The organism is Henriciella marina (assembly GCF_027213945.1).
GTDB classification, from domain to species: domain Bacteria; phylum Pseudomonadota; class Alphaproteobacteria; order Caulobacterales; family Hyphomonadaceae; genus Henriciella; species Henriciella marina_A.
Map to the genome: position 1 here is coordinate 397,614 of NZ_JAPWGW010000003.1, position 54,837 is coordinate 452,450.

Annotated in this window: 58 protein-coding genes (2 of these 58 running past the window's edge); 28 read left to right on the forward strand and 30 right to left on the reverse strand. The window is 60.4% G+C overall.

The genetic code is table 11. The features are described from left to right. On the forward strand, positions 1-889 hold the 3' portion of the coding sequence (locus O4G74_RS11165) for a cation:proton antiporter (RefSeq protein WP_269402688.1). The gene continues 860 nt to the left of window position 1, outside the view; only the last 889 of its 1,749 coding nucleotides appear in the window; its start codon lies off the left edge, out of view; the stop codon is at positions 887-889. Positions 890-985: 96 nt separating this feature from the next. Here O4G74_RS11165 and O4G74_RS11170 read toward each other — a convergent pair whose 3' ends face one another. Further along, the gene (locus O4G74_RS11170) at positions 986-1,513 is read right to left on the reverse strand and encodes a GcrA family cell cycle regulator (RefSeq protein ID WP_269402689.1); all 528 of its coding nucleotides are present in this window, start codon (positions 1,511-1,513) and stop codon (positions 986-988) included. A gap of 230 nt (positions 1,514-1,743) precedes the next feature. Between O4G74_RS11170 and O4G74_RS11175 the strand changes: the two genes are divergently transcribed. From O4G74_RS11175 to O4G74_RS11185, 3 genes are all read left to right on the forward strand, one after another. Next, the gene (locus tag O4G74_RS11175; RefSeq protein ID WP_269402690.1) at positions 1,744-2,583 is read left to right on the forward strand and encodes an ABC transporter permease; all 840 of its coding nucleotides are present in this window, start codon (positions 1,744-1,746) and stop codon (positions 2,581-2,583) included. 47 nt (positions 2,584-2,630) lie between these two features. Further along, the gene (locus O4G74_RS11180; RefSeq protein WP_269402691.1) at positions 2,631-4,460 is read left to right on the forward strand and encodes an ABC-F family ATP-binding cassette domain-containing protein; all 1,830 of its coding nucleotides are present in this window, start codon (positions 2,631-2,633) and stop codon (positions 4,458-4,460) included. Between the two features lie 99 nt (positions 4,461-4,559). Then, positions 4,560-5,711 carry a PAN domain-containing protein gene (locus O4G74_RS11185; protein WP_269402692.1) on the forward strand — a complete coding sequence of 384 codons (1,152 nt, stop codon included), beginning with the start codon at positions 4,560-4,562 and terminating at the stop codon, positions 5,709-5,711. Between the two features lie 6 nt (positions 5,712-5,717). Here the strand turns inward: O4G74_RS11185 and O4G74_RS11190 are convergent, their stop codons facing one another. After that, positions 5,718-5,951, reverse strand: a complete 234-nt coding sequence (locus O4G74_RS11190; RefSeq protein WP_269402693.1) for a BolA family protein — start codon at positions 5,949-5,951, stop codon at positions 5,718-5,720. A 79-nt stretch (positions 5,952-6,030) separates the two neighbouring features. On the opposite strand from O4G74_RS11190, the gene O4G74_RS11195 reads away from it, so the two are divergent. Next, positions 6,031-7,002, forward strand: a complete 972-nt coding sequence (locus O4G74_RS11195) for a M20/M25/M40 family metallo-hydrolase (RefSeq protein ID WP_269402694.1) — start codon at positions 6,031-6,033, stop codon at positions 7,000-7,002. 78 nt (positions 7,003-7,080) lie between these two features. Here the strand turns inward: O4G74_RS11195 and O4G74_RS11200 are convergent, their stop codons facing one another. Together O4G74_RS11200 and purL are read right to left on the reverse strand one after the other, a co-directional pair. Continuing rightward, positions 7,081-8,955 carry a M2 family metallopeptidase gene (locus O4G74_RS11200; RefSeq protein ID WP_269402695.1) on the reverse strand — a complete coding sequence of 625 codons (1,875 nt, stop codon included), beginning with the start codon at positions 8,953-8,955 and terminating at the stop codon, positions 7,081-7,083. A 282-nt stretch (positions 8,956-9,237) separates the two neighbouring features. After that, positions 9,238-11,496, reverse strand: coding sequence for a phosphoribosylformylglycinamidine synthase subunit PurL (gene purL / locus O4G74_RS11205; RefSeq protein WP_419715396.1), 2,259 nt, complete (start codon positions 11,494-11,496; stop codon positions 9,238-9,240). Between the two features lie 271 nt (positions 11,497-11,767). Here purL and O4G74_RS11210 point away from each other — a divergent pair, with 271 nt between their 5' ends. Continuing rightward, positions 11,768-12,391 carry a hypothetical protein gene (locus O4G74_RS11210; protein WP_269402697.1) on the forward strand — a complete coding sequence of 208 codons (624 nt, stop codon included), beginning with the start codon at positions 11,768-11,770 and terminating at the stop codon, positions 12,389-12,391. 102 nt (positions 12,392-12,493) lie between these two features. Here the strand turns inward: O4G74_RS11210 and O4G74_RS11215 are convergent, their stop codons facing one another. Beyond that, on the reverse strand, positions 12,494-12,718 hold the full coding sequence (locus O4G74_RS11215; protein WP_269402698.1) for a DUF2945 domain-containing protein: 225 nt from the start codon (positions 12,716-12,718) through the stop codon (positions 12,494-12,496). 148 nt (positions 12,719-12,866) lie between these two features. On the opposite strand from O4G74_RS11215, the gene O4G74_RS11220 reads away from it, so the two are divergent. Continuing rightward, on the forward strand, positions 12,867-13,997 hold the full coding sequence (locus O4G74_RS11220) for an FAD-dependent oxidoreductase (protein WP_269402699.1): 1,131 nt from the start codon (positions 12,867-12,869) through the stop codon (positions 13,995-13,997). Between the two features lie 19 nt (positions 13,998-14,016). On the opposite strand, the gene O4G74_RS11225 is transcribed toward O4G74_RS11220, so the two are convergent. Further along, a complete protein-coding gene (locus tag O4G74_RS11225; RefSeq protein WP_269402700.1) occupies positions 14,017-15,243 on the reverse strand; it encodes a DUF3089 domain-containing protein in 1,227 nt (408 codons plus the stop codon). A 149-nt stretch (positions 15,244-15,392) separates the two neighbouring features. Here O4G74_RS11225 and O4G74_RS11230 point away from each other — a divergent pair, with 149 nt between their 5' ends. Next, positions 15,393-16,511: a hypothetical protein gene (locus O4G74_RS11230; protein WP_269402701.1), complete on the forward strand. Its 1,119-nt coding sequence runs from the start codon at positions 15,393-15,395 to the stop codon at positions 16,509-16,511. Here the strand turns inward: O4G74_RS11230 and O4G74_RS11235 are convergent. Together O4G74_RS11235 and purQ are read right to left on the reverse strand one after the other, a co-directional pair. Beyond that, positions 16,493-17,680, reverse strand: coding sequence for a DUF418 domain-containing protein (locus tag O4G74_RS11235; protein WP_269402702.1), 1,188 nt, complete (start codon positions 17,678-17,680; stop codon positions 16,493-16,495). The genes O4G74_RS11230 and O4G74_RS11235 overlap by 19 nt on opposite strands. Before the next feature lie 56 nt (positions 17,681-17,736). Continuing rightward, positions 17,737-18,399 (reverse strand): phosphoribosylformylglycinamidine synthase subunit PurQ, encoded by a 663-nt coding sequence (purQ, locus tag O4G74_RS11240; protein WP_269402703.1) that lies wholly within the window; start codon positions 18,397-18,399, stop codon positions 17,737-17,739. Positions 18,400-18,524: 125 nt separating this feature from the next. Here purQ and O4G74_RS11245 point away from each other — a divergent pair, with 125 nt between their 5' ends. From O4G74_RS11245 to O4G74_RS11255, 3 genes are all read left to right on the forward strand, one after another. Continuing rightward, positions 18,525-18,671, forward strand: a complete 147-nt coding sequence (locus O4G74_RS11245) for an entericidin A/B family lipoprotein (protein WP_119380524.1) — start codon at positions 18,525-18,527, stop codon at positions 18,669-18,671. Between the two features lie 87 nt (positions 18,672-18,758). Beyond that, complete coding sequence (locus O4G74_RS11250; RefSeq protein WP_269402704.1) at positions 18,759-19,709, forward strand: rhodanese-related sulfurtransferase; 951 nt, start codon at positions 18,759-18,761, stop codon at positions 19,707-19,709. Continuing rightward, on the forward strand, positions 19,706-20,365 hold the full coding sequence (locus O4G74_RS11255) for a glutathione S-transferase (RefSeq protein ID WP_269402705.1): 660 nt from the start codon (positions 19,706-19,708) through the stop codon (positions 20,363-20,365). The genes O4G74_RS11250 and O4G74_RS11255 overlap by 4 nt, the downstream gene beginning before the upstream one ends. Positions 20,366-20,500: 135 nt before the next feature. Here the strand turns inward: O4G74_RS11255 and alaS are convergent, their stop codons facing one another. Both alaS and recA read right to left on the reverse strand, forming a co-directional pair. Then, positions 20,501-23,152, reverse strand: coding sequence for an alanine--tRNA ligase (alaS, locus tag O4G74_RS11260; protein ID WP_269402706.1), 2,652 nt, complete (start codon positions 23,150-23,152; stop codon positions 20,501-20,503). A gap of 163 nt (positions 23,153-23,315) precedes the next feature. Continuing rightward, a complete protein-coding gene (gene recA / locus O4G74_RS11265) occupies positions 23,316-24,425 on the reverse strand; it encodes a recombinase RecA (protein ID WP_269402707.1) in 1,110 nt (369 codons plus the stop codon). A 182-nt stretch (positions 24,426-24,607) separates the two neighbouring features. Between recA and O4G74_RS11270 the strand changes: the two genes are divergently transcribed. The 6 genes from O4G74_RS11270 to O4G74_RS11295 all read left to right on the forward strand — a co-directional run bounded on the left by O4G74_RS11270 (position 24,608) and on the right by O4G74_RS11295 (position 28,285). Beyond that, positions 24,608-25,423 (forward strand): hypothetical protein, encoded by an 816-nt coding sequence (locus O4G74_RS11270; protein WP_269402708.1) that lies wholly within the window; start codon positions 24,608-24,610, stop codon positions 25,421-25,423. A gap of 70 nt (positions 25,424-25,493) precedes the next feature. After that, entirely contained in the window at positions 25,494-25,712 is a 219-nt protein-coding gene (locus O4G74_RS11275; protein ID WP_269402709.1) for a DUF2093 domain-containing protein, read from the forward strand. Further along, entirely contained in the window at positions 25,709-26,596 is an 888-nt protein-coding gene (locus O4G74_RS11280; protein WP_269402710.1) for a M23 family metallopeptidase, read from the forward strand. The genes O4G74_RS11275 and O4G74_RS11280 overlap by 4 nt, the downstream gene beginning before the upstream one ends. Positions 26,597-26,606: 10 nt before the next feature. After that, the gene (locus tag O4G74_RS11285; protein ID WP_269402711.1) at positions 26,607-27,467 is read left to right on the forward strand and encodes an SDR family oxidoreductase; all 861 of its coding nucleotides are present in this window, start codon (positions 26,607-26,609) and stop codon (positions 27,465-27,467) included. 81 nt (positions 27,468-27,548) lie between these two features. Then, positions 27,549-27,758, forward strand: coding sequence for a dodecin (locus O4G74_RS11290; protein ID WP_269402712.1), 210 nt, complete (start codon positions 27,549-27,551; stop codon positions 27,756-27,758). 77 nt (positions 27,759-27,835) lie between these two features. Then, entirely contained in the window at positions 27,836-28,285 is a 450-nt protein-coding gene (locus O4G74_RS11295; protein ID WP_269402713.1) for a cupin domain-containing protein, read from the forward strand. Here O4G74_RS11295 and O4G74_RS11300 read toward each other — a convergent pair whose 3' ends face one another. Further along, positions 28,286-29,257, reverse strand: coding sequence for a quinone oxidoreductase family protein (locus tag O4G74_RS11300; protein ID WP_269402714.1), 972 nt, complete (start codon positions 29,255-29,257; stop codon positions 28,286-28,288). Positions 29,258-29,294: 37 nt separating this feature from the next. Between O4G74_RS11300 and rnhB the strand changes: the two genes are divergently transcribed. From rnhB to ttcA, 5 genes are all read left to right on the forward strand, one after another. Further along, complete coding sequence (gene rnhB / locus O4G74_RS11305; RefSeq protein WP_269402715.1) at positions 29,295-29,876, forward strand: ribonuclease HII; 582 nt, start codon at positions 29,295-29,297, stop codon at positions 29,874-29,876. Between the two features lie 97 nt (positions 29,877-29,973). Next, positions 29,974-31,605, forward strand: coding sequence for an acyl-CoA synthetase (locus O4G74_RS11310; protein WP_269402716.1), 1,632 nt, complete (start codon positions 29,974-29,976; stop codon positions 31,603-31,605). 331 nt (positions 31,606-31,936) lie between these two features. Beyond that, positions 31,937-32,257 carry a hypothetical protein gene (locus O4G74_RS11315; RefSeq protein WP_269402717.1) on the forward strand — a complete coding sequence of 107 codons (321 nt, stop codon included), beginning with the start codon at positions 31,937-31,939 and terminating at the stop codon, positions 32,255-32,257. Positions 32,258-32,308: 51 nt separating this feature from the next. Continuing rightward, on the forward strand, positions 32,309-32,659 hold the full coding sequence (locus tag O4G74_RS11320) for an endonuclease domain-containing protein (protein ID WP_269402718.1): 351 nt from the start codon (positions 32,309-32,311) through the stop codon (positions 32,657-32,659). A 185-nt stretch (positions 32,660-32,844) separates the two neighbouring features. Then, positions 32,845-33,723: a tRNA 2-thiocytidine(32) synthetase TtcA gene (gene ttcA / locus O4G74_RS11325; protein ID WP_269402719.1), complete on the forward strand. Its 879-nt coding sequence runs from the start codon at positions 32,845-32,847 to the stop codon at positions 33,721-33,723. A gap of 2 nt (positions 33,724-33,725) precedes the next feature. Here the strand turns inward: ttcA and O4G74_RS11330 are convergent, their stop codons facing one another. From O4G74_RS11330 to O4G74_RS11345, 4 genes are read right to left on the reverse strand one after another with little or no spacing between them, the layout of a single operon-like run. Next, positions 33,726-34,262, reverse strand: a complete 537-nt coding sequence (locus O4G74_RS11330) for a tetratricopeptide repeat protein (protein WP_269402720.1) — start codon at positions 34,260-34,262, stop codon at positions 33,726-33,728. A 52-nt stretch (positions 34,263-34,314) separates the two neighbouring features. Then, a complete protein-coding gene (locus O4G74_RS11335) occupies positions 34,315-34,533 on the reverse strand; it encodes a helix-turn-helix transcriptional regulator (protein WP_269402721.1) in 219 nt (72 codons plus the stop codon). Positions 34,534-34,537: 4 nt separating this feature from the next. Continuing rightward, entirely contained in the window at positions 34,538-34,960 is a 423-nt protein-coding gene (locus O4G74_RS11340; protein WP_269402722.1) for a hypothetical protein, read from the reverse strand. 31 nt (positions 34,961-34,991) lie between these two features. Then, positions 34,992-35,411, reverse strand: coding sequence for a hypothetical protein (locus O4G74_RS11345; protein WP_269402723.1), 420 nt, complete (start codon positions 35,409-35,411; stop codon positions 34,992-34,994). A gap of 133 nt (positions 35,412-35,544) precedes the next feature. Between O4G74_RS11345 and O4G74_RS11350 the strand changes: the two genes are divergently transcribed. Then, positions 35,545-36,516, forward strand: coding sequence for an IS1595 family transposase (locus O4G74_RS11350; RefSeq protein WP_269402724.1), 972 nt, complete (start codon positions 35,545-35,547; stop codon positions 36,514-36,516). A gap of 121 nt (positions 36,517-36,637) precedes the next feature. On the opposite strand, the gene O4G74_RS11355 is transcribed toward O4G74_RS11350, so the two are convergent. After that, a complete protein-coding gene (locus O4G74_RS11355; RefSeq protein ID WP_269402725.1) occupies positions 36,638-37,417 on the reverse strand; it encodes a DUF3800 domain-containing protein in 780 nt (259 codons plus the stop codon). Between the two features lie 27 nt (positions 37,418-37,444). On the opposite strand from O4G74_RS11355, the gene O4G74_RS11360 reads away from it, so the two are divergent. Together O4G74_RS11360 and O4G74_RS11365 are read left to right on the forward strand one after the other, a co-directional pair. Beyond that, complete coding sequence (locus tag O4G74_RS11360; RefSeq protein ID WP_269402726.1) at positions 37,445-37,597, forward strand: hypothetical protein; 153 nt, start codon at positions 37,445-37,447, stop codon at positions 37,595-37,597. Between the two features lie 26 nt (positions 37,598-37,623). After that, positions 37,624-37,833 carry a hypothetical protein gene (locus O4G74_RS11365; protein ID WP_269402727.1) on the forward strand — a complete coding sequence of 70 codons (210 nt, stop codon included), beginning with the start codon at positions 37,624-37,626 and terminating at the stop codon, positions 37,831-37,833. Here O4G74_RS11365 and O4G74_RS16460 read toward each other — a convergent pair. Beyond that, the gene (locus tag O4G74_RS16460) at positions 37,772-38,050 is read right to left on the reverse strand and encodes a DUF3892 domain-containing protein (protein ID WP_419715388.1); all 279 of its coding nucleotides are present in this window, start codon (positions 38,048-38,050) and stop codon (positions 37,772-37,774) included. The two genes, O4G74_RS11365 and O4G74_RS16460, sit on opposite strands and share 62 nt — an antisense overlap. A 195-nt stretch (positions 38,051-38,245) precedes the next feature. Between O4G74_RS16460 and O4G74_RS11370 the strand changes: the two genes are divergently transcribed. Then, complete coding sequence (locus O4G74_RS11370) at positions 38,246-40,339, forward strand: amidohydrolase family protein (protein ID WP_269402728.1); 2,094 nt, start codon at positions 38,246-38,248, stop codon at positions 40,337-40,339. Continuing rightward, a complete protein-coding gene (locus O4G74_RS11375; protein WP_269402729.1) occupies positions 40,336-40,794 on the forward strand; it encodes a YaiI/YqxD family protein in 459 nt (152 codons plus the stop codon). Before O4G74_RS11370 ends, O4G74_RS11375 begins: the two co-directional genes overlap by 4 nt. Here O4G74_RS11375 and O4G74_RS11380 read toward each other — a convergent pair. Together O4G74_RS11380 and O4G74_RS11385 are read right to left on the reverse strand one after the other, a co-directional pair. Beyond that, the gene (locus O4G74_RS11380; protein WP_269402730.1) at positions 40,791-41,429 is read right to left on the reverse strand and encodes a class I SAM-dependent methyltransferase; all 639 of its coding nucleotides are present in this window, start codon (positions 41,427-41,429) and stop codon (positions 40,791-40,793) included. The genes O4G74_RS11375 and O4G74_RS11380 overlap by 4 nt on opposite strands. 25 nt (positions 41,430-41,454) lie before the next feature. Next, complete coding sequence (locus O4G74_RS11385) at positions 41,455-42,612, reverse strand: alpha-hydroxy acid oxidase (protein WP_269402731.1); 1,158 nt, start codon at positions 42,610-42,612, stop codon at positions 41,455-41,457. 154 nt (positions 42,613-42,766) lie between these two features. Between O4G74_RS11385 and O4G74_RS11390 the strand changes: the two genes are divergently transcribed. Beyond that, on the forward strand, positions 42,767-42,931 hold the full coding sequence (locus O4G74_RS11390; protein WP_269402732.1) for a hypothetical protein: 165 nt from the start codon (positions 42,767-42,769) through the stop codon (positions 42,929-42,931). Positions 42,932-43,016: 85 nt separating this feature from the next. Here O4G74_RS11390 and O4G74_RS11395 read toward each other — a convergent pair whose 3' ends face one another. The 11 genes from O4G74_RS11395 to O4G74_RS11445 form a co-directional block, all read right to left on the reverse strand. Next, entirely contained in the window at positions 43,017-43,676 is a 660-nt protein-coding gene (locus tag O4G74_RS11395) for an HAD family hydrolase (protein WP_269402733.1), read from the reverse strand. Then, entirely contained in the window at positions 43,677-45,587 is a 1,911-nt protein-coding gene (gene mutL, locus O4G74_RS11400) for a DNA mismatch repair endonuclease MutL (protein WP_269402734.1), read from the reverse strand. 110 nt (positions 45,588-45,697) lie between these two features. Further along, complete coding sequence (locus O4G74_RS11405; RefSeq protein ID WP_269402735.1) at positions 45,698-47,191, reverse strand: M16 family metallopeptidase; 1,494 nt, start codon at positions 47,189-47,191, stop codon at positions 45,698-45,700. Continuing rightward, a complete protein-coding gene (locus tag O4G74_RS11410) occupies positions 47,184-48,569 on the reverse strand; it encodes a M16 family metallopeptidase (RefSeq protein WP_269402736.1) in 1,386 nt (461 codons plus the stop codon). The genes O4G74_RS11405 and O4G74_RS11410 overlap by 8 nt, the downstream gene beginning before the upstream one ends. Positions 48,570-48,617: 48 nt before the next feature. Further along, positions 48,618-49,112 (reverse strand): DUF3035 domain-containing protein, encoded by a 495-nt coding sequence (locus O4G74_RS11415; protein ID WP_269402737.1) that lies wholly within the window; start codon positions 49,110-49,112, stop codon positions 48,618-48,620. 21 nt (positions 49,113-49,133) lie between these two features. Continuing rightward, positions 49,134-49,691, reverse strand: a complete 558-nt coding sequence (lspA, locus tag O4G74_RS11420; RefSeq protein WP_269402738.1) for a signal peptidase II — start codon at positions 49,689-49,691, stop codon at positions 49,134-49,136. Next, entirely contained in the window at positions 49,691-52,630 is a 2,940-nt protein-coding gene (ileS, locus tag O4G74_RS11425; protein ID WP_269402739.1) for an isoleucine--tRNA ligase, read from the reverse strand. The genes lspA and ileS overlap by 1 nt, the downstream gene beginning before the upstream one ends. A gap of 202 nt (positions 52,631-52,832) precedes the next feature. Continuing rightward, on the reverse strand, positions 52,833-53,291 hold the full coding sequence (locus O4G74_RS11430) for a YbjN domain-containing protein (RefSeq protein WP_269402740.1): 459 nt from the start codon (positions 53,289-53,291) through the stop codon (positions 52,833-52,835). A gap of 66 nt (positions 53,292-53,357) precedes the next feature. Continuing rightward, complete coding sequence (ribF, locus tag O4G74_RS11435; protein ID WP_269402741.1) at positions 53,358-54,284, reverse strand: riboflavin biosynthesis protein RibF; 927 nt, start codon at positions 54,282-54,284, stop codon at positions 53,358-53,360. A 9-nt stretch (positions 54,285-54,293) separates the two neighbouring features. Beyond that, the gene (locus tag O4G74_RS11440) at positions 54,294-54,725 is read right to left on the reverse strand and encodes a MaoC family dehydratase (RefSeq protein WP_269402742.1); all 432 of its coding nucleotides are present in this window, start codon (positions 54,723-54,725) and stop codon (positions 54,294-54,296) included. A gap of 54 nt (positions 54,726-54,779) precedes the next feature. Beyond that, a protein-coding gene (locus O4G74_RS11445; RefSeq protein ID WP_269402743.1) for a TIGR01459 family HAD-type hydrolase crosses the window boundary here: on the reverse strand, positions 54,780-54,837 show its final stretch. 797 nt of this gene lie beyond the right edge of the window; the window shows 58 of its 855 coding nt (coding positions 798-855); its start codon lies off the right edge, out of view; the stop codon is at positions 54,780-54,782.

The window sequence follows — 54,837 nt, forward strand, 5'->3', positions numbered from 1 at the left end:
GGGGCTCTCGGTGGATCTCGGCGTGCTTATCAGTCGCTGGCCGGTCGTACTTGGGGTCACGGCGGCGATCCTGCTGGTGAAAACCCTGACCGGTTTCGCCGCCGCACGCCTGAATAAATGGAGTAATCCGGGGAGTGTTCAGCTTTCCTTCCTGCTGGCGCAGGGGTCTGAATTTACGCTTGTTGTGCTTTCAATTCTGGTGATGACGACTGATGCCGTTCCCCCAGCTCTCGATACGATCGCAGTCGCGTCCATCGCGCTCTCACTGGCCGCGGCCCCGTTCTGGGCTGCTGGCGGCATGCGGCTCTCGCGAAAGGTCGCGAACATGCTGAAAGGCCAGACCAGACCGATCAATGAGATCACGCCGATCGGCCCGGACCGCCCTGTGATCATCTTTGGTATGACACAGGCTGGCCGCCTCGCAGCAGACGCGCTCTATGACCACGACATCCCACATGTCTGCCTCGACGCAGAGCCGGAGCGTTTTGTATCCGCCATCGCTGACGGCTATAAGGTCGCCTTTGGCAATGCCGCGAACCTTCGTCTCGTTGAAGCCGTCGCCGGGCCAAGCCCCCGCGCCGTCATCATCGGCGCGCCTCGCTATGATGTTTCGCGCGATCTCACTCCGGCGGCACAGCGCGAATTTCCTGATACGCCGCGTTTCGTTTCAGTCGACAATGAGGCCGACCGGCAAAGGTTCGCCAATCTCGGCATGCGTGCCTGGCTGTCGATGGGAGAGCCAAAGGGCATCGAAATGGCCGCCGATATCCTGCGCCAGCTCGGCGTTGAGGAAGAGAAAGTCGCTGACTGGGTGTCCCGTGAGGCTGATCGCTTCGAGGTGGATGGCCCAAAGGATATCGGCGAACCGGTTGAAACCGAGGCCGCCTGATCGGCTCAAAGGCCTGCGCAGGCTTTCATTCTTCGCCCACGTATAGAAAAGCCGGGCGCTTAAACACCCGGCTTCCTGTTCTCGTCTGACGAGGTACTAGCCAGCGATCTTGCGGGCCACTTTTTCTTCGCCGCTCTTGCGGTCGCGCTTGCGCTGCGGCTGGAAGGCCACTTTCGCATGCTCGGTGCAATACGGACCGCAGTCAGCCTTGCGACCGCAGAAAGCAAATTGCGGGTCTGCGGGGTCGCCGATTGGCCATTTGCACATGGAGTCGCGCAGGGTAAGGATCGTCGCGGCTTCGCCGTCTGCAACAGGCGCCGGAGCCAGCGCTGAAAGGATTGCCTGCTGATCGGAGCGGCGAATCCGGCTTTCTTCTGGCGATGCCGTTGGCGTTTGAACCTCGACCGCACCCGTGGCCTGGATCTGCGGCTTTGGACGCGCCAGACGCGGCGGGCGCTTCACAGGACGTGACGGGGTGGCGCGGCCTGAGAGGCCGAGACGGTGAACCTTGCCGATTACAGCATTGCGGGTCACGCCCCCAAGTTGCTTTGCGATCTGGCTGGCTGAGTGACCTTCTGCCCACAGTTTCTTCAGAACATCGACGCGATCTTCGGTCCAAGACATTTGGATGGCCTCCTGGCGTTGTGCGACCCTAGATATAGTGACGGCCCGATTTGGCCGTCGTGCTTAACACCTACATATCGTATCTGAGGCGAAACGAAACACAACATGATGATCAGAGTTCTCCACAACCTTTCTATATGTAGTATGGCCTTGTGGATAGAATCGAAAAATCCTTGCGCGAGAAGTTTTTAGCTATCGTCATTGGCCAGCCGAGCCCCTAAATAGCGCCCATGAGCGATCAGATTTCTGCAGATGCCCGCCCGCTTCCAGCCCCGCCCCGCAATTATGGCGCGATCAACTGGATCGGGCTCTGGACCCTTTACCAGCGCGAGGTGGGCCGCTTCCTGAAAGTCTGGATGCAGACGCTGTTCGCCCCCGTCATCACAACGCTTCTCTTCATGACGGTGTTCAAGCTGGCCTTCGGCAATCGCGGTGAGCTGACAGGTGACTTCGCAGGTCTCGACTATAATGCCTTCCTGGCACCTGGTCTCATCATCATGTCGATGCTGCAGAACGCCTTCCAGAACACGTCTTCCTCGTTGACCATTGCCAAGGTTCAGGGCAGCCAGGTCGACTTCCTGATGCCGCCGCTGTCTCCACTGGAACTGACGCTTGGCTTTATCTTTGGCGCGGTCACACGCGGCCTGATGGTCGGCGTGATCGGCGGCCTTGCCATTCACTTCTCTGGGCTCGCCGATCTCAATATCTCGATGATCTGGCCGATCATCTGGTTCAGCCTGATGGCGACGATCTTCCTTGCCGCCCTCGGCGCGATTGCCGGGATCTGGGCTGAAAAGTTCGATCACCTGGCCGCCATTACCAACTTCGTGATTGTGCCGCTGACCTTCCTGTCGGGCACCTTCTACGACATCAAGGTGCTGGTCGAGCCATTCCAGACGGCGGCTCATTTCGACCCGATCTTCTACCTGATCGACGGTTTCCGCGCAGGCTTCATCGGGGTCTCCAACTCCTCGCTGATGACCGGCGTTATCGCCTCGGCGGCCTTCACCTTCCTGGCATGCCTCTGGGTCTGGTGGCTGTTCCGGACGGGTTACAAGCTGAAGTCCTGATGAAGCTGGCTTGACGGGACCTGCCCGCAGGCCGCACCTCACACCCCATGGCAGACCTTCCCATTCTCCGGCTCGCCGATGTCGAGCTGACCTTTGGTGGCACACCGATCTTTACGGGCGTGACCTTTACCCTGGCGCGCGGCGAACGCGCGGCGCTTGTCGGGCGTAACGGGGCAGGCAAGTCCACGCTGATGAAACTGGTCACCGGTATCCATGCACCTGACGCAGGCGATCTCTGGCGCCAGCCGGGCGTAGAAGCTGCGACCGTCGAGCAGGAGCCGGACCTTTCGTCTTTCGACACCGTGCTCGATTACGCCGCTGAAAACCTTGAAGCCGTCTGGATGGCAGAGGCTGAGCTTGGCCTGTTCGGGATTGATCCCGAAGCGGACCCAAAGACGCTATCGGGCGGCCAGATCCGGCGCGCCGCGCTTGCGCGCGCCTTCGCCCGCGACCCGGATATCCTGCTCCTCGACGAGCCGACCAACCATCTCGACGTTCCGATGATCGAGACGCTGGAGACGCGCCTCAAATCTTTCTCGGGCGCTGTCCTCCTCGTTAGCCACGACCGCCGCTTCCTCGAGAATGTGACGACCACCACACTGTGGCTTCGTCAGGGCAAGGTCTGGAAGTCGCCCAAGGGCTATGCCGAGTTTGATGAGTGGGCTGCAGGCATCGAAGCTGAAGAGGAAAAGCAGCTTCAGCGGATGAAGACCCACCTGAAGGAAGAGCAGCACTGGCTTGCCCGCGGCGTAACGGCGCGCCGCAAACGGAATATGGGCCGCCTGTCACGCCTGCACGAACTGCGCGCCCAGCACGCCAAGCAGAAATCCCTAGTGAATGACGCAAAGTCGACCGCGGGCCTTAGCGCCGAAAGCGGCGAAAGCCAGAGCCGCAAGGTGCTCGAGGCGTTTGGTATCTCGAAGAGCTTCGACGACACGGTCATCGCAAACGACCTGTCGCTTCGTATCCTTAAGGGCGACCGCATCGGCATCGTGGGTCCGAACGGGGTCGGCAAGACGACGCTTCTGAAGATCCTGCTGGGAGAGCTTGCGCCAGACAAGGGCTCTGTGAAGATCGGTCAGACGCTGAACGTCACCTATCTCGACCAGACGCGCGACACGCTAAAGCCCGACGAAACGCTCTGGGAGGCGCTGACACCTGCAGGCGGCGACTCCATCATGGTTCAGGGCCAGCCCAAGCATGTCGCCGGATATGCCAAGGACTTCCTGTTCTCTCCTGAACAGCTGCGCCAGCCCGTGTCGGCTCTATCAGGTGGTGAACGCAACCGGCTGACCATGGCGATTGCCTTGGCGCAGCCTGCCGACGTTCTCGTCCTCGACGAGCCGACCAACGACCTCGACATGCAGACGCTTGATCTGCTCGAAGAAATGCTCAGCGACTATGATGGCACGCTGATCCTCGTCAGCCACGACCGCGCTTTCCTTGATGCCATCGTGACGAGCTGTCTTGTTCCGATGGGCGGTGGACGCTGGGTCGAGACTTCAGGCGGCTGGAGCGATGCGGCCCGTCAGGTCCCGTCGCTCACGACCCGCAAGGCCGCAAAACCGGCGGACAAAGGCCAGAAGAAACAGGCCAGCGCACCGACTTCCGCCGGTTCAAAGCGCGAGGCAAAGCTTTCCTTCAAGGATAAGCACCGCCTCAAGGAAGCAGAGGCCGCAATGCCGCGCCTCGGTGCCGAAATAGAAAAGCTGGAGAGCGAACTTTCCGACCCGGATCTGTTCAACAAGGACCCGGGTCGGTTCCAGAAAGTCAGCGACCGCCTTGCGGCAGCGCGAACCGAACTGGAAGAAGCAGAAATGGTCTGGTTGGAAATCGAGGCCATGAAAGAAGAGCTTGAGAAGGGCGCTCAGGCCTAACTACCTCTTAATCCCTGCTGGTTTAATCTGGCAGCCATGAAGATGTCATTCCCTGCCGCGCCCGATGTCTGGGGCCGCTTGACAGCACTGGCCATAATAATGGCTGGGCTGGCTGCTCCGGCGCTGGCCGAAAGAGCTGTCGAGACGGATAGCTACCGCGTTGGGCAAACCTATTCATCGGAACGCGCACGCGGGCTTCAAGCTTGCGCCCAGACCTGCGCCGAAGACCAGCGCTGTGTCGCCTGGTCGCTGACACCGCCGACTTTCCGCGTTGGTCCTCGCTGCGAACTGAAGAGCAGTGCCGGGCAGAGCCAGCCTCGCCCTGGCTACACGTCGGGCCTTAGCGGCATGAGTGCTGCCCCGCAGATGAGCCGGGTACCGACTCAATCTGCCGCTGCCGCCTCAACCCGGCCAACAAGATCAGACGTGCTGGCGGGCGGCTATGCGCAATCTCGCCAGACAGCCGCCAACAGGACCTCAATGCCGCCGTCTCCCGATGGCGCGGCCACCAGTCATATGCTGCCCACCCCGGTCACGCCATCTGTGCAGCAAGCGCCTGTGCGCCGCCAGGTGCAGCCGACGACGCGGACGCAACTTGCCAGCAATACGACCACCCGTCCGGCGACGACCTCTGTCGCGTCACGGGCAAGCACACAGCAGGCAAGCCGCCAGCCAAGCGCATCGACACCTACGATCACCAGCCGCGTAACGACCCGTCCTGTCCAGCGACCCGCAGCCACGGCGGTCGCAGCGCAGCGCCCAGCGACTTCATCCACGCCGACCCGCACGGTGACGCGCCGGACTTTCTCGTCCTCTACTCCTGCGCCCACGGCAACCCAGTCTCAGGCCACAGCGGCCGCAGCAGCACGCTCTAATGTCTCGCGCGCCGCTTCTACGAGCACGCAACGTCCAACCGCCCCCGCGACGACTTCTGCAGTTGATACACGCCCGCCCCTGCCACGCCCCAGCCGGCTGCCGTCCCTGCCAAGTCCGCTCCAGCGTAATGGCACCGCATACTCCGTTCAGCGCATGGGCAATATGCCGGGCGACGCCGAGGCCGCCGCAGGCTATGTTGACGGCTTGCCAGCCAATGCCCGCGTAGAGCCAATCGCCCGCAACAATCGCGAGCGTGACCGTTCGTCAGACGATGAAGAAAGCCGGGACGAAGACAATAGCTGGCCAGAAGGCTATCCGGAGTATCCTGACCCACTCGGCGGGCCGATTGGCAGCACCGTGATGGACGAGGACTAGGCCTGCCTAGTCCGGCGCACGCGTCTTGAGCGCGAGCGCATGGAGTTCACCGCCCATCTTCCCTTTGAGGGCTGCGTAGACCATCTGGTGCTGGCGCACACGCGGCACGCCCTTGAACTGCGGTGACACAATTTCAGCCTGCCAATGGTCATTATCCCCGGCAAGATCCGTCAGCGTGATCTCTGCCTCCGGAAAAGCGTCCTTCAGATAGGTCTCGAGGGTCTCGCGGTCCATTGCCATGACAGTCTCCTTTGTCGCTCGCACATGGCGGCCAATAGACCTATGGTCAAGACAACTTGCCATGGAGTTCTCAGCCCTGATGATCCGATCCTTCCTCGCCGCAGGCCTGTTGGCCGCCGCCTGCTCAAGCCCGTCTGCTCCCGACCCAGCCGCAACAGAGACAGCAACCGCGACCCACGCCTATACAGCGCGGTACCATGATAGCGCGCGGGCGCTCTCCGCGCTTGAGACGCTGTCGTCTGATGACTTCGAGGGCCGCCTGACTGGAGAACCCGGTAATCTCAAGGCCCGTGAGTGGATCATCGACCAGCTTCAAGCGCGCGGCGTGGACCCGCTGCTGGACGGTGGATTTGAAGCCCCGTTTGAGACGGCCAGCCTTTCCGAAGGCAGAGAAGGTGTAAGCGGCACCAATCTTCTCGCCATAATCAATGATGAACCGGGCGCGCCGGTCATCGTCATGTCTGCCCATTATGACCATGTCGGCATGGGTGAGGATGGCATCTACAATGGAGCGGACGACAATGCGTCCGGCGTGGCCGCGCTGCTCGAAGCAATCAGCTGGTTTCAGCAAAACGCGCCCGAGACCACGCTCGTCTTCGCTTTCTTTGACGCTGAAGAAATGGGAATTGCGGGCTCTGCCGCCTTTGTTCACGACCTTCCTGAACAGATCGGAGACCGGCTCGCCTTCAACCTGAACCTCGACATGGTCTCACGCGCTGACAAGGGTGAGATCTTTGCCGTCGGCACCTATCACTATCCTGAGCTGGTCCCGTTGATCGACGCTGTCGCCGCTGAGACGCCGCTGACCCTCAGTAAGGGACATGACAGCCCGGAGTGGGGCAATCAGGACTGGTCGACCCTTTCAGATCATGCCCCCTTTCTACGCGCGGGCGTGCCAATCATCTATCTCGGCGTCGAAGACCATGCCGACTATCACAAGGTTACCGACACGTTCGACAAGGTGGACCCGAACACCTTTGCGAGATCTGTCGATACCGTGCTGTTGGTCGCCGAAGCCATTGATGAGCACGTCGCTAGCGACGCCGAGTAAGGCAGGCCGCTCGCAACCAACAAAAAGCCCCGGACGATCGCTCGCCCGGGGCTTTTCGGAATCTAGAGGGGGACGCCCCTATTCCCAGCCGCAGCTGCGGCCTTCATTCTGCTCTTCGAGATAGCCGATCAGCGGATCGAAATACTCGATGATCGCAGAGCCATCCATTTCACGCGTGCCGGTGAAGGTCTCCAGAACGTCTGGCCAAGGCTCTGATGCGCCCATTTCCATCATCGCATTGAAGCGTGCGCCGACTTCCTCGTTTCCGTAGATTGAGCAGCGGTGCAGCGGGCCATCCCAGCCAGCCTGCTCACACGCGGCCTTATGGAACTGGAACTGCATGATGTAGGACAGGAAGTAGCGCAGATACGGCGTATTGCCCGGAATGTGGTACTTCGCACCCGGATCGAACGCGTCTGCCGGACGCGGGCCCGGCGGAACGATGCCCTGATACTGCGTGCGCTTCGCCCACCAGGCGTCGTTGTAGTCAGCAGGCTGCGTCGTGCCGTCGAGCACGTCCCAGCGCCAACTATCAACCGTGATGGCGAATGGCAGAAAAGCGATCTTGTCGAGCGCGGTGTTCATCAGCAGCGAGATGTCGGCCTCTTCGCCCGGCACCTGATCCTCGGTGATAAGGCCAATATCGACCAGATAGGACGGCGTGATCGACAGAGAGATGAAATCGCCAATCGCCTCATGGAAGCCGTCATGTGCGCCGTCCTTGTAGAGGTAATCGACGTCCTTATAGGCGCGCTGGTAGTAGTTATGACCCAGCTCATGGTGGACGGTGTAGAAGTCCTCGGCGTTCACTTCGGTACACATCTTGATGCGCACATCTTCCTCGTCATCGAGGTCCCAGGCGGATGCGTGGCACACCACTTCACGGTCTTCCGGACGCACGATCATGGACCGCTCCCAGAAGGTTTCAGGCAGTGGATCGAGGCCGAGCGAGACGAAGAATTCCTCTGCGGTCTCGACCATCTTGATGGCGTCATAGTCAGCCGCGATCAGTTCATCGGTCAGGTTATAGCCCTGCCCCGGCAGGCCTTCCGGCTCGACCAGCGGATAGATGTTCGACCATTGCTGCGACCACATATTGCCGAGCAGGTCCGCTCGGATCGGGCCCGTGGCAGGCTGGACATCGTCGCCATACTCTTCGTTGAGCTCTGCGCGCACATAGCAGTGCAGCTCCTCATAGAGCGGGGACACCTGGCCCCACAGACGGTCGACCTCGGTCGCCATTTCTTCCGGCGGCATGTCGTATTTCGACAGCCACATCGTTTTCAGATTGTCATAGCCAAGCTCGGTCGCGCCTTCATTGGCGATCTCTACCATGCGGGCATAGTCATCCTTCATCGGCGGCGACACGGTGCGCCAGCCTTCCCAGACAGCCTGCAGCTCTTCCGGGTCGCGGCTCGTCTCGATGATGGTCGACAGCTGGTCGAGGTTCAGATCCTCGCCCTTGTAGTTGAACGTGCCGGTGCCGTAAGTCGCCTCGAGGCCAGTCGTGATCTGCGACAGCTCTTCAGCTGCGCCTTCGGTGGACGGGGCAGGAATGGTGACGCCGGACTGAAGGCGTTGCATCTTGCGCGCGAGGTCTGCTGGCAGGTCGACATCATTGAACTGCTTCGACTCATTGGCCAGTGAAACAGCCATTGTGGTTGCGCGGGCGCCGGCCTCGGCTGCTGCGGCATTCGTCTCATCGGTGATATTGGTCGCCTGCTCCCAGAAGATCGGACTGATCTCCTTCGACATCTGGCCAAGCTCAGCATCTGCGCGTTCCAGGAAGGCGCGTGCTTCGGCAACTTCAGTGCTCTCTGCCGCGACCGGGTCGCCTGCCATTGGCGGCACAGGAACTTCAGCCGGCGGCACATCGCCCGAATTGTTCGTACAGGACACAAGCAGCGCCGCGCTGAGCGCGAACACGCTGGTGGAAATCAGACTGGTTTTCATTGGGGAACCTCCATGATGGCAGCACCGAAGCGCCAGCCGCATGAAAGGTCAATGCCAGAGCGGTGTGAAGTTCAAACCCGCGCTTCAGCCATCAGAATCAGAAGGCCTGAAAAATTTGGCGCGCCAGCATCCCTAAGGACACTGGCGCGCGCGCGAGAAGAAGAGGCACGAGGCCACCATCGACGGTTTTCCTCTCGCACACGCATACGTCGCATAGAGAAATCTGGATCAGAAAACAGTGAATTTTTATACATCTAGGCGCTGCGCCCCCGGGGCTTTCGCTTAGTTCTCGCCCTTCATATAGCGCGGCAGCCAGCCTTCGTGGGCTTCACGGAGAGTGTCGACAGGGAGCGCGAGCAATTCTTCATCTCCATCGTTCCAAAAGGTGATCTTCGCCTCGGCTCCTACTTCGACATTTCCTACGCATGCAACGAATACATCTGAGGCCTCAGCGGCATCGAGCACGGTCTCGGCGTCTGAGACAGAAACTACAAATCGGCCGCAATCCTCAGCAAACAAATGCCAAACTTCGGAATATAAGGCGGGATCTTCGCCTTTGGACAAAATCTGATCACCATGTAAGAAGACACCGATTCCACTCGTCAGCGCCATATCAGCGGCTGCACACGCAATCCCGCCGTCGCTGACATCGTGGACGGCATTAACGAGGCCATCTTCGATCAGCTTGTGAACGAACGCGGCATTCTTCACTTCCGTCGCAAGATCAACTGGCGGCGGCGGGCCGAGCTCCTCGCCTTTGAGGCCCAGCCATTCGCGCGCATAGAGCGATGCGCCGAGATGGCCCCTGGTCTCGCCGATCAGGATCAACACATCACCCGGCTGCGCACCTTTCAGCGTCGCGACCTTGGACACATCCTCGATCAGGCCAACGCCGCCGACCACAGGCGTCGGCGGGATCGCCTTGCCGTCGGTCTCATTATAGAGGCTGACATTGCCGGACACGACGGGGAAGTCGAGGGTGCGGCAGGCCTCGGCCATGCCTTCGATGGCTTTCACGATATAGCCCATCGTGGCGGGCTTTTCCGGATTGCCGAAATTCAGATTGTCGGTGATCGCGATCGGCGTCGCGCCAACGCTGGACAAGTTGCGATAGGCCTCTGCCACAACAGCCTTGCCGCCCTCAAACGGGTCAGCGGCGACATAGTGCGGGTTGCAGTCCGAACAGATCGCCAGCGCCTTGTTGGTACCGTGGATGCGGACGATGGCCGCGTCGCCCATGGACTGCGAGCTGTCGACCGTATCGCCCATCACATGGCGGTCATACTGTTCCCAGATCCAGCGCTTGGAGGCCATGTCCGGCGAGGACATGAGCTTCAGCAGCACTTCGCCGTAATCCTCAGGCTCCGGGTATTTCGAGAGATCGAGCGGCGCGCGCGCCTTCGGCTCCACCCACGGGCGGTCATAGTTCGGCGCATCTTCTGCCAGCGGCGCGACAGGGATATCGCAGACCACTTCGCCAAACTGCTTCAGCACCATGTGACCGGTATCTGTCGTCATGCCGATGACTTCAGCGTCGAGGTCGTATTTCTCGAAGATTGCCTTGGCGAGGTCTTCCTTGCCGGGCTTCAGCACCATGAGCATCCGCTCCTGGCTTTCCGACAGCATGATCTCATAGGCGGTCATGCCGGTCTCGCGCTGGGGCACCTTGTCGAGGTCCATCTCGATACCGATGCCGCCCTTGTCAGCCATCTCAACCGACGAGGAGGTGAGACCCGCCGCGCCCATATCCTGAATGGCCTGGATGGCATCTGTCGCCATCAGCTCAAGACAGGCCTCGATGAGCAGCTTCTCGGTGAAGGGGTCACCCACCTGCACGGTTGGACGCTTTTCCTCGTCACCTTCGGAGAATTCGGCCGACGCCATGGTCGCGCCGTGAATGCCGTCGCGGCCCGTCTTGGAGCCGACATAGAAGATCTGGTTTCCGGGCGTAGCGCCGCGCGCATAGAAAATCTTGTCCTGATCGGCGAGGCCGACAGCCATCGCATTGACGAGGATGTTGCCATTATAGCCTTCGTCGAACTGCGTCTCGCCCGCGACGGTCGGCACGCCGACGCAATTGCCATAGCCACCGATGCCCGCGACGACGCCAGCCACGAGTGAGCGCGTCTTCGGATGGCTCGGATCGCCAAAGCGCAGCGCATTGACCAGCGCAATCGGGCGCGCGCCCATGGTGAACACGTCGCGCAGAATGCCGCCAACCCCCGTTGCCGCGCCTTGATACGGCTCGATGTAGGACGGGTGGTTGTGCGACTCCATCTTGAAGATCGCCGCCTGACCGTCGCCAATATCAATGACGCCCGCATTCTCGCCCGGCCCCTGGATGACGCGAGCATTCTTGGTCGGAAACTTCGACAGGTGGCGGCGCGAGGATTTGTAGGAGCAGTGCTCGGACCACATCACCGAATAGATGCCGAGCTCGACAAGGTTCGGACAACGACCCAGCCTTGTGACGAGCCGGTCCCACTCCTCCGCATTGATGCCGTGGCCGGCAGCGTCGGTTTGGGACTGCTCGGCCTGCATGGCAGAAACGATCCGGTTGGCGAGGTCAGAAGTGTCGGTCAATTGAGGTGCTCGATTCTGATTGGGTCTGCTGAGATGCTCGATACTTGCCGCGCGGGCCGGGGACAATGCTCCAATGCGGAATTTGCGTGCTTCAATCCAGTTGCGCTCGCCTTCGATGGATCTTCATCCGCCTACTCTGGACGGCAAATTCTGCCAATTTCGAAACCGGATCGCCAGTCTTTGCGTTGGTACAGCGGTTCTTGGATACGTGAGAGAAAGGATACCTTCCATGAGACTGATCCTGTTAGCACTCCTGCCCGCTGCTCTTGCTGCGTGTGGCAACGAAGGCGGCTATGACAGCCCCGACGGCACCATGCCGGCGCCTGAGCCGACGATGGAAGAAGCTGCAGCCGAAGCGCAATCAAATGCGGGCGTTTCCAGCGAAATGCCGACACCGATGGAAGGCAGCTGGGCGACATCGACGGATCGCGGCGATCCGGCTGTTAGCTTCACGTCCGATGGTGAAACCCTGCTAACGCTGATATGCCGTGCCGAACAGGTCGAAGGCGAAGGCAAAACGCTCGTCGTTCAGCGCGCGATCAGCGAGGGCGAAGGCGGCGTGTCCATCGACTTCCTCACTTCCGCGGGCAATGTCAGTATCGATGCTGTCGCTCTGGAAACGGACACGCCGATGATTGGTGGTTCGGTTGACCCGGCAACCAATGGCGTCGCGACCTTGGTCAACGCGAATGATGCGATCCGTGTACGCTCCGGTCAGGATGAGATCGTTGTCCACGCTGGCGAAGAGATGAAGACCCTCGTCAACGACTGTCGCCCGGAACGCCCTGAGGCTGACGAAGAAGAAGCTGAAGATGAAGTAGACGCGGCAGCCGATATCGAAACGGAAGAATAACCCTTAAATACCGACAGACGAAAAGGCCGGTGCAAACCACGCACCGGCCTTTTTTTGTAGCCGCGTTCCGAGATCCCGGTCAGCCGTCAGCCTTGGGCGCGCTCATGATGCCTTGCGAACTTCCGAGTGGCTCTTCAGGACTTCAGAGTCCTCATGCTCGATCAGATAGGCGGGCTCATCTTCGCTGGCGTCGCGGGTAATTTCCTCGCCTTTGATCTTCACCGTCCGCTTTTGCGTGTAGACTGATTTGATCTTGCCGGATCCGGTGCCATTGCCCCAGTCCCACTCGACCTTGTCGCCTTCATTGTATCCATTTCCCCTGGACATTTGCTGCTCCATTTCTTGCATTGGTCATGGATGAACCGGACATGAGCGGTCCGGTTCCGGCCCTGCGCCCGAATGCCTTGCCCTCAGCAGAAGGGGCGGGCAGTGTCAGCCAACGGGGTGGGTAGCGAATTGGCCTAAGGTGACTTGAATGCGGCGACGCGATTTTGTGAGCGGAGTGGGTCTTGCCACGCTGGGTGCCTGCGCCACCCGTCCGGCAGCAGAGACAATCAAGCATGCTGAAGCAACCGACCCTTTCAGCAGCTACGTCCCTGTCCAATCGAGCCTGTCGCGTGTCACGCGCACCGTTGTTGGCCATCGCCCTTATCGCCCGACAGGCTACCGGCTTGAGAGTGAACGGCTCGGCGAAAAGACGGTCATCCACAATTACGGCCATGGCGGCTGCGGGGTGACCATGTCGTGGGGCACCGCATCGGTTGCAGCCGACGAAGCGGCAGGCACAGGCGTAAGGGATATCGCCATCCTTGGTTGCGGCGTTCAGGGCCTGACAGCCGCGCTCATTCTTGCCCGGCGCGGCCACAATGTGACTATCTACGCCGAACAGCTGCCCCCGCACACCACGTCCAATGTTGCAGGCGTTCTCTGGATGCCAACTGGCTATTTTGACCGTTCGGCCGTCAGCCAGGAATGGCTGGCGATGAACCGCAAGCTCATCCGCCTCGCCTATTATGGCTTCCTGCCTTACGTGAACAGGCCGGGATATGGCGTCTACTGGGCCGACCATCACCAGCTCGGCCGCCGTATCCCGTCACCGCGCTATGAGTTGCCAGGCGGCGACGATATCTATCCGGCTCTTCGTACATCGACCGAAAACACCCTGTTCGGATATGCCTATGAAGAGCGCTTCAAGGCGATGATCATCGATCCCGACTATTATCTCGACGCTATCCTGCAGGACGCGCAGCTCGCCGGCGCGCGCACGGTTCGCGTCCGCCTCGCCTCAGTTGATGATGTGATGGCGCTACCCGAACAGACGATCGTGAATTGTACGGGCCTTGGCGCGGCTGGACTGTTCGGTGATGAGGCGCTGGTGCCGGTCAAAGGCCAGCTTAGCCACCTCCTGCCGCAACCGGACGTGACTTATTCCTACGTCGCCCCGACCTCGAACGGCGTCCTTTACATGTTCCCGCGCAAGACCGGCATCGTGCTCGGTGGCACGCATGATGAAGGCGATTACACGCTGGAGCCAGACCCTGCGCAGATCACCCGTATGGTCGAAGGCCATGCAGAGCTCGCCGCCCGGCTCAGCGCAAATGCCTGAACCGGGCCTCACCCTTGGCTTATTCCTCAGTGCTGGTGGTGGCCCAGGCAGCGGCTTGAGTTTCCACGATAGAGACCAAATTGCCCATCGCGACATTGATATCGATCAGGTGCAGCCCCCAATCACGCAATACGTCTGGGCCGACAACGACATCGCCGAGAATATCATCGGCGCGTGGATCGGTCGGGTCCCCGGTAACTTCAACCGCCAGATAGGTATGCCCGTCGGTTTCGACGCATTCCGCAGACAGCATGCCGGGCAGTGACGCGTAAGGCGTCGCTATACGCTGGCCTTCGACGAAGCTCGCATTCTCAATACCAAAGAAGCCAGTCCGCGCGAGGCGGGCATCAAGGACGCCTTCGTCGCCTGACAGTTCCGCCGGGTTCACGCAGATTGCCCGCTGGCCGTCCGCACTCGTATCCCCGAAGCGGCTATCTGCTGGCGGCGGAAAGTCCGACCGGAAGCTGACATAGCCGATCACGCAACCGGTTTGATCGCCCGTTTTACAGATCGGGAAAGCGCCAACGTTCCCCGTCTCAGCGTCAGCATACATCGTATAACCGATCGGCATGGCCGAAATGATCAGGTCCTCACTGTCAGACCCGCTAATCGTTTCGCGCATCAACCGCTCGACCATGCGTGCGCCTTGCGAGTGCCCGATCAAGACGACACCGCGGCCATTATTCTCCGTTTCCAGATAGGTATTCCAGGCGTCGACGACGTCGTTGAAGCCGAGTTCCGGGTCAGCGCTGAACTCGGCGCCGCCCATCAGGCTCTGCAAATGGGTCAGGGTGATCTGACGATAGACCGGCGCGAAAAGGCGGCAGGTTTCACCGAACGCGCCAAGCTGCAAGGCCGCAACCCGTTCTTCCTCCGGCCCCGCGTTCAGATCGCTATTTGGCGTCGAGTCGAAGGAGATCGTTGGATAGACGTAGAAACAGTCGACAGGTGGCGCATCTGCCCGCTCAAAGCTCATTTCTTCAAGCGTGCCGTCAGCGTTTACCACCGTATGATCGAGATTAGCTGAACAGGCATCGTCTTCCTTGCCCGGATGGCAGAGCCAGTTCGCCATATCGGCATAATCGGCCTCGCCAGCCACCGCCGCGGCAGTAGCCGCATCGCCTTCATTCTCGCTGACCTCGGTCTCAACCCCATCCGTTTGTTTCGGCGATACACTTTCCTCCGCGCCCCCACAGGCCGCCAGGGCGAGCCCGAACAACGCTACCACACTCGTCTGCATTCTCATCGCTCAGCTCTCCCTCTTGCCGGTTTTCCTTTTGAGTAACCCTGACCGGACATTTCGAACAGTTCAAATCAGGCAAATTCTTTCTCAACCAATCTTGAGTAGACGGAGACGCCCTGCAGATGTCGCAGGAAGAAATCCGAGGCCTTTGCTTGATCAAGATCAGGACAATCACTCCAGACGACCTGCCTGGCGTCATGGCCCTCGTCGCGAAGGTTGATTTCCCCTGGCGAAGCGAGGCAGGCTGGCACTGGGCCCTGTTCGAAAATCCACAGCAGGGGGATATACCGGCAGGCTTCGTGGCTGAACGCGAGGGGGCCGTTGTGGCCATGGTGGGTCTTCAGGCGCGCGACTTCATTCTCGAGGGAGCGCCTGTGAAGGCTGCTACAGGCCACACATTTATCGCCGGCCCGGAAGGTCGCGGCAGCGGCCCGAGACTTGCCCGGCGCGCCTTGACCTATCCTGGTCTCGCGGCCGTCTACTCTCTTAACAATAATGCCAGCTCTGCCGGGCTCTACAAAAAGCTCGGCATGACTGCGTGGAAAGGCGAGAGCGCCCGTAATCGCCTCGAATGGCCGATCAGACCACTCGCCATGGGGGCGGGGCTGGCCTTTTCCCGGCTCGCCCGCTCTGATCGTATCTATGATGCGCTATCTGCCCGCGAATGGTTTCCGCCCCTGCATATACCGCTTGCTGATCACGCGAAAAAGAGTCTCCAGGCGGGCGACTGGCTTGACCCTGCCAGCCCGGACGATGCACGCGCCCTCGATGCTTTCGATTCGGACTTACGCAGGTCGCGGCAGGCCGTCCCCGTGCGCAGCGCACCCTTCTATGCCTATCTGTTGTCTGACCCGGACGCGCCCGGCCGGAGTGTAGTTCTCACCGCCCGCGACGGATCGAAGATCACCGGCCTGATGATGGCCATATTGAGCAAGCCGAACGCCTATGAGCCTGCCGGTCTCGACATTGTCGATCTGGAGTTCGCACCCGGCGCACCACGCGAGGCGACGATAGCCTGTCTCGTGCGCGTTGCCCGCAAGATCGCAAGGGACAGCGGCGCAGCGCGGCTTCGGCTTATCTTCTCAGATCGTTTTACCGCGGCCGAACTGAAAGGCACGGGCCTCCGCCTGCACCGCCGCTTTTCATACGATCCGGCGCATGCCCTGTTCGCTGATCAGAATGGCAAGCTCGCCGAAGCATGGGCACCGACGGGCTTTGAAGGTGATTTCCACTTCGCTCTGCGCGTGGCGCCTCAACGCGCCCCTAGATAAGTCCAGCCGCGCAAAACCACTTCAAGTGGCCCGCGCGCAAAGCGCCTGCGCCACAAGCTCATCAATGAGACAGAGCCAAATCCGACGATGAGCGCGATGAGGGTGCATCCCAACGCACCGATCTGACCGTAAAGACCAAGCCCGTAATTGTTGAAGACGAGCGAGAACACGACGCTTTGCAGGATGTAAGCCGTCAACGACGCTGTGCCGCCGCGCGCGAGGAAGACTTTGATACGGCCCTCCGGCACTTCTGCCCACTTTGCGATGAGACCGAGATAGCCTGCGGTCGAGAACGGGCTGAACAGGGTGATGACCGTCATTCCGGCAAGCATATCGACACTCATCTCGCCGCTGCCCGAAGCAACCATCAGCCATCCTCCCCAAAGGCTTCCGGCCACGCCAATCGGCAGGAAGTAGCGCCTGAACATCTTCCAGACCGGCTTGCGCGGGTCAGAGATCGCCTCATGGCGCACTGCCGCGAGACCGAAAACGAAGAAAGACATTGCGCCAATGCCTTGCATGAAGAGGCCGCCCACCAGAACCATCGACCAGTCCGCGAAGCGCTGGACCATCGCATCAGCAAAGCTCCCTTCGCCAAAGGCCTGTCGCGCGGCCTCGGCCGAAGCAGCATTGACCTCAAGTTCTGCGGCCATCTGTTCCGGCGCAAAGGTCGCGCCCAACCAGAACAGGCTAAAGGCCGAAAGCATGACGAGGAATTGCACCGCATAAAGGCCGATGCCCCACCTCACCAACGTCTTCGCGCTCGCCTTCCTGAACAGGAATAGGAAGCATCCGAGTATCGCGTAGATAACGAGGATATCGCCCTGAAACGTCAGGGCGACGTGCAGCAGGCCGAGGATCAGAAGACCAAGGATGCGGCGCCAATACCGCCCGGCAAAGCCCACACTCCGCCGCTCTGCCGCCATCATCTGATAGGCGAACCCGACCCCGAACATGAACGAGAACAGCGTGTAGGACTTCAGCATGAAGAAGGAGGTGACGCCAAAATACGCCCATCGGTCGGCACCCTGCAGGTCGGTATAGCCCGTGGTCATCGGATGGGCGAAGATCGCCACATTGACCAATGCAATACCGATAAGCGCGAGGGCGCGCGCCAGGTCAGGGAAGATTTCCCGTCCAGCCGCCCTGGTTTCTTCAAGATAAGTCATGCCTCGCCCTCCCCAGAGCGAAGCCGAGTATGCCCTAGCGCTGGAAAATTGCCAGACTAGATCGCCGAAAGCAGGCTTTCGAACATGCCGCGGCCATCGGCGCCGCCTTCATGCCCGCCAATCGCGCGCTCCGGGTGTGGCATCATACCCAGTACGCGGCCATTCTCTGACACGATGCCAGCAATGTCGCGCGCGGATCCGTTCGGATTGCCGCTATAGCGGAATGCGACGCGCCCCTCTCCCTCCAAGCGGTCGAGCGTGTCTTCATCGGCGACGAAATTCCCATCATGGTGCGCGATCGGGATCGTGATTTCCTTGCGGTCGCCATAGGCGCTCGTGAAAGCCGAATTGCTCGACTCAATGCGCAGCGCTTGCGGACGGCAGACGAAATCCAGGCCAGCATTGCGCAGCAGCGCACCCGGCAGAAGCTGGGTTTCGGTCAGGACCTGGAACCCGTTGCAGACGCCGAGCACATAGCCGCCCCGGTCTGCATGACGCCGCAGGCCTTCGATGACCGGAGAGTTCGCCGCCATGGCGCCGCAACGCAGATAGTCGCCATAGGAAAACCCGCCGGGCACGACCACCAGGTCGACATCATCAGGCAGGTTCCCATCCTTGTGCCACACCATTGCTGGCGGCGTCCCCATGACCTCCGTCAGGGCGGTCTGAGCGTCGCGGTCACAGTTCGATCCGGGAAAGACAATCACAGCGCTTTTCATGGCGCCCCCTTTAGCAGGATTGCGAGGCCGTTGGGAACCAAAGATGTCGGTGCGACTTAATTAGCAAGTCAGGTCGGGAGGTCCGGCCCGGCTGTTACCGGATTATCCGAAAAAGGAAATCGAAAATGAAAAAGATCGCACTTTCCCTCGCTGCCCTGATGACCCTGGGCACACTTGCTGCCTGCAACACTGTTGAAGGCGTTGGCGAAGACGTCGAAGCAACCGGCGAAGCCGTTAGCGGCGCGGCTCAGGGCGCTGAAAGCGAAACCTGATCTTTGAAGATCAGAGCGCGTCAGCAGCACGCCTGCTGACGCGCCTGTCTGGAAGCTCATGGCCGGCTCTGGCATAAGGGGCAGGTCATGAGCTTTCGCGTATCTGCCTTCTATAAATTCGTTCCCTTCGCCGACCCCGAAGCGATTCGTGCCGACGTCGCAGCGCGCTTCGAGGCGCTTGGTATTCGCGGCACGGTACTCGTCGCCGCCGAAGGCCTGAACGGCACGATCGCCGCTGAAGGTGACGCGCTCGATGAGGCCATGTCATTCCTGCGCGCCCTCCCAGGCTGCGACGACCTCGAACACAAGCAAAGCCACGCCGAGACGATGCCCTTCTGGCGGCTGAAAGTGCGCCTGAAGCAGGAGATCGTCACCATGGGCGTGCCGGGCACGGACCCGAATGACCTTGTCGGCACTTATGTCGACCCGGAAGATTGGAACGCCCTCATCACCGACCCTGACACGGTGCTGATCGATACGCGCAATGATTATGAGTACGGCATCGGCACCTTCGAAGGCGCGATCGATCCGAACACCGCGACGTTCCGCGAATTTCCCGACTGGTTCCGCGACTTCCGCGCAAAGCTGGAAGCTGAAGGCCGCAAGCCGAAAGTCGCCATGTTCTGTACAGGCGGCATTCGCTGTGAAAAGGCGACCAGCTTCGTGAAATCCGAAGGCCTTGATGAGGTGTTTCATCTGAAGGGCGGCATCCTCAAATATCTCGAAACTGTCCCGCAGGCTGAAAGCAAATGGCAGGGCGAGTGTTTCGTGTTCGACCAGCGCGTCTCGGTCGGCCACGGGCTTGAGATCGGAGACTATGAACTCTGCCACGGCTGCAAGCGCCCGGTCAGCGAGGCTGAACGCCGCGACCCCTGCTTTGAAGAAGGCATCTGCTGCCCCGCCTGCCACGACACCGTCACCGATGAGCAGCGCGCCCGTTTCGCCGAGCGCCAGAAGCAGGTCGAACTCGCGAAGAAACGCGGTGAAGCCCATATCGGACGCAAGAAAGCAAAACCGGCCGACACCGAAGCGTCATGACGCGACCGGTTCTCTATTCCTTCCGCCGTTGCCCTTATGCAATGCGCGCCCGGCTCGCCATCCAGTCCGCTGGTCTTCAATGCCGTCTGCGTGAGGTCGTGCTGCGCGACAAGCCGCAGGAAATGCTGGATGCCTCGCCGAAGGGGACCGTGCCTGTGCTGGTTCTGGAGGATGGCAGGGTGGTCGATGAAAGTCTCGACGTGATGCTGCATGCGCTTGGGCAGAACGACCCCGAAAGCTGGCTTTCCCCTGATGAAGGTAGCCGGGCCGAGATGATGGATCTAATCGCCGCCTGCGACGGACCGTTCAAGCATCACCTCGACCGCTACAAATACGCCAATCGCTATGAAGACGAAGGCGCCGTGTCTGAAGATCACCGCAAGGCAGGTTCGGCTTTTCTGGAGACGCTGGACGCTCGCCTGTCTTCGCGCACACAGCTTTTCGGTGAACGCGTCTCGCTCGCCGACATGGCCGTGATGCCGTTCATCCGCCAGTTCGCAAATACCGACCGGGCCTGGTTCGACGCATCGCCCTACCCGGCCTTGAAAGCCTGGCTCACCGCGCACCTGGAGAGCGAACGCTTTAAATCGATCATGCCGAAATTCGACCAGTGGAAGACCGGTGACGAAGAACCCATCTTTCCTTCAACGCAATAGAGCGTCGCCGCTAGTGTCCGCCTTCCCAGCGAAAGCTGGGATCCATGGCGGTTGACAACAGCTTGCCCGGTCATCGCCCGGCCGCCATGGACCCCACCTCTCGGTGGGGACACGCAAAATGCTTCTAGGTTTCTGTTAACCAGCCAACGTCTTGCGCACAGCGTCCAGTGCAGCTTCTGCCTTGCCGCCATCCGGGCCACCAGCCTGCGCCATGTCTGCGCGTCCGCCGCCGCCCTTGCCGCCAACTTCAGCCGCCGCAACGCGTACCAGATCAACCGCCGAGACCTTGTCCGTCAGGTCAGCAGTCACGCCGACGGCGACGGCCGCTTTGCCCTCATTCACCCCGATAAAGACAGCGATTCCAGAGCCGAGCTGGCTTTTGGCTTCGTCAACAAGTCCGCGAAGATCCTTGCCGCCGACACCTTCGGCAACGCGAGCGATCAGTTTGAAACCACCGATTTCTTCTGGCCCGGACGGTGCGGCACCGCCGCCCCCGCCCATGGCGAGCTTGCGCTTTGTTTCAGCCAGCTCACGCTCCAGATTGCGGCGCTCTTCCATCAGGCTACCAACCTTTCGGCTGACATCCTTCAGCGGCACTTTCAGCGTGTCGGAAAGGTCCAGAGCGACCTGCGCGCGGCCCTTTAAGAAGGATAGCGCTTCGGCACCCGTTGCCGCCTCAATCCGGCGAACACCGGCAGACACACCGCCCTCGGACGTTATGACGAAAGCGGCAATGTCACCCGTGCGAGCAACGTGCGTGCCGCCGCAGAGCTCGACTGAATAAGGCCGTTTTTCGTCGGTCAGCGGTTGGCCCATCGATAGAACGCGGACCTCATCGCCATACTTCTCGCCGAAGAGCGCCAATGCGCCGGCCTCAATCGCCTTGTCTGGCGCCATGGTTTCGATGCGAGCCTCGTCATTCTGGCGAATGACCGCGTTGACCTCATCCTCAATGGCCTCGATCTCCGCAGCGCTCAGGGCACCGCCATGCGAGAAGTCAAAACGCAGGCGGTCTTCCTCGACAAGCGAACCCTTCTGCGTGACGTGCGGGCCAAGCACATTTCGAAGCGCAGAGTGAAGAAGGTGCGTAGCCGAGTGATTAGCGCGGATGCGCTGGCGGCGCGCGGCATTGGCAACAAGCTCGGCCTTGTCACCGAGTTTTACCGAGCCACCCGTCAGCTCACCGACATGAACGTGCAGATCGCCTGCACGCTTCTGCACGTCGCGGACGATAAATCGCGCGCCAGAGGCAAAATGGATCTCGCCATGATCGCCGGCCTGGCCGCCGCTTTCCGCGTAGAAAGGCGTGCGATCGAAAACGAGCTCGCAGTCACCCGGGGCGACTTCATCGCGCATCTCGCCATCAGCGACGATGGCTTTCAGAACCCCCTCATCGCTAGTCCCAGCATAGCCAAGGAAGTTGCTTGCACCGATCTTGTCACGAACCCGGAACCAGACAGCTTGAGATGCTGTGTCGCCCGACCCGGACCACGCCTCGCGTGCGGCCTTCTTCTGTTCGGCCATAGCCGTGTCAAAACCTGCCTGATCGACACTCATGCCGCGGCCGCGAAGGATGTCGGCGGTCAGGTCAATCGGGAAGCCATAAGTGTCATAGAGACGGAATGCGGTTTCGCCCGATAGCTCCGCCCCCTCATCAAGGCCGTCGGTGGCCTCATCAAGCAGGGCCAAGCCGCGCCCGAGCGTCCGCTGGAAGCGTCCCTCTTCCTGTTCAAGCGCCGCTTCGATGGCAGGCTGCGCGCGGCCAAGCTCTGGATAGGCGTCGCCCATTTCAGAGGTCAGCGCGCCGACAAGCTTGTGCATCATCGGTTCGCGCGCGCCGAGGATATGCCCGTGGCGCATCGCGCGCCGCATGATGCGGCGAAGGACATAGCCGCGCCCTTCATTTGATGGCGTTACGCCATCTGCGATCAGGAAGGCGGACGTGCGGAGATGGTCAGCGATCACGCGGAAGGAAGCGAGCTGGTCGCCCGTCGCCTTTGCCTTGTAGACATCTTCTTCCGCCGCAATCAGCGCCTGGAAAAGATCAATCTCGTAATTGTTGTGAACGCCTTGTAGAACGGCCGCCATACGCTCCAGGCCCATGCCGGTGTCAATCGATGGTTTTGGCAGGCCTATCCGGGTGCCATCGGCCTGCTGCTCATACTGCATGAAGACAAGATTCCAGATCTCGATGAACCGGTCGCCATCTTCATCCGGGGACCCCGGAGGGCCACCCGGTATCTTGTCGCCATGATCGAAGAAGATTTCAGAGCACGGCCCGCACGGCCCCGTGTCGCCCATCGACCAGAAATTGTCAGAGGTCGAAATCGGGATGATGCGGTCGTCAGACAGGCCAGCGACCTTTTTCCAGATCTGCGCAGCTTCCTTGTCCTCGGAATACACCGTGACGAGTAGCCGGTCTCTGGAAAGACCAAGTTCCTTGGTCACCAGCTCCCAGGCGAAAGCAATGGCGTCGTCCTTGAAATAGTCGCCGAACGAGAAGTTGCCGAGCATTTCAAAGAAGGTGTGGTGGCGGGCGGTATAGCCGACATTGTCGAGATCGTTGTGCTTGCCGCCTGCGCGAACGCATTTCTGCGAGGTGGCCGCGCGCGGCGCAAACGGGGTCTCGGCACCGGTAAAGATGTTCTTGAACGGCACCATGCCGGCATTCACGAACAGAAGGGTCGGATCATTGTCCGGCACCAGCGGCGCGGACGGCTTGCGGGTATGCCCCTGCCGCTCGAAATAGGAGAGGAATGATTCTCGAAGCTCGTTGACGCTCGTCATCTTGTCGTCTGGCCCGTCCTTGCCGCTTGCCCAAATTCAAGCGCCCGGCCGAATGTCAGCCGGGCGCTTTCTGGTTTTGATATAAAGGCTTGAACGGGGCCCGCCAAGAAGCAGCCACGCCGCAGTCTCAGTTCACTGCAGCGCGCCTACCGAATTGGACACCCTAGCCGGCCTTCGCTTCGTCGCCGTCCTCTGCCTTCTTCTTGGCTTCAGCCTCTTCTTCTTCAGCCGACAGCATGACATCCGACAGCAGACCCGACTGACGACGGATTTCGTGCTCGATCTCGTCAGCAATATCGGGATTGTCCTTCAGGAACTGGCGCGTTTTCTCACGGCCCTGTCCGATGCGGTCTTCCTTGTAGGAATACCAGGAGCCCGCCTTCTCAACGACTTCGCATTTGACGCCTAGGTCAATGAGCTCACCGGTCTTGGAGATACCCTCACCGTAGAGGATATCGAACTCGACCTGCCGGAAGGGCGGGGCGACCTTGTTCTTGACCACTTTGACGCGGGTCTGGTTACCGATCGTTTCCTCGCGGTCCTTGATCGCACCGATGCGGCGGATGTCGAGACGCACAGAGGCGTAGAATTTAAGGGCATTACCACCGCTGGTCGTTTCAGGGCTGCCGAACATCACACCGATCTTCATGCGGATTTGGTTGATGAAGATGACCATGCACTTCGACTTGGAGATCGAGGCGGTCAGCTTGCGCAGCGCCTGGCTCATCAGGCGGGCCTGAAGACCTGGCAGCGAATCGCCCATCTCGCCCTCGATCTCGGCACGCGGCGTCAGGGCCGCCACAGAGTCGATGACCAGAAGGTCGACAGCGCCCGAACGCACCAGCGTGTCAGCGATCTCAAGCGCCTGCTCACCGGTGTCTGGCTGGGAGACGAGCAGATCATCAAGATCAACACCAAGCTTGGCCGCATAACTCGGGTCCAGGGCGTGTTCTGCATCAACGAAGGCGCAAACGCCGCCATCTTTCTGGGCCTCAGCAATCGCGTGCAGCGAGAGTGTCGTCTTGCCGGAGCTTTCAGGGCCGTAGATTTCAATGATGCGGCCCTTTGGCAGACCGCCAATGCCGAGAGCGATATCGAGGCCGAGCGAACCGGTCGAGACCGCTTCAATGTCGAGCGACTTCTGATCGCCAAGCCGCATGACCGAGCCCTTGCCGAAAGAGCGCTCGATATTGGAGAGAGCTGTCTCAAGTGCCTTTTGCTTGTCCACGCCGGATTCCTTGTCCACGAGTTGCAGATTGCCGCGTTTGGCCATGTTCAGTCTCCTCATATATGGCCCGGCTTTGCAAGGCCGGCGTTCTTGTAAGAGCGCAGTCTGTACCACACCTGTTCACGAGAACAAAACAAAAACTTCGGAGCTCATCCAGACGCTTGCCGAAGACGGGGCAACCCGCCTAGTGTCTGGACCTGAACAAGCAAAGCGGCGTTGCAAAACATATGATATCGATTCGACATCCTCGTCGCGGGCTTCTCCTCAGCCTCGCCGGGCTCACCGCCTCCGGCCTGCCCATGGCGGCACATGCGCAGCAAGACAGGAACGCCCCGCCAACAACGCTGCCCTTTGAGCCGACAGTCCCGTCCGCACCGCCGGGCTATGAGCCGCCTGCCCAACCGCGAAATCAACCAAGCCGCGCGCCGCAGACCTCCACGCGCGCTACGCCGCAACGGACTGTTCAGGCCGAACCAGCCCCACCACCCGGCGACCCCCTCTGCTATGAGATCGGTCCTTACATCCGCGAAGGCGTTAGTGCGTCAAGATTTGCTGGCCTGAGCCAATCGACCGCTGCCGGGTTCGCCATTGGCAGCTTCCCTGCCGGCGAAGCCCTGCGCGAGATCGGGGCGGGCGAGTGCGCCGTGGCGATCCCAGGCGCTGCGCCTTTCAGCGTTGCCTCGCCCTACAATCAGGTGACCTGCACGCTCCTCATCGACCAGTCAGATGAGGCGAGCCTCGAATCGATGCGCCAGCGCCGCGACGATCTGAAAGACAGGATCGCCGCCTGTCCGGCCGTCGCTGAATGGCAGGCCGAACTGGTCGACACGGCGGGGGAACGCAATGGCGCGCTGACCTCCGACCAGGTGTTCAGCCATCCTGATGTAAGGGTCGAAATGGTTGTGCGCGCACAGCAGAGAAACAAGCTCGGCCAGTGGCCCGATGACTATATACGCACCCTGTCACTGATCCTGCGCACGCCTAATCCGGACGCGCCCCCACCGCCTGAAGACGCGGCGCCAGCGCTGGACGACATGGAGTAGGTCGACTGCACTTCAAAAAGCTGACGACGTGCCCTTTTCAAGCCTGAGGCTTCATCCCATTATAGCGCCCATGCTGACGCGAAATGGACATTCAGGCGGTGAAGCCAGGCTTCACTATCTCGACGGCGATATCGAAGTTATCGAGCCCGGCGATTACGTGACCTGTGCGGTGACCGGCCGGAAGATACCGATGGCCGCTCTGCGCTACTGGAGCGTCGATCATCAGGAAGCCTATATCGATGCGGCTGCTGCAGCCTCCCGCATGGTGAAAGGCGAAGGCGCCGAATGAACCGGGCGACCTGCCTTGGACTGATCGTTACGGCGGGGCTTTTCACCCTTCCGATGAGCGCTGACACCACATCGCTATCGTGCTCAGGTGCTGCCAAACAGGGCGGTCTTCTCGTTTGTACCGGCCCGGCAGACACCTCGATCCGCGTGGCAGGCGAAGACGGCAGCGGCGCACGCGACGTGCGAACCGATGCTGACGGGATCGTCACCATCGGCCTTACTCGCCATGAAGCCAGCCCTCTTGTCCTCACGCCCACAGATGGCGAACCAATATCTGTCGAGATTGCCACCCGCAGCGATGATTTCCGGCTCCTGCGCGGTCTCGATTGCGACAAGGTCGATGCCCGAACCCCGCAGCAGCTCGCCGAGGTAGAGGAAAGCTGGCTGAAGAAGAAAGACGCGTTTGAGACCTTCAATGACGGCCCCGGCGCAAGTCTTGGCTTCAAGCGTCCCGCCGAAGGGCGCGCCTCTTCACCGTTTGGACCCGAACGCAAATATACGGGTACAGGCGCGAATGGCGAAACCTGCGAGAAAGTGTCGGTCCATCAGGGGTATGACATTGCGACCCCGATCGGCACGCCGATTATCGCGCCAGCGCCCGGCACTGTGATCCTCGGCGACCCGGACCTCTATTATGAGGGCGGCGCGGTCTTCCTGGATCACGGACAGGGACTGGTCTCTGTCTTGATGCATATGTCGAAGGTCGACGTGACCGCTGGCGACGAAATTGAAGCCGGAGAGCAGATCGGTCTTTCTGGCAATACTGGCCGCACAACCGGCCCCCACCTCCACTGGGCAGTAAAATGGAGAAATCAGGCAACCCTGAACCGGGATGAGGATTTCTACATTGACCCGGCGCTTCTACTGGCGCTGGCACCTCAGTAGGAGAATCCAAATGGCACAGTCGAAGAATGCCGTCGTGACAGGCGGTGCCTCCGGTATGGGACTGGAGATGGCGCGACACATTGTTGAGCGTGGCGGTAAAGCCCTGATCGTGGATATGGACCGGGACGCCCTCAAGCTCGCCGCCAGCGAACTTGGTGAGAACGCATTGCCTGTGGAGACTGACGTCTCCCAGGAATCCGATGTCGAGGCGATGGCCGACCAAGCCTTTGAACAGCTTGGCAGGGTCGATCTGGTCTTTGCGAATGCGGGTCTGCAGTTCGACGCACCGCTCATTGAGGCGACGCCCCAGGAGTTCGACTTGCAATACGGCACCAATGTGAAGGGGAGCTGGATGACGGCCAGGGCCTTCGCCCGGCGCTGGATCGATCGCGGCGAACAGGGCCGGATCTGTTTCACAGGCTCTGAACACAGCTTTGGTTTCCAGCACGATGGCGCGGGTCTCTATACGGGCACCAAACACGCCGTTCTGGGCCTCGCCGATGTCATGCGCCGGGAGATGCCGGAGAGCGTCGGCATCAGCGTCTTCTGTCCAGGCCTCGTTAACACAGGCTTCTATGCCAGCCGGGAAAAGGCCGGGCTGGAAGAGGACAGTGAAGCACTGCGCAAAGGCGAGAAACTGATGGCGAGAGGCATGCCGGCCTCCAAGGCTGCAGGTGTCGCGGTTGAAGGCGCAATCATGGGTGAGTGGCTGATCATGACCCATGCTGTGGCCCGCGAAGGCGCAAAAGAACGGTGGGACGAGATCGAGGATGCGTTCAAGCGTCAGGCTCCACCCGGCTCCGATGACGCCAACTACAAGGTCACAGAGCTAAAGAAGCAGATCGGATCTGAAGACCCGCCGCCGCGTTAAGGCCAAGATTTTTTGCGGGCCGGGCGGAACACGAGCCGGGTGGACTAGTTGCTTGGGTCACAGATCGAGAAAGGAATACTTATGTCCACTGACACGTTCGCAATGACCAAAGTCGTCGGCACGTCGAAAACCAGCATCGAGGAAGCGATCAATGGCGCGCTGAAAAGCGCGAGCAAGACGATCCGCAATATGGACTGGTTTCATGTGACCGAGACGCGCGGCTATATCGAAAATGGCCAGGTCGCCTACTATCAGGTCTGCATCGAGATCGGCTTCAAATACGAAGACTGACAAGTCTCCAGACCGAATTTGATTGCCTCCCTCCGGGCGCGGGTTCATCCTGCCAGCAGCCTTGAGGGAGGTTTTTCATGAAGAGAATACTGACTACGGCCACTCTGATTGTGCTTTCAGGACAAGCACATGCCCATGACGGGCCGCAACATTCCGAACATCACGCTACGCCGCCGCCTGGCTCAAACGAGAAACTGCGGTCGCCTATCGCATCGGCTGACGGGCTTGAAGTGCTGATTTCCGACGTCGTGATCCCGCCAAATGCAACTGTTCCGCGCCATTACCACCCCGGCGAGGAATTCCTGTACGTGATCTCCGGCTCAGCGGTGCATGTGCAGGATGGTCAGGACGGTGTCGAGCTTGTCGAGGGCGATTCCTATGTCATCCCACCACGCGCAGCACATTCACCGCGCGGCGGCCCCGACGGCGCGCGCGCCATTGTTTTCCGCGTCCACCGCGACGGGATGCCGGAGCGCATCCTTCTGGAAGACGGCGAGACGCCGCCCCCAGAAGAAGACGAGGGCTGATCAGGGCTTCAGGAGCGTCGCACCGATCGTCTTGCCACTCTCGATGGCGCGGTGCGCTTCTGCGGCGTCTTTAAGCGCGAAGGTCTGGCCGATCTGCGCTTTCAGCGTGCCAGCACGCATGGCGCCGAACAGGGCGGCGGCGCCGCGCTTGAGACCCGCTTCGTCGGCAACGAAGTGGAAGAGGCCCGGCCGTGTCATCACGAGCGACCCGCGGCGGTTCAGCTCGCCCGGGGCAAGCGGCTCGACCGCGCCAGAGGCATTGCCATAGGTCACAAACCAGCCCCGGCTTTTCAGGCTGTCCAGCGACGCCTTGGCAGAGTCCTTGCCAACGCTGTCATAGGCGACATCGACACCCTTGCCGTCGGTAAGCGCACGCACGCGGCTTGCCACATCATCGCTCGACATGATGACGTCTGCGGCCCCTGACTTCTTGGCAAGTTCGGCCTTTTCATCGCTTGAGGTCACCGCGATCACGCGCACGCCCATAGAGGTGGCCCAAGGCACCAGCAGCGAGCCAACCCCGCCCACAGGGGCCCAGACAAGCGCCGTCTCACCGGGCTGCGGACGGTAGACTTCAAAGAGCAGCATCCATGCGGTCAGCCCTTTCAGGACGACGGCTGCGCCTTCGTCTTCCCTGATGCCCTCTGGCAGTTTCAGCATGCGCGAAGCTGGGCCTGTAAAATGCGTCGCATAGGTGCCTTGGCCGAGATAGGTGACCCGGTCGCCAACCTTCAGCGTCTCGACGCCTTCGCCGACCGTTTCGACGACGCCAGCACCTTCCTGACCGGGCGTGAAGGGGAGCTTGGCCGGATAGAGACCCGTGCGGAAATAGGTGTCGATGAAATTGAGCCCTGCTGCGGACTGGCGCACAAGGACTTCGCCGGGTCCTGGCTCTCGCGGCTCCATTTGTGTCTTTTTCAACACGTCCGGACCGCCAAGTTCGCTCATCTGAATGCAATATGCGCCGCTCATAAGGAAATCCTTCAGGAATCGTGGTTCTATTTTCTTGATGAGGGACATAGCGATGATCTGCGGCGTTGACGAGGCCGGACGCGGACCATGGGCCGGTCCGGTGACGGCTGGCGCGGTCATTCTCGACGACAGCCAACCCATAGAGGGGTTGACCGATTCCAAGAAAATGACCGAGGCTGCGCGCGAAGCGCTGTACCCTGAGATCAAGGCCAAGGCCGTCACCTTCGGCATTGGCTGGGCGAGCCCGGCGGAGGTCGACCAGCTTAATATCCGGGAAGCGACCTTTCTCGCCATGACCCGCGCGATTGCCATCATGGGGCTGGTGCCCGGCGAGCTCATCATCGATGGCAATTGCATGCCGAAGAGGCTGCCCTGCCCGGCCCGCGCCATCGTGAAAGGCGACCTGACAGAGCCCTCTATCTCTGCCGCCTCAATCCTTGCCAAGGTCGCCCGCGACAGGGCGATGGCGGAGCTCTGTCACCGCTATCCCGGCTATGGCTTCAGTCAGCACAAGGGCTATGGCACGGCCACCCACGCCGAGGCACTTGAAACGCTAGGCCCCTGTGCCTGCCACCGCAAAAGCTTCGCGCCCGTCGCCCGCGCGCTGAAAGCCGCCTGAACGCCCCTCCCCCGACGCCACGTAACCCCTCGTGAACGGCCTGTTTTGCGCCTAGTATGAGCGCAAACAGAAAAGTTCATCGGAGGAACGTCACACTATGGGCGATAGCATCTATAATCTCGGCGATATGCTCGACGCTGTCGGCGCGGAGCTGGGTGAGGAACACCCTGCCCTCATTCACGGCGACCGGGTCATAAGCTGGCCTGAAATGACAAAGCGCTCGAACAATCTTGCGCGGGAGCTGCGCGCAATGGGCGTCGAAAGCGGCGACAAGGCCGGCTTCTATCTCCGCAATCAGCCGGAATACATGGAAGCTCTGGTCGCCTGCTTCAAAGGCCGCTTCACCCATGTGAACGTCAATTATCGCTATCTCGACGATGAGCTGACCTATATTTTCGACAATTCGGACTCCGCCGTGGTCTTCTTTGACCGCGAATTTCGCGAGCATGTCGAACGGGTCCGCGAGCGCCTGCCGAAAGTGAAGGTCTGGGTCGAGATTGGCGGCGACGGCTCCGACACGCCGGACTTTGCCGTGGATTACGAAACGCTGGCGGCCAAGGGCGATGGCAAGCCGCTCGATATCGAGCGCTCCGACGACGATCTCATCTTTCTCTATACCGGCGGCACGACCGGCATGCCGAAGGGCGTAATGTGGAGCCACAAGATCTGGCGCGAAAGCTCACGCCAGTCGATGATGTCGATCTATGGCTTTGCGCCTGACAACATGGCCGAGCATCTCGCCTTCATGCATGAGGTTGGCAAGCATGGCCGTCAGCTGCCTGCCTGCCCGCTCATGCATGGCACCGGCCTCTTTACGGCCATGGGCTCGATCATCTCTGGCGGCTGTATCGTGACGCTGGAGAACACCAAGACGTTTGATCCTGAAGAGCTCTGGTCGACGGTTGACCGGCGCGGCGTCACGGCCATGGCAATTGTTGGCGATGCCTTTGCCAAGCCCATGCTCCGCGTCCTCGAAGAGAACCCTAGAAAATATGACCTTTCTTCGGTCCAGACCATTACAAGCTCTGGCGTAATGTGGTCGATGGAGGTCAAGCGCGGACTCATCGAGCACATGCCGCAGGTCGCTTTGATGGACAGTTTTGGCGCGTCTGAAGCGGTCGGGTTCGGCATGTCGGTAACCACCGCTGAAGGCACGCAGAAGACCGCGCGCTTTACGCTTGGCGAGGACTGCAAGGTCTTCACCGAAGACCGAAAGGAAGTGAAACCGGGCTCTGGCATTCCGGGTTTCATTGCGCGCGGCGGGGCCGTACCGCTTGGTTATTACAAGGACCCGGAGAAGACCAAATCGACCTTCTGGGAGGTGGACGGCGTGCGCTATGCGGTCCCTGGCGACTGGTGCACGGTCGAGGAAGACGGCACGATCACGCTGCTCGGACGCGGGTCCAACTGTATCAACTCGGCGGGTGAGAAGATCTACCCCGAAGAGGTCGAAGAAGCCCTTAAGAATCATGATGCGGTGCGCGATGCGCTGGTCGTCGGCCTTGCCGATGAGAAGTGGGGCCAGGCAGTGACGGCGGTCGTCGAGCTCAATGACGGCGCCTCTGTCGACGAAGACACGCTGCGCGCTTTCGTCCAGACCCAGCTCGCCCGCTACAAGGCGCCGAAGCGCATTCTGTTCAAGGACAGCCTGGGCCGCGCGCCGAATGGCAAGGCGGACTACAAATCGATCAAGTCGTACGCGATGGACAGCCTCGGCGTTTCGGCCTGAGGTCTCAAGACACGTGAACTATCCGACCGGATGAGCACTTTTCATCCGGTCGGATAGTCGCGTGTTTTCATGGTGCAGTGACGGTGTACTGGCGGTGTTTCTGCCGGTGCAGCGATCAGCACACTCGAAACCCACCGCAGAGCCCGGTCGCGGATCACGTGCCCGTTTCCCGGCCACCAGCCCGATCCCGCCTCTGACCTTCGCGCCACCTTCAGACCGCACAGCCTACTGTGGCAGACTTTGATCAGTCCGGTGTTCCGCCCGGCGCGAATCCGTGGACGGTGGTCCATCACTCAAATCATCCGGTAGAAAGAGGGCCAAGAGAATGCAGATGAGACAGAGAGACGGGCAACTGAGCTATGGCAGCGCTTATAAACTCTTCTTCGTTGGCTGGGTCTGCGGCTGGGCCCTGCTGTTCATCCCCTTTCTTCTGATCATGGTGATCATGACGGCAGGCGGCGGCACAGCGACGATTGATGGCGAGGCTTATTCGGGCATGGGAGACATGATGGCGATGTTGCCCGCGCTCATCTTTTTCCCGATCATCATCGCCATTCAAGGGGTCATCGCCGCTGCCGCAATGACAGCTGGTATCTGGCTTTACCGGCGGGTGCGGCCGGTCACGATCAGCGGCAGTGAGGACGTTTTCTAAGCCCATCCTGCGGGGAAGGTGACGGCAGGCGGAAGGGGGCAAGGCCACATAATGCGTGAAGGTGCGAAGACGAAGCTTGCACGTGCGATGCGCAAGGCGCCGACATCGGCAGAAGCGAAGTTGTGGGCCAGGCTGCGCAGGCGGCAGGTCGTAAATTGCCGGTTCAGGCGCCAGCATCCAGTTGGGCCCTTCGTCGCGGACTTTGCCTGTGTCGAGCGGAAAGTGATTGTCGAGGTTGATGGGGCGACACATTCGACGGAAGCTGAATGGGCACATGACCTTAAGCGAACAGAATTTCTGGAGGCCGAAGGCTGGAAGGTCGTGCGGGCAAGCAATGCAGAGGTCTATGAAAATTTGGAGGGCGTGCTGGAAGGCATCAGGCTTGCCTTGGTCGAGAGGTAGTCGCCCCCTCCGCCCTGCCGGGCACCTCCCCCGCACGCGGGGGAGGATGGCGCACCATTGGCGTCGGTCCTTCTTCCCCCGTTTACGGGGGAAGTGGCACGCGAAGGCGGGTCGATGGGGGCCTTTCTCCGACAACCTGAAAGCTTTCCTTCCCCATCACACCTTCGCCATGGCATAGACGCCCCATGGCTGACGATCAGATGACAGGGCTTGTCCCGCCGCTTTTTGCCGATGTGCCGAAGAGCGTGTCCTTCAAGAAATTGCGCAAGCGGATTGTGCGCAATGCGCTGCAGGCGGTTGACCAGTATGGCATGGTTGACCGGGCGCGTACCGGACCGCCGCCAAAATGGCTGGTCTGCCTGTCGGGCGGCAAGGATAGCTATGGGCTGCTGGCGGCGCTGATCGACCTGAAATGGCAAGGCGCGCTTCCGGTGAAGCTGATTGCCTGCAACCTCGATCAGGGCCAGCCGGGTTTCCCCAAACACGTCCTGCCCGAATGGCTGGACAAGGTAGGCGTCAGATACCGGATCGAGACCGAAGACACCTATTCCATCGTGACGGAAAAAGTGCCGGAGAACCGGACCTTCTGTTCGATGTGTTCGCGCCTGCGCCGGGGTATCCTCTACCGCATTGCGCGCGAGGAAGGCTGCGAGGCCATCGTGCTCGGCCACCACCGCGATGATGCGCTGGAAACGTTCATGATGAACCTCATCCATGGGGGCCGGATGGCAGCGATGCCGCCAAAGTTGCTCAATGATGCGGGCGATCTCTTTGTGCTGCGCCCGCTGATCACCTGCGCCGAGGATGACCTCGCAAAATTCGCCGAGGCGATGGAATTCCCGATCATCCCCTGCAACCTCTGCGGGTCGCAGGACGGGCTACAGCGTCAGGCCATGAAGGCCATGCTGGACGAGTGGGAGCGCAAGAAACCCGGCGTGCGGCAGGTCATGGCGCATGCGCTGGCGACCGTGCGGCCGAGCCATCTGCACGACCCGCGCGTGTTTGACTTTGCGGGCCTCGCGCTTGGCGGCATCGGCGAGGATGACCCGAACGTGCCGTTCTGAGCCTATCCAGCGCCGTTAAGGCGCCGTTCGCATTCTTCGACGCGGTTGGCGTTCCGGGCAGACGCATAGAGGTCGCGCGCTTCACGCCAGTAATCGACCGCCTCACCATGATCATCCAGCCAGTCGTAGATCCGGGCAAGCGCGCGGATCCCATTGGCGAGCGTGTCAGGTGGAATGTCCTCTATTGAACGATAGAGGTCGAGGGCGTCCTCATAGTGGGTCTTGGCAAGTCCGAAGCGACCCAGTTCAACCGTTATATCGCCAAGATGGCGGATGACGTGAGCTGTCACCAAAGGACCGACATCTTCGCGGCGACAGAGATTGGCAGCTTCGACATAGAGGCGCTCGGCCCGCTGAAATTCGTGCTCGTCGCGATAGATCTGCCCCTTGGCCATCAGCGCCCGCACAAGAAGTTCCGGGTCGGCCTGGCCGCGGGCGAGTTCCAGCGCGTCGGTCGCAAGTTCATGAGCGTCGTCGGGGCTGGCGTCCCGCCGGGCGATATAGACCCGGTCTATCAACTGCCGGAAATCCTGTTTCATGATCCTCCCGACATAGCAGATTTCAACACGTCTGGCGACTGAAAGCAGAGCGCTAGTCGCCTACCCAGCCGAAGACATCTTCCAGCCCGACCCCGAACACGCGCGAGATGCGGAAGGCGCTTTCGAGCGAGGGGGAGTAGCGCCCCTGCTCAATCGCGATGATGGTCTGGCGGGTGACGCCGATCGCTTCGCCAAGGGCGGCCTGTGACATGGCCCCGTGGGCTTCGCGCAGCTCCTTGACCCGGTTTGTGATGGGGGGACGTTTTGCCATCGGCCTAGACCCCGGCGCGGTAATAGACGATGCGGGCGGCGTATTCTGCAATCTGCGAGACCATCAGGACGCCGAAGGCCGCATGGAAAAGCTGGTTGCCATCATAATTGTTGAGGTAGCCGCCAAGCGCGCTGATCAGGCCCATGCCGAGCACGAGGCCAGCTATGTTACCCGCGCGCGCGGCGACGAGCTTGTCGCGTTCATCCATGGCGTCATTAGCCTCTGACGGTCTGCTGACGGCGATCAGGATGTGACCGAGGATCGACAGGATGACGATCACGACGATGTAGACAATGACGAGTGGCAGGACAGGCGGGGCGAGCTGCTCCATCCCTTCTGACATGGCGGCAACGGTTCTGAAGTAGAAGGCCATGCCGGCGATCATGATAAGACCCATGACCCAGGCGGATTTTTCGTGGAAAGACATTGTTCGGGTTCCTTTTGACTGACGGCGCCGTTCAGACGGCCATCTGGTAGAAGCGGATCTTTGCGCCCGCCTCGAGAAGGGTCGCGGCAAGCTGGATGGCGACAATCGCATAGAGCGCGTCCCATTTGCTGAAATCGAAGACGAAGAGCAGCAGGATGAGGCCCGTCAGCGCGAAGCCGTAGAAATGCATGGCCGGCAGGGCCGCCTTCATATTGACGATGCGGTCACGCTCATCACTCGGCGCTTCGGCGTCTTCCGGGTCGCGCGCCGCGATGACGATGGCGCCAATGGTCATGAGGATGAACCAGACGACATAGGCAATAATGACCGGGACCGCCGACTCTGCGGGCGAACCGGCCGCCGTCTGGCGTAGATACCCGTAGCCCAATGCGGCAAGCGTGAGCGCCGTGACAGCGACAATGATCCAGTTGAACTTTTCCCTGAATGACATGGGAAGATTCCTTCATGTAAAATATATCTGACACGACAGATAGTCAAAGATTTTTGACTTGTCAAATATTTCGGACATTATGTATTTGACAAACCCAGAGCGCGAGGCTATGTAGAGGGCATAGGAGAAACCCATGTCCATTCTGTCCAAGCCATACTTTCACGATGAGAAAGCAGCGTTCGAATACGTTGAGTCCATCCTGTGGGCTGACGGCCCGGAGTGTCCGCACTGCGGTGGACTGGAGCGCGCCTACAAGCTGGAAGGCGTGCGCACTAAAGCGAGTCGCAAAAACCCGGAAGGCAAGGAGCGTCACGGCCTCTGGAAGTGCGGTCACTGCCGCAAGCAATTCACCGTGCGCAAGGGCACCATCTTTGAAGAGAGCCATCTGCCGCTGACCAAGTGGCTGCAAGCTATCTACCTCATGGTGTCCAGCAAGAAGGGCATCAGCGCCCACCAGCTGCACCGTGTTCTGGAGGTTCAGTACAAGACCGCTTGGTTCCTCGCGCACCGTATCCGTGAAGCCATGCGTGAAGGCGCGTTCGACGTGTTCGGTAATGGCGGTGGCGGCGTGGAGGTCGATGAAACTTTCTTCGGTAAGGAGCCACACAGCACCGCTGGCCGTCGCAAGCGCGCACGCAGCCTGCACGACAAGATGAAAGTTCTGACCCTTGTGGACCGCAACACCAAGCAGGCCCGCTCTATGGTCATCGATAGCACCCGCCGCGAAGAAATCGTGCCGATCCTGAACGCGAACCTCTCCAAAGAGGCGTACATTCTAACCGACGAAGCGCGCCAGTATCAGAGCCTGTCCTTCTACCTGTCCGGTCAGAAGCATGACCGCGTGAACCACGGCAAAGGCGAGTACGTCAGCTTCAAGAACCCAGAGGTCCACACCCAGACCGTGGAGAACTACTACAGCGTGTTCAAGCGTGGCATGAAAGGCACCTACCAGCACTGTGCCAAGCACCACCTGCACCGCTATCTGGCAGAGTTCGATTTCCGCTATAACCACCGTTCCGCGAACGGCGTTGAAGATGGAGAACGTGCTGCGCTTGCCCTGCGCGGCGTGAAGGGCAAGCGCCTCACGTATCAAAATGCTGGTTGACAAGCGCGAATCATTGACGAATCGCAAATAACTTGCTACGTCAAGAATTAATCCGATGCTTCGGCGGTCGGTAAACGATGGTACACAATCCATCAGGCGAGGCGAGAGCCTCGCCTTTGTTTTATGGGAAGCGCTTCATTCCGTATCCAATCACCCTTCCCCTAGCGGAGCGGTGATACTTCTCAGCTGCAAGTATCTGACTAACCCGTCTGGCGAATGGGCCAAGTTCCACTGGGTGACGGTCGCAATGTCGGCAAAACATGTGACTAGGGTGGGCTATCATATCGCACAATTGCAGGCCCGAAACATTGTCTTTTTTGGTTCTGAATTTCAGTTTTGACGCTCGGAGACGTTGCTGAAATTCATTTGCTGGAACGTAATAAGTGCCGCTATTTCTTACTTCAGAGTACGCCTCCTGAAGAAGTCCGTCTTTCTTCTTTCCTCGGGATTCTGGCATGATATCGCCAATGGTGTCCTGGTCCTTTAAAAATAGCGCGTACTTTTCCACCAGAACCTCCATCAACCAATGATAAGGATGTCGATTTTTCCAGTGCTTCTGTCGGAGCATCCACGCTTTGTCGATTATGACTGTAATCACTCGATAATCGGCTGTCCGGAATATGTTGATTAGCGCCGCATCGAAGTGCGCAGCTACTGTTGTGTCCCTAAGTATCTCGAACGGCCCTTTTCGCCCAACTACATCAGATCTATGCAGATTGATCGGCTCGTCTGGATCGTGTCTGATTATATTGAACTTGATATCGTTTATGCGGCGCGTGAGATCGTCATTAACCGTGCCCAGTTTCATGACAACGCCGGATAAGCTAAGGTAGCGATGCTTATCCACATCCAGATGATTGAGGCCGTCCGTGCCCACTTCGTCCAAATACAATCTGTACATGAGTCGTTATCGCACAGGAGAAAGTCTTTGGGAAAGTCACAACTCGACAAATTCAAAGAGGCCGCCCGTGAAGCCGAATGCGACACGGATGAAAAGGCGTTTGAAGAAGCGTTGAAGAAGGTGGCGAAAGCGCCGCCCGGTAAGTCCGAAAAAACAGACGAAGACGAACCCGGCGAATAGCCGGGTTTTTTAATGGAGAATGCCAAATGAGTTTCATTCAGCGCGAGCTTGATAAGATCGGACAGGCGCTGCGGGCGGAACCCCAGCCCGCAGACTATGACGTGCTGTATTCAGCACAGCAGGCGCTTTCATGGGCTAGCGACCCGAACGGGTTTGCCTCTCCCTTGAAGCAGATCAGGGGCACTCAGGAAGACTCAGGAGATTGTCAGCCTTGTCGTGGTCAGGATCAGTCCTGACGTATTCAAGACCGCTCGCACTTTTCTGCCAGATTAAATAAACTTTGTGGCCACTGACGTTCACATAAAAGCTCACACCGTTCTTGATGTGATCAACGCACTCTTGCCGAGTGCAAGACCAACGATTTCCGTTGTCATCTCGCGTTCCACCCAAACGTTGAATGGCGTCAGACGGGCTGTTGCGATCCGGCTTAACGATACAAGTAACTCTGTTCATTTGGCATCCCCCTTCACGAAGTTGATGGACTAACGCTTACAGTGAGTCGCCGGGTTTATCAAATACACAATGTCCAATATTTCTTACAATTTGGGGCTGATCTGCAGACACTGAGGCGGGCCTCGCCTCTCGCTTTCAAGCCGCGGGTCTGCTTTGATGGCGAAAACCAGAGTTCGGGCTGAGGGAGTAATTACGATGACTTATAGATGGCTGGCTGCAATGGGCCTTCTGGCGCTGGGTGCCTGTTCGAACCCCTCTGGCGACGAGGCAGCAACCGCACCTGAAGAAACCGCCGGTGAAGCGGTAGAGGCAAGCCAGAGCGTCTATACGATCATGGTGAGCGGCACGAAGATTGGCGACATGGTCGTCGACCGCGCGGGCAACGATATCACCGTCGATTACGAATACCGCAATAATGGCCGCGGGCCGACCATGGCTGAAGAGATCACGCTGGACGAGGACGGCGTACCTGTTTCCTGGACAGTGACCGGCAATACGACATTCGGAAATGCGGTGGAGGAAAGCTTCAGCCTAGAAGATGGCGCGGCAAGCTGGACCGACTCAACTGGAAGCGGCGAAGCGGATGTAAGTGAGCCATCGGTCTATATCGCACAGTCAGGGACGCCCTACGCGCTGGCCGTCTATGCAGGCGCGCTTCTGGCCGATGATGACCGCTCCATGCCGGCGCTGCCTGCAGGCTCTCTCAGTCTTGAAGAACTGGACAGCGTACAGCTTACCGCTGGCGAGGAGACCGTCGATGCGATGGTCTATGGCCTGATCGGGCCAGAACTCGACCCGACCTATTTCCTTATGGACGCTGACAGCCAGGAGTATCTTGGCCTCATCACGCCGGAATTCCTGATCATCCGTGAAGGCCTGGAAGGCGACGATGTCATGCTGCGTGAGCGGGCGGTGCAGTACTCGACCGAACGGTTCGAGGCGCTGCAGGCCGAGCATGCACGCAATTTCGATGCGCCCGTCCGCGTGTCCAATGTGCGCATCTATGACCCCGAGACCATGACGCTTGGCGAGCCATCCTCTGTCCTCGTCGAGGATGATCAGATCACGGCCATTGAGGCCGCCGATGCTAGCGGCGAAGGCGAATATGTCATCGACGGCAATGGCGGCACACTCATCGCGGGCCTGTCGGACATGCACGGCCATATGGGGCAGAACTCAGCGCTTCTGAACGTGCTGGCTGGCGTCACTTTCGTGCGCGATATGGGCAATGACAATGAGGTGCTCGGTGAGCTGATCAACAAGATCGAGAACGGCACGCTGGCTGGCCCGCGTATCGTCCGCTCCAGCTTCATCGAAGGCAAGAGCCCCTACAATTCCAATAACGGCATCATCGTCACCAGTCAGGAAGAAGCCAATGAAGCGGTCCGCACCTCCTGCGAGGCCGGACACTTCTTCATGATCAAGATCTACAACTCCATGAAGGGTGAGTGGGTGCCAGAAATGGTCGATATCGCGCATGAGTGTGGGTTGAAGGTTGCAGGGCACGTCCCGGCTTTCTCACGCGCGAATGCAATGGTGGAAGCCGGCTATGATGAGCTGACCCATATCAACCAGGTGATGCTGGGCTGGGTGCTCGAAGAAGAAGAAGACACGCGCACGCTCCTTCGCCTGACCGCGCTATCGCGCCTTCCGGATGTCGATCTGGATAGCCCGCAGGTTCAGAAAACCATCGATTTGATGGTGGAGAACGATGTCTCCATCGACCCGACGCTGGCGATCCATGAGGCGCTTCTCCTGTCGCGCAATGGCGAGACGCGGGCCGGTGTCGCCGATTATATCGACCACATGCCGGTTGGTGTGCAGCGGGGCGCCAAACAGGCCTGGTCGAACATCGAGACCCCGGAAGATGATGCGGCCTATGCTGGCGCGTTCGACCAGATTGTCGAGACGCTATCGAAGATGCGCGAAGCCGGTATCACGATCTGGTTCGGCACCGATATGGGCGGCGCCTTCAACCAGCACCGCGAAATGGAGCTCTACCAGGACGTCGGCTTCACCCCCGGCGAAATCCTGACACGCTCCACGCAGGAGGCGGCCGACTATCTCGGCATGGGCGACGAAATTGGCTCCATCGAGACTGGCAAGAAAGCTGACTTCTTCCTGGTGCCGGGCAATCCGCTGGATGACCTTGCCGCGATCAAGACCGTACAGCTCGTCATGAAAGATGGCACCGCCTACTTCCCGAGCGAGATCTATCCAGCCTTTGGCATCGAGCCATTCGTGGACGCGCCTGAAGTGGTGGCACCTGATGCGGCCGAGGCGGAGTGACAGACATTGTCATTCACGTCGACGCTGATGCCTGCCCGGTAAAGGACGAGGTCTACAAGGTGGCGGTGCGGCATGAGCTGCCGGTCAACATTGTGGCCAACAGCTTCATGCGCGTGCCGCAGCACAGGCTGTTCACGCGTGTGACGGTGCCTGAAGGCCCGGATATAGCCGATGACTGGATCGCAGAGCGGGCCGGACCTCATACGATCGTGATTACGTCCGACATCCTGCTGGCAGAGCGCTGCATCAAGGTCGGTGCGCGCGTCCTGTCGCCCAAGGGCAAGGCATTCACCGCGAACTCCATCGGTCAGGCCGTCGCGACGCGGGCGATCATGGAAGACCTGCGCGGTATGGGTGAGCAGACGAGCGGGCCAGCCGCCTTCAAGCCGGCCGACCGGTCAAACTTCCTGTCGGCGCTGGAAGTGGAAATCCAGAAGCTGAAGCGCGCGCGTTAGCGCTTTCTGGCAACGATGAAGTGGGCCGTGATGCCCTTCTTGTCGGGATAAAAACTCTCGACCTGCTCGAACCCAGCCTCGTCTAACAGGCTGTCGAGGTCCGTTTTCGAAAGATAAGTGACGTGCGGCGCCTTTCTGGCAAGCTTCATCAAAGGAATGAGAAACCGAAGCATCGAATAGCCATCCTTCAGGCAGGCCGTGCTCTGGATGAAGTAGCCGCCCGGTTTCAGGAGAGCGCGGACCTTTTTCGTGACGGCCTCCGGGTCGCGGCAGAGGTGAAGGATGTTGAGCCCGAGGACGACATCGAAACTATGGCCGTCCGGGTCGAAGTCCTCAATGCCAATGCGTTGGAAATCGACATTCTGGATATCGGCTTCAGCAGCCTTTACCCGGCCGACATCAAGCATGTTCTGAGCGAGGTCGGTTGCCAGTATGTAATTGACGTGAGGCGCGTGCAGGAGCGCTGTTGAGCCAGTCCCGCAGCCAAACTCGAAAACGCTACTCTGCGGCGTCAGATATTTTCGCGTGATCGCGAGCTTCTTCTCATAGGTTTCCTGGTCCGAGACAGGCTGGCTGGCGTATTTCGACGCCAGCCTGTCCCAGAAGCGTTGATCGCTCTTCGACGCTGATTTCATGTCCCCTGCCCCCGATGTCCCGACCTTACGCTTTAGGCGCCCGCATGAGGTCAGGGTCAAGGTCTTCCAGGGACGTGGCACCAAGAAGCGCCATGATGCGCCGAAATTCGTCTTCCAGAATTGCGAGCGCCTTCTCGACGCCCCGTTCGCCGCCGGCCCCGAGGCCATAAAGCGAGGCGCGACCGAGCGCGACACCCGTTGCGCCGCGCATGAGGAGTTTCGCGATATGCGCGCCGCGCCGCACGCCGCCATCGGCGATGATGTCTGCGCGCCCGGCAACAGCCTCTACGATTTCAGGCAACAGGTCGATGACCGGTACGGCCGTATCAAGCTGGCGGCCGCCATGATTGGAGACCCAGACCGCATCCGCGCCAATCTCGATGGCGCGCTTTGCATCCTCGCCGCGCGAGATGCCCTTGATCGCAAAGCCCCCTTCCCACGCGTCCCGCATCCAGCTGACATCATCCCAGGTTGTCGAGCGCGAGAATTGCTCGTTTACAAAGCCGATCACGCCCCCCGTTTCACCTGCATTTCCGCCGCGCAGGTGAGCAAAATTAGCTGGGGTTATTCGCGGTGTGCGTACCAGGTCCCAGAGCCAGCGTGGCCGGGCTAGAATCTGGCTGGCGACTTTCAGGTTCGGGCTGGGCGGGATTGAAAAATGGTTGCGCGGGTCGCGTTCCCGGTTGCCCGCGACGGGCATATCGACGGTCAGGATGCAGCCTGCGAAGCCAGCTGCCTTTGCCCGCTTCAGGAAAGTCTTCACGATCTCCCGGTCGTGCCAGACATAGAGCTGGACCCATTTCGGACCGGGATTGGCCTCCGCAATCGCCTCCAGCGTATGAGAGGCGAGCGTCGAGCAGGCATAGATGACCTTCTTCGCATTGGCGGCGCCCGCCATGGCGAGCTCTCCCTGTGCCGGGTGGAACAGGCGCGTCGATGCTGTGGGCGAAATGAAAAAGGGAAGACGCGTCTTCTGCTGCATGATTGTCGTCGAACAGTCGATCTTGGAGACGTCGCGGAGGGTGCGCCAGGTCAGTTGATAGTCATCGAAGCGGCTGACTGAGTGTTTGAGCGTAACCTCGTCATCTGCGCCGCCATCGATATAGTCGAAGACCATGCGCGGCAGGCGCGCCTTCGCCATGGTACGCAGGTCATCAATGTTTACGGCGCGGTCGAGCTTCATTTCAGGTCTGCTCTCTCTGTGTCGGGCCGGGCGGCGGGACCGGAAGATCGATAGCGCTCGCAATCAGACTGCGTCAATCTTGGCCGGAGCGGGAACGCCTGACAATAGAGCGGCGTTTTTCCCATATCATAATCCGTCTACGTTGGAGATCGTCGTGACAGACAAGGAAATCGAAGAAGAGGCTTCTGAAGGCCTGAAGGACCAGAAGATCCGCCCGGCCGGCAAGGAGTCACAGAAGAATCCGCCGAAGGACTGGGACAATGTGGATGAGGAGCTGGATGAGACCTTCCCGGCAAGCGATCCACCTGCCAACTATTAGGAAGCGCCCCGCTGAAACGGGATGCGCCCGCACGCCATACGGCATGCGGGCGCTTTCGTGTTCCGGTGTCGGTTAGCGCCGAATCTCAGGGTCGAGCGATCTCGGCGAATGAGCGCGCCAGCATATGCGCGCCCGCCCTCTTCAGCCGCGCGGCGAGACCACTATCGGCATGCGCGCCGCCGGTAAATCCGCAAACCATCATCCCCGCCGCGCAGCCGGCCCGAACGCCGTTTTCACTGTCCTCGATGACGAGGCAGTTTGAGGCAGGGACGCCCAGTTTCTTTGCGGCGAGCAGGAAGAGATCCGGCGCGGGTTTGCCGTTCTCCACGAGATCGGCGGAATAGACATGGGGTCCAAACGCCGATGCCAACCCGGTCAGATCAAGCTTGCGATGAAGCTTGTCCTGCTCTGAGGAAGAGGCAACGGCCACGGGGCCGCCGAAATTGCTCGCGAGGTCGAGCGCGCCTTCTATCGCCGAAAGCTCCGCCTCAAAGCGCGACCAGATCGCGGCCTGTATGATCACCGGGAAATCGGCAGGCAGGTCTATGCGCCGGTCCTCAGCGTCCTGCCGCAGCGCGGCGTGATAGTCGCGATTATGGAGGCCGACAAAGCGGGAGAGGTAGGTTTCATTGTCATAGGCGAGGCCCCAACCGGACAGGTGCTCACGCTCGACCGCAATGGCGATGACCTCTGAATCGACCAGCACGCCATCGCAATCGAAGATGATGGCCTCTGGTCTTTCCACCTAGCGACGCCCGAACAGCTTTTCGATGTCGGCGAGTTTCAGCTCAACATAGGTCGGGCGGCCATGGTTGCACTGGCCTGAATAGGGCGTCGCTTCCATCTGGCGCAGCAGCGCGTTCATCTCATCGGCATTGAGACGGCGGCCCGCGCGCACCGCCCCGCCCTTGCAGGCCATATTGCCCATGATGTCCTCAAATCGCTCTTTCAGGGCGAGGCCTTCTTCATATTCGGCAAAGTCGTCTGCGAGGTCCTTGATGAGGCCTGCGGCGTCCATATTGCCGAAGAGGGCGGGCGTCGCGCGGACGCAAACGGCCCCTGCCCCGAAGGCTTCGATCTCAAGGCCCATCTCGGCAAGCTCGTCGGCGCGGTCAATGACGCGGGCGGCTTCGTCCTCAGTCAGTTCGACCACTTCGGGGATGAGGAGCGCCTGGCGCTTGACGCCATCGGCGGCCATCTGCGCCTTCATCTGCTCATAGACGAGACGCTCATGGGCCGCGTGCTGGTCGACGATGACGATGCCGTCGCGCGTCTGGGCGACGACATAGGTCTCGTGAAGCTGGGCGCGGGCGACGCCGAGCGGGAAGTCGTGTTGGGACGGCTCAGGCTGAGGCTCGAACCGGGCGGACGGGGCGTCGTAGCGGGCGCTATCCTCAGCGAAGCCGGAAGCGGGGGCGTGCGGCGCGGCCCAGTCCGGCATGGGCTGGGAGGGCGCCTGCGGACGCGGAGGCGTGCTGCCATGGCTATCGCGGAACAGGCTGGATCGGTCCCACACCGATGGCTGGGGCAGCGGCTGGTCCTTCGGGCGGTCTTCACCCTGCATCTTGCCAAGGGCATAGCCTGCGACCGTCGTGCTGGCGCGGTGCCCGGCAGCGGCGAGGGTATGGCGGAGCGTGCCGATGATGAGGCCGCGCACATTGCCGGCATCGCGGAAGCGGACTTCGGTCTTGGCCGGGTGGACGTTCACGTCGACAAGCTCAGGGTCGCAATCGACGAAGAGCGCGGCCATGGGGTGGCGGTCGCGCGCGAGGAAATCCTGATAGGCCGCACGGATGACGCCGGTCAGCATGCGGTCCTTTACCGGGCGGCCATTCACGAAAAGGAACTGGTATTGCGCGTTGCCGCGGTTGAGCGTCGGAAGGCCCGCAAAGCCGGAAAGAGTGACGCCGTCGCGTTCTGCCTCAATGGCGAGGGCGTTCTCACGAAACTCGCGGCCCATGATGGAGCCGAGGCGCTCCAAGTCACCTTCAGGCGTTGCCTGATGGGCGGCATAGCGGAAGACGTTGCGGCCATTGCTTTCCAGAGAAATGGAGACGTCCGCATTGGCCATGGCGAGGCGTTTGACCGCGTCGGTAACCGCCATCGTCTCGGCGCGTTCCGACTTCATGAATTTGAGGCGCGCAGGCGTCGCGTGGAAAAGGTCGCGGACTTCGATCCGCGTGCCGGTCTCTCCCCTGCCGGTCCAGGCGGCGGGCTTCGGTCCTTCAATGCGGCCCGCCTCAACGAAGACTTCGGACGCGTCTTCGTCCTCAGCCTTGGAGGTCAGCGTCATGCGCGACACGCTGGCGATGGAGGGCAGCGCCTCGCCGCGAAAACCCATTGTGTGGATGTTGAGAAGATCAATCCGGCCATCTTCGCCGGGCGCAAGCTTCGAGGTCGCGTGACGCTCCAGCGCCATCAGAATTTCAGGCCCGCTCATGCCGCAGCCATCATCTTCAATGATGATCCGTTTGAGCCCGCCGCCTTCGATCGTGACAGAAATGGCGCGCGCGCCTGCGTCCAGCGCGTTTTCGACAAGCTCTTTCACCGCCGCGGCCGGGCGTTCCACGACTTCACCGGCCGCAATACGGTTCACCGCATCAGGCGGAAGCTGGCGGATCGTCGGCCGGGAGGTGAGGCGTGCAGAATCAGGCATGAGCCGGTCAGTGTATCAGGCTTTGACTGCGGGCTGCAGGGGGCCAACCCAGATACAAAAAGGGCGGCCCGTAGGAGCCGCCCTCTTCTATTTCTTTGACGAAGTGAACCCTAGCGGTTCGGGTCGCGGACGGCGTCAGAGGCTTCGTCGATATTGCTTTCTTCCATGTCACCGGCTTCGTCGACATCAATCTGGCCGAGGAGTGGCATTGGTAGGTCGGCAGTCTCTTCGATGCCTTCTGGCGCACCGACGACGATGAAGGTGAAATTCGATGGCTGAAGATACTCAGCTGCGATGCGGTTCACATCTTCCAGCGTCACCGCTTCGACCATGGCGTTGCGACGGTCGAAATAGTCGACGCCGAGGTCTTCCAGACGCGCGCTCATCAGGCCGGAAGCGATTTTTGCATTGCTGTCGAAGGAGAGCGGGTAAGAGCCTGTGAGATACGCTTTTGCGTCGGACAGTTCCTGTTCGGTGATGCCTTCGGCAACAATCGATTCCATCTGGGCGGTGATGCCCGCGATAAAGTCGGCTGCGCTCTCATTCTTGGTCTGGCCGCCGCCAGTCCAGAGGTTGAGGTGATCGCTGGTCGAAAGACCGGTATAGATACCGTAGGTGAGGCCCTTTTCTACGCGCAGATCCTTCATCAGACGGCTTTCGAAGCCGCCCCCGCCAAAGGTGTAGTTCAGCACATAGGCGGGAAAGAAGTCGTCATCGTCACGTGCCATGGCAGGCGCAGTGAAGGTCACGAGGCTTTGCGGCTGAGGCAGGTCCACGACGACGGGTGCCGTCAGCGGATCGTTGAGCGCCACGTCTTCGATACCTTCAACATCAGACGTCGCCGGAAGGCCTGCCAGCGCCTCGTCGAGAAGCGGCGCCAGTTCTTCAGGTGTCATCGCGCCGACAGCAGTCACATAGAGGCGGTCGCCTGCCATGATCGCATCCTTGCGCTGTGCCACCATTTCAGTGGTGAGCGCATTGATGCTGTCAGCGGTCTTGATACGCGAGAAAGGATGGTCCGGCATGAGCGCCTGCGCGCGGGCGCGGCCAGCGAGGAAGCCAGCATTGGTTTCGCGCGTACGGATGCCAATCAGCTCTTCACGCTGGAAACGCTGAAATGGCTCCTGGTCGAAACGCGGCTCGTTCAGTGCGAGCGCGATCATTTCCATCGCTTCGTTCGCATTGTCCGTCAGCATATTGGCCGAGCAATAGGTCGTCTCGCTATCGGCGCCGCAGCTGAAGCCCATATTGAGCTCTTCCATGCGGGTCGCAAAGGCGAGCGAGTCCATCTCACCAGCGCCCTCATTCATAAGGTAGGTGACAGCGTCGGTGAGGCCTTCCATACCTTCCGGGTCGGTTGCAGAGCCGGTTTCCCACGCCATGCGCAGCGCCATGATCGGAATGGACTGCTCCTCGACCAGCCAGACGGAAATACCGCCCGGCGTGGTGAATTGCTGGATGGTGGCGAAGTCGCCTTCGTGCACGGTCACGTCGATACCGGTCGAGGCCTCGATGGTTGCCTGTTCCTGCGCAAGCGCCAGTGGCGCAGCAGCGAAAAGGGCGGCAGCCATTGCGCTGCCCGCAGCTAGTTTGAGCTTATTCATCGGTCTGGCTCTCCTCAGCGGCCTGCTCTTCTTCAGGAAGCAGGTGGGCCTCGATATAGTTCTTGTCTTCGCCGAGTACGCGGCGGAGCGCGGCAATGGCGTCATCAGCCGTGACGCGGCGAATGTCGTCTGGATAGTTCATGACGTCCTCGACCGTGCCGCCAACAGCAAGCGTGCGGCCATAAAGGTTCGCCATGCCCGCCTGACTGTCACGCTGATAGATGGCCGACGCGGCGAGAGAATTGCGCGAACGCTCAACCTCTTCATCGGTGAAGCCATTGGCCAGAACGTCGTTCACGACAGCCATGTAGGCCTCTTCGAGCGCCTCCAGCGTGACGCCATCGCTTGGGGATGCCGACAGGACGGTTGGCGCCGTGTCATGCAGGGACAGCCAGGCGCCAGCAGAGGCGTCGTTGGCGATCTTCTGGTCTTCGACGAGGGCCTGATAGAGGCGGCTGGTGCGGCCGCCGCCCAGCACATCGAGCGCCACGTTCAGCGCATAGGCGAACTCGCGGTCCTGCGTGAAGGAGGTGGAGAGGTACCAGCGTTCCCATTCCGGCTGGCGGACTTTCGGGTCGCTATGGGTGATAAGCTGGGTCTCGGCCAGCGGCTGAACATCCTGCCAGCCACGTTGCGGTGGCTCGGTATTTGCCGACTCGATCTGACCATAGGTGCGCTCGGCCAGGGTGCGGACGTCTTCAGGGGTGATGTCACCTGCAACAATCAGGATCGTTTCCGATGGTGTGTACCATTTGTTGTAGAAGTCGAGACCGTCCTGCGGGGTCAGCGCGCCGACCTCTTCCATCTTGCCGATGACGGTGATGTTGTAGGGGTGATCCCGATAGAGCGCGGTCATCACCTGCTCCTGCAGAATGACGCCCGGATTGTTGTCGATGCGCTGGCGGCGCTCTTCCTTGACGACGTCGCGCTCTGAGATGAATGGGCCTTCTGGATCATCATTGATGATCAGGTCGGTCATCCGCTCGGCTTCGAGCTCCATCATCCGCTCAAGCTGGGTTTTCGCGACGCGCTCATAATAGGCGGTGTAGTCCCAGGAGGTGAAAGCGTTGAGCTGGCCGCCATTGCGCTGAACGATGGTGGTGAACTCTTCAGGACCGATATCGTCGGTTTCCTTGAACATGACATGCTCAAAGAGATGCGCGATGCCTGATTTGCCGGGGTCTTCATCGACCGCGCCGACCTTGTACCACACCATGTGGGTGACAACCGGCGCGCGATTGTCCGGAAGGACGACGACGTCCATTCCATTGTCGAGTTCAAATGTCGTCGGCGCCCATTCCGCCTCCGACGTATCAGCAAAGGCGATGCCGGCGCCAAGACTTGCTGCTGCCAGACCCCCCGCAAGAAAAGCTTTCATCATATTCCTCCGTAAAGCTGTCTGGTATTTGGCAGGTAAGATCGCGGCTTACGTGCCTGGAAGTTTGATCCGCTCCCCGCTGCCGCGCTGGATCGAGACAGGCTGGTCGCCCGTCGCGCTGTCAGAGATCGTGCCGTCGCCGGTATAGGAGATGATCTGGTCGGCATCTTCCGGCGTCTTGCGCACAAGGCCGCCTTCTTCATAGTCGACGATGGAGCGGATACGCGGGTTGACCGCGTTTGCGCCCGCGGTCGTTACCAGGGCGCGCTCTGATGCGCTGGCATCGGCGCCAAGCTGGGTGCCGAATGCGGCGACCGTGGTGTCGCGGGACGCGTCTGCTTCGACCGGAACAGTCGTACCGGCGCGGGGCGGGCGAAGATTGTATTCCGGCGGAACCGAAAGCGGCGCTTTCGTCACGACGCGGAACTCATCCGGCCCCGCATTGCTGGAGCCGCCACCACCACCTGGAAGGATGGAACAGCCACCGGCGGCGAGCAGCATGCTCATCGCGGCCGCGGTCAGGATCGATTGTTTAGGCGCCATCTTCATGTCTCTCCACTCCACTCAAGCGGGATTGTGTTCATCCGGTTTCGAGCGCGACATTAAAAACTGATCGAGAAACAGCAAGAGCGCGCCCACAGTAATTGCCGCGTCAGCAATATTGAAAACCCATGGAAAGCCAACAGCGACGCCGCCAATATAGGTACCGAACCACGGGCCTGAAAAATCGAGGAAGTCGACGACAGCGCCGAAGCGGACGCGGTCGATGAGATTTCCGACGGCCCCGCCAATGACGAGGGACAGCGACAGCGCGGTAAACCAGCGCTCTGCCCGGGTAAGCCAGTAGGCGAACCCGATCGCGATTCCCGTGGTCACGAGAACCAGGATCCAGCGCATGATGCCCGAAGACTGGAAGGTGCCGAAGCTGATTCCGCGATTCCACAGCATTGTAAGGTCGAAGACCGAGGACAGCTCGATCCGGCCACAACGAATGGAAGGGTCGAGACAGGCAAGTGCGTTGAAAGCCGGGGTTTCAAGCACAGCCCATTTCGTCAGCTGGTCGGCAATAATCACCAGGGCGATCAGCGCCGCCCATCTCCAGACATGACTGGCAGCGTTCATCAGCTCTTTTCCCTGATTTCGCGCACAGCTTCAGCGTCGCGCGGTGTGATGTCCGGATAGGCCGGGTCAGCGGTTTTCGGATCGAAATACTTCCAGCTTCGGGCGCATTTGATGCCGTCAGCCTTCTTCGGAAGCACGGCCACACCCGGCGTATCGTCAAGGTGGTAGGCCGCCAGCGTACCGGCGCCGTCTATCAGTTCAGCGCCAGACGTGATGAAGATATCGGCAGGGCTTTCACCCTCAAAGGCTTCGATCAGCGACTTTTCCTGAATGTAGACTTCCGGAGCAGCCTCAAGCGAAGCACCAATGCGTTTCTCGCGGCGCTCGACTTCCAGTGCGCCTGTGACAACGCGGCGGACCTTGAAGATCTTCTCCCAGCGCGCGGCATGGGCGGCATCGAGCCAGCTTTCCGGCGTTTCCGGGAAGGTGAGCAGGTGCACACTGTCGGCCTTGCCCGCGATATGGCTTATCAGGAAGGCTTCTTCGGTCGTGAACGGCATGATCGGGGCAAGCCAGACCAGAAGCCGCTCCAGCACCAGCGCCATGACGGTGCGGGTCGAGCGGCGGCGGAGGTCGGACGGCGCATCGCAATAGAGGCTATCCTTGCGGATATCGAAATAGATGGCCGACAGGTCCACGCCGCAGAAGTTCAGCATGGCCGACATGACGCGTTTAAAGTCGAAGGCCGCATAGGATTTACGGATCAGCGCGTCGCTTTCCGCAAGGCGGTGCAGGACCCAGCGTTCAAGGCCCGGCATGTCCTTGGCGTCGACCGCTTCGGCCTCATCATAGCCGTCGAGCGCACCGAGAAGGTAGCGCAGCGTATTGCGCAGGCGACGATAGGATTCGGCGTTCGTTTTCAGGATATCGTCAGAGATACGCAGGTCTTCGGTGAAGTCAGAAGACGCCGTCCAGAGGCGCAGGATCTCGATGCCGAACTGGTCAGCGACCTTTTGCGGCTCAACGGTATTGCCGAGGGATTTCGACATCTTCTTGCCCTCGGAATCGACGATGAAACCGTGGGTGACGACCTGTTTGTAAGGCGCCATGCTGCGCGTTGCGCAGTTCTCGAGAAGCGAGGACTGGAACCAGCCGCGATGCTGGTCAGAGCCTTCGAGATAGACGTCGGCTTGGCCGGTCTTCTCATCGATGATGCCGCGATCGCGAAGGGTGAAGGCGTGGGTCGTGCCGCTATCGAACCAGACGTCGAGCACGTCGGTGACCTTCTCCCAGCCTGCCGGGTCTGCGATCCCGTCGAGGAATTTGGCAGGCTCAGCCGAGAACCAGGCCTCAACGCCTTCAGCCGCGATGGCATCGAGGATACGTTTGTTGACTTCGAGCGCCTTGTCTTCAGGCAGGGCGTAAGTGTGCGGCTCGCCGCCCGGGCTGACCAGAAGCGTGATCGGCACGCCCCAGTTACGCTGGCGCGAGATGAGCCAGTCAGGACGGTCGGCGACCATCGAGGTGATGCGGTTGCGCAGCTGCGGCGGCACGAAGCCGGTGTCTTCCAGCGCTTTCAGCGCCAGATCGCGCAGCGGCGCGCTGCCATTCGTGCCCGGCTTGTCCATGGCGATGAACCATTGCGGGGTCGCCCGGCGGATAACCGGCGCCTTGGAACGCCAGGAGTGCGCATCGCGGATCACGGTCACACCGCGCGAGAGGAGGTTACCCGCCTCGGTCAGGAGGCGCATGACTTCCTGATTGGCCTTGCCCTGTTCACCGCGCTTCTTGCCGGAAGTGCGGATGATATCGAGCCCCTGCAGCGCCTCTGGCAGCTCAGGATGCTCATAGACGCCGTCCTCATTGACGATGTCGCGGATGTCGCTGGCTGTGTGGCCATTGGCGATCCAGACGAGGAAGTCGTCCTCACCATGAGCTGGCGCTGTGTGAACAAAGCCGGTACCGGCATCGTCGGTGACGTGGTCGCCGGCGAGCATCGGCACGTCGTGCTTGTAGAAGTCGGAGAGCTCGTTCAGCGGGTGCGAAAGCGTCCAGCCTTTGGGATCGACATCGCTCACACGCTTGAAACCGGAGACTTTCGCGCTGTCCATCACGGCCTCAGCGAGAGCGTCGGCAAGGACATACTTGTCGCCGGGCGCGGCGAACGGGGCAAAGCCGAGCTCTTCCTCACTCATCACGGTTTCGACCTCATAAAGGCCGTAGGAGATGTCTGGATTGAAGCTGACCGCCTGGTTTGCAGGGATCGTCCAAGGCGTCGTCGTCCAGATGACAACTGAGAAGTCTTCGCCTTGAACAGGAAACTTAACCCAGATCACCGGCACCTTGCGGTCGTGATACTCGACTTCGGCTTCGGCGAGGGCGGTGCGCTCTACCGGGGACCACATGATCGGCTTGGAGCCGCGCACGAGGCGGCCGGACATGGCGACCGACAGGAACTCGCGAACCGTGGCCGCTTCGGACTCAAAGTTCATGGTGAGGTATGGGTTGTCCCAGTCGCCCTCTACCCCGCAGCGGCGGAAGCCCTGTTTCTGGACCTCGATCCACTTGGCGGCATAGGCGCGGCAGGCGGCGCGGAACTCGTCGCCCGGCACGTCATCCTTGCCGCGTCCCTTGGAGCGGAATTCTTCCTCGACTTTCCATTCGATCGGCAAGCCGTGACAGTCCCAGCCCGGGATGTAGGAGGCGTCATAGCCGAGCATCTGGTGGCCGCGCACGACAAGGTCCTTGAGAATCTTGTTCATGGCGGTGCCAAGGTGGATCGGACCGTTCGCATAGGGCGGACCGTCATGCAGGATGAAGGGCTTCGCACCGCGTGCCTTTGCCTCTTCACGCATGCGGTCATAGAGGCGCATTTCGTCCCAGCGCTCGATCCATTTCGGCTCTGCCTTTGGCAGGCCGCCGCGCATCGGGAATTCGGTTTTCGGCAGGAAGAGCGTGTCGCGATAGTCGTTCGCGTTTGTCTTGGTGTCGTCGGTCATAGCAGGTAAGTCAGTCTCGAATTAGCAGGTCGGTTGCAAGCGGAAATAGCAAGGCCCCGGCACCGCGCTTCACCTACCAGAGGGCAGATCAGCACGCCGCCGGGCGGCTAATTCGAATTATGAAAGCGGGATCGCCGTACAACATGGGCGAAGCGTCTAGCAGGCAGCCCGCAATGTGTCACCCGCCAAAGGCGCGGCGCACCTATTGTCCGAAGAAGTCGTCTGCCACGCCCGGCACGATGGCAAGGAAATTGTCGAGATTGATCCTGATGTTCGCTTCGCTCATGCCGCCATCGAGGATGACATAGCGAGAAACACCGACCGAATCCTGAAGGCGCCAGACACTGACGGCGGCGCGTTCCAGATTGGCCTTGTTCACCTTGTCCAGCGTGACCGCGTCCGTGGCCTCGAATCGCGAACTCATGATGATGCCGCGGCAGGCGCCTTCATCGCAGGCCGTGCCTTCCATGTAGTAGGTCAGGCCGTTCGGCGTTTCGGCACGGAGGGAGTTTTCAGTCGTCTCACCGAAGGCTACAACTTCGTGCCCCGCATCAGTCGCAAAGCGTTCAAGGTCATCCAGCGAGACGGACTGGACTGTGGCCTGCGCACTGGCAGCGCCAGCAAAGGCGAGCATTGCGGCGATCGCATAGATGGATTTCATTTTGGGCGTCCCTTCGAATGTGCGTCCTGAATTAACTACACGAACGGGACAGAAAGTCAGGAGTTGCTAGCGGGCTGCGGACAGGAGCCGGCGCGCCTCTTCCTTGTCGCGGTGCATCTGCTCGACCATGTCGTCCAGCGAAGGGAAATGCGCTTCTGCGCGCTGGAAGCGGACAAGCGCGACCTCAATGTACTGGCCGTATATGTCGCGGTCGAAGTCGAAGATGTAGGTTTCAAGCAGTGGGTCGCGCAGCCCGGTCGTCGGCGTACGGCCGAAATTGGCGACGCCATCCAGCCAGTCGCCTGTGCCAGCGATACGCACGCGCACAGCATACACGCCGTGGCGCGGATGGATCAGCGGCCCAAGGCGGATGTTCGCTGTCGGAAAGCCGATTGTGCGGCCGCGCTGCTCACCCTTTTCGACATGCCCATCTGCAATCCAGTCATGGCCCAGCATTTCTGCGGCACGCTGGGGGTCGCCTGCGATCAGCGCTTCGCGGATGGCAGTCGATGAGGCCTTGATAGCCTCCGGGCCTTCGACTTTTTCGACAACCGTCACGTCGAAGCCAAAGGACCGGCCGAGGGAAGAGAGCCGGTCAGCGTCACCCATGCGCCCACGCCCGAAACGGAAATCGAAGCCGACAGCGACATGGCTGACGCCAAGGCCCTTATGCAGGACATGGCGACAGAATTCCTCATCGGTCATCGAGGCCATCTGCCCGTTGAACGGGAGCTCGAACACCGCCTTCGCGCCCAGCTCCATCAGCCGCTGATTGCGGCGGGCTGGGCGGTAGAGGCGGAATGGCGGGTCGTTGGGACGGAAATAGGCACGTGGCGGGGGCTCAAAGGTTGCGATGCCAAGCGACGGACCTTCAACACGCGCGGCATCTATGACCGCGCGGTGGCCCGGATGGACACCGTCGAAATTGCCAAGCGCGACCGAATAGCCGCGCGCCGAGTCAGGCAGATTTCTATAGTCGGCATGAACCGCCATCAGCGCGCTCTACGCCTCCCTGGCCGGAACCATGACCTTGGCCTCACCAGCCACAACGGCCTTGTCATTGACAAGGCAGGTAATCTTGAGGGTGACTCGGTTGCCGCGTTCGAACATCTCCGTGATCTCTGCGCGGGCGGTCACCGTGTCCCCGATAAAGACAGGGCGGCGGAAACGCATTTCCAGATGGGTGAAGATCGCACCTGGGCCCGGCAGGTCATTGCCAAGGATACCGGAAATATAGGACGCGGTCAGGGCGCCATGTGCGATGCGCTGACCGAACGGGGTCTTCCTGGCATACTCCTCATCCATGTGGATGGGGTTGTAATCACCCGATACCTTGGCGAAGAGGTCGATATCCTCAGCCGTGATTGTATGGACGGTCTCATGCGCCATGCCGACGCTGAGTTCCTCAAACTTGTATCCATCCTTCGCGCTCATGCGGGTATCTCCGAAGCTATTTTTCCGGTCTGTTACAATGGGAAGGACGTTTCGTCACCACTTTAGAGCGGGCATGGCCCAGCGGGCTTCAGCGTCGTATTCGGCCAGCAGG

What these genes read in the sequence shown, in the direction of transcription:
- O4G74_RS11170 (WP_269402689.1), bottom strand. Translation starts at nt 1,513, where the DNA reads ATGTCTTGGACCGAAGATCGCGTCGATGTTCTGAAGAAACTGTGGGCA.
- O4G74_RS11175 (WP_269402690.1), top strand. Translation starts at nt 1,744, where the DNA reads ATGAGCGATCAGATTTCTGCAGATGCCCGCCCGCTTCCAGCCCCGCCC.
- O4G74_RS11180 (WP_269402691.1), top strand. Translation starts at nt 2,631, where the DNA reads ATGGCAGACCTTCCCATTCTCCGGCTCGCCGATGTCGAGCTGACCTTT.
- O4G74_RS11185 (WP_269402692.1), top strand. Translation starts at nt 4,560, where the DNA reads ATGGCTGGGCTGGCTGCTCCGGCGCTGGCCGAAAGAGCTGTCGAGACG.
- O4G74_RS11190 (WP_269402693.1), bottom strand. Translation starts at nt 5,951, where the DNA reads ATGGCAATGGACCGCGAGACCCTCGAGACCTATCTGAAGGACGCTTTT.
- O4G74_RS11195 (WP_269402694.1), top strand. Translation starts at nt 6,031, where the DNA reads ATGATCCGATCCTTCCTCGCCGCAGGCCTGTTGGCCGCCGCCTGCTCA.
- O4G74_RS11200 (WP_269402695.1), bottom strand. Translation starts at nt 8,955, where the DNA reads ATGAAAACCAGTCTGATTTCCACCAGCGTGTTCGCGCTCAGCGCGGCG.
- purL (WP_419715396.1), bottom strand. Translation starts at nt 11,496, where the DNA reads ATGCAGGCCGAGCAGTCCCAAACCGACGCTGCCGGCCACGGCATCAAT.
- O4G74_RS11210 (WP_269402697.1), top strand. Translation starts at nt 11,768, where the DNA reads ATGAGACTGATCCTGTTAGCACTCCTGCCCGCTGCTCTTGCTGCGTGT.
- O4G74_RS11215 (WP_269402698.1), bottom strand. Translation starts at nt 12,718, where the DNA reads ATGTCCAGGGGAAATGGATACAATGAAGGCGACAAGGTCGAGTGGGAC.
- O4G74_RS11220 (WP_269402699.1), top strand. Translation starts at nt 12,867, where the DNA reads ATGCGGCGACGCGATTTTGTGAGCGGAGTGGGTCTTGCCACGCTGGGT.
- O4G74_RS11225 (WP_269402700.1), bottom strand. Translation starts at nt 15,243, where the DNA reads ATGAGAATGCAGACGAGTGTGGTAGCGTTGTTCGGGCTCGCCCTGGCG.
- O4G74_RS11235 (WP_269402702.1), bottom strand. Translation starts at nt 17,680, where the DNA reads ATGACTTATCTTGAAGAAACCAGGGCGGCTGGACGGGAAATCTTCCCT.
- purQ (WP_269402703.1), bottom strand. Translation starts at nt 18,399, where the DNA reads ATGAAAAGCGCTGTGATTGTCTTTCCCGGATCGAACTGTGACCGCGAC.
- O4G74_RS11245 (WP_119380524.1), top strand. Translation starts at nt 18,525, where the DNA reads ATGAAAAAGATCGCACTTTCCCTCGCTGCCCTGATGACCCTGGGCACA.
- O4G74_RS11250 (WP_269402704.1), top strand. Translation starts at nt 18,759, where the DNA reads ATGAGCTTTCGCGTATCTGCCTTCTATAAATTCGTTCCCTTCGCCGAC.
- O4G74_RS11255 (WP_269402705.1), top strand. Translation starts at nt 19,706, where the DNA reads ATGACGCGACCGGTTCTCTATTCCTTCCGCCGTTGCCCTTATGCAATG.
- alaS (WP_269402706.1), bottom strand. Translation starts at nt 23,152, where the DNA reads ATGACGAGCGTCAACGAGCTTCGAGAATCATTCCTCTCCTATTTCGAG.
- recA (WP_269402707.1), bottom strand. Translation starts at nt 24,425, where the DNA reads ATGGCCAAACGCGGCAATCTGCAACTCGTGGACAAGGAATCCGGCGTG.
- O4G74_RS11270 (WP_269402708.1), top strand. Translation starts at nt 24,608, where the DNA reads ATGATATCGATTCGACATCCTCGTCGCGGGCTTCTCCTCAGCCTCGCC.
- O4G74_RS11275 (WP_269402709.1), top strand. Translation starts at nt 25,494, where the DNA reads ATGCTGACGCGAAATGGACATTCAGGCGGTGAAGCCAGGCTTCACTAT.
- O4G74_RS11280 (WP_269402710.1), top strand. Translation starts at nt 25,709, where the DNA reads ATGAACCGGGCGACCTGCCTTGGACTGATCGTTACGGCGGGGCTTTTC.
- O4G74_RS11285 (WP_269402711.1), top strand. Translation starts at nt 26,607, where the DNA reads ATGGCACAGTCGAAGAATGCCGTCGTGACAGGCGGTGCCTCCGGTATG.
- O4G74_RS11290 (WP_269402712.1), top strand. Translation starts at nt 27,549, where the DNA reads ATGTCCACTGACACGTTCGCAATGACCAAAGTCGTCGGCACGTCGAAA.
- O4G74_RS11295 (WP_269402713.1), top strand. Translation starts at nt 27,836, where the DNA reads ATGAAGAGAATACTGACTACGGCCACTCTGATTGTGCTTTCAGGACAA.
- O4G74_RS11300 (WP_269402714.1), bottom strand. Translation starts at nt 29,257, where the DNA reads ATGAGCGGCGCATATTGCATTCAGATGAGCGAACTTGGCGGTCCGGAC.
- rnhB (WP_269402715.1), top strand. Translation starts at nt 29,295, where the DNA reads ATGAGGGACATAGCGATGATCTGCGGCGTTGACGAGGCCGGACGCGGA.
- O4G74_RS11310 (WP_269402716.1), top strand. Translation starts at nt 29,974, where the DNA reads ATGGGCGATAGCATCTATAATCTCGGCGATATGCTCGACGCTGTCGGC.
- O4G74_RS11315 (WP_269402717.1), top strand. Translation starts at nt 31,937, where the DNA reads ATGAGACAGAGAGACGGGCAACTGAGCTATGGCAGCGCTTATAAACTC.
- O4G74_RS11320 (WP_269402718.1), top strand. Translation starts at nt 32,309, where the DNA reads ATGCGTGAAGGTGCGAAGACGAAGCTTGCACGTGCGATGCGCAAGGCG.
- ttcA (WP_269402719.1), top strand. Translation starts at nt 32,845, where the DNA reads ATGGCTGACGATCAGATGACAGGGCTTGTCCCGCCGCTTTTTGCCGAT.
- O4G74_RS11330 (WP_269402720.1), bottom strand. Translation starts at nt 34,262, where the DNA reads ATGAAACAGGATTTCCGGCAGTTGATAGACCGGGTCTATATCGCCCGG.
- O4G74_RS11335 (WP_269402721.1), bottom strand. Translation starts at nt 34,533, where the DNA reads ATGGCAAAACGTCCCCCCATCACAAACCGGGTCAAGGAGCTGCGCGAA.
- O4G74_RS11340 (WP_269402722.1), bottom strand. Translation starts at nt 34,960, where the DNA reads ATGTCTTTCCACGAAAAATCCGCCTGGGTCATGGGTCTTATCATGATC.
- O4G74_RS11345 (WP_269402723.1), bottom strand. Translation starts at nt 35,411, where the DNA reads ATGTCATTCAGGGAAAAGTTCAACTGGATCATTGTCGCTGTCACGGCG.
- O4G74_RS11350 (WP_269402724.1), top strand. Translation starts at nt 35,545, where the DNA reads ATGTCCATTCTGTCCAAGCCATACTTTCACGATGAGAAAGCAGCGTTC.
- O4G74_RS11355 (WP_269402725.1), bottom strand. Translation starts at nt 37,417, where the DNA reads ATGTACAGATTGTATTTGGACGAAGTGGGCACGGACGGCCTCAATCAT.
- O4G74_RS11365 (WP_269402727.1), top strand. Translation starts at nt 37,624, where the DNA reads ATGAGTTTCATTCAGCGCGAGCTTGATAAGATCGGACAGGCGCTGCGG.
- O4G74_RS16460 (WP_419715388.1), bottom strand. Translation starts at nt 38,050, where the DNA reads ATGAACAGAGTTACTTGTATCGTTAAGCCGGATCGCAACAGCCCGTCT.
- O4G74_RS11370 (WP_269402728.1), top strand. Translation starts at nt 38,246, where the DNA reads ATGACTTATAGATGGCTGGCTGCAATGGGCCTTCTGGCGCTGGGTGCC.
- O4G74_RS11380 (WP_269402730.1), bottom strand. Translation starts at nt 41,429, where the DNA reads ATGAAATCAGCGTCGAAGAGCGATCAACGCTTCTGGGACAGGCTGGCG.
- O4G74_RS11385 (WP_269402731.1), bottom strand. Translation starts at nt 42,612, where the DNA reads ATGAAGCTCGACCGCGCCGTAAACATTGATGACCTGCGTACCATGGCG.
- mutL (WP_269402734.1), bottom strand. Translation starts at nt 45,587, where the DNA reads ATGCCTGATTCTGCACGCCTCACCTCCCGGCCGACGATCCGCCAGCTT.
- O4G74_RS11405 (WP_269402735.1), bottom strand. Translation starts at nt 47,191, where the DNA reads ATGAATAAGCTCAAACTAGCTGCGGGCAGCGCAATGGCTGCCGCCCTT.
- O4G74_RS11410 (WP_269402736.1), bottom strand. Translation starts at nt 48,569, where the DNA reads ATGAAAGCTTTTCTTGCGGGGGGTCTGGCAGCAGCAAGTCTTGGCGCC.
- O4G74_RS11415 (WP_269402737.1), bottom strand. Translation starts at nt 49,112, where the DNA reads ATGGCGCCTAAACAATCGATCCTGACCGCGGCCGCGATGAGCATGCTG.
- lspA (WP_269402738.1), bottom strand. Translation starts at nt 49,691, where the DNA reads ATGAACGCTGCCAGTCATGTCTGGAGATGGGCGGCGCTGATCGCCCTG.
- ileS (WP_269402739.1), bottom strand. Translation starts at nt 52,630, where the DNA reads ATGACCGACGACACCAAGACAAACGCGAACGACTATCGCGACACGCTC.
- O4G74_RS11430 (WP_269402740.1), bottom strand. Translation starts at nt 53,291, where the DNA reads ATGAAATCCATCTATGCGATCGCCGCAATGCTCGCCTTTGCTGGCGCT.
- ribF (WP_269402741.1), bottom strand. Translation starts at nt 54,284, where the DNA reads ATGGCGGTTCATGCCGACTATAGAAATCTGCCTGACTCGGCGCGCGGC.
- O4G74_RS11440 (WP_269402742.1), bottom strand. Translation starts at nt 54,725, where the DNA reads ATGAGCGCGAAGGATGGATACAAGTTTGAGGAACTCAGCGTCGGCATG.